We start from the raw sequence: 57,671 nt of genomic DNA, 5'->3' as shown, positions 1-57,671 counted from the left end.
GCTGTCCTTTTTCCTTTCATGGATAATTATCTAGTGTTAGCAATCGTTTTAATAATCGAATATATTATTTTTTTAGTGATGCTATCGTACTTTTCAAAGGCGTTTATTAAACCGGTTGAGAAGGCAATCGAGACAATGGAAGAGATTCAGAAGGGGAATTATGATGTAAGATTGCTTAATAATCCAGATACGATGGTTGGGGCGTTAAATACGAAAATTAATGGACTTGCTAGTAACTTGAATCAGCTCACAATGAAGAAGGATTTGCGGCTGGAACAGCTGAATACATTAGTCAATAATACAGAAAGCAGTTTAATTTTAATTGACGAAAGAGGCCATATCCAGCTCATCAATCAGAAGTTTATCGAAATGTTTGGTGGGGAATTGAAGCACTATCAAGACCAGTTATACTACGATATCTTGGATAATGATGCATGTATTAAAGCAGTTCAAAAGGCATTTGTATCAGAAAAGAATATAAAAGAATCATTTACCCATTATATCGGAATTAATCGATTTTATTATGAAATATCGGGTATCCCAATTTTTAATGAACATAATAATTTAAAAGGCGCCGTACTCGTCATCCGAGATATCACCGAGTTAAAAAAGTTAGAATCCATGCGCAAGGACTTTGTCGCGAATGTCTCGCATGAGCTCCGTACTCCGATTACATCGATCAAGGGATTTGCTGAAACCTTACTTGATGGTGGCATGAGCAATGAGGAAACAACAAGAGATTTTCTTCGGATTATTTATAACGAAAGCAACCGAATGCAGCTCTTAATAGAAGATTTACTTACCCTTTCTCGACTTGAAACCGAGAACTTCCGCCTTGTGTTGCATACGGTAAATGTGAAGGATATTACGAAGGATCTCATTCCAACCTTTATGTACCATGCGGAAGCAAAGAAACTCACCCTTCACGTGGACATGGAGGAAAACGTTATATTCAAGGCGGATAAAGAACGTGTGAAGCAAATTTTCATTAATTTACTGGATAATGCGATTAACTATACGCCGGAAAATGGTCAGATTTACTTAAAAGTTGAAAAGAAAGACGAATACGTCCATATTAATGTTTCTGATACAGGAATCGGCATTGATCAGAATAAAATCTCACGAATTTTCGAGCGCTTCTATCGCGTTGACAAGGCAAGAAGTAGAAATACCGGTGGAACAGGGCTTGGTCTCGCGATTGTGAAGCATATTGTCGAGGTTCATGAAGGGAAAATTGAAATCGAAAGTGAAGTAAATAAAGGGACAAGCATGCATGTTTACTTGCCACTTTAATAAATAATAAGAAGCATCCTCTAAATATAAGAGGGTGTTTCTTCTTTAATAGGGGCTATTTTCTAATTTGATTGCTGTTTTTTCAAGTAGTGATATAAACTACGAAATATCAGCTGTGTTGATTGTAGCGAAGGACAGTCGCGAATCATAGGGAAACGCAAATTTATCTTATAGTGGAATGGAAAACTATAGATACTAGCACTAACCCAGCGTAGGAAATACACGGAGACTCCTGCGGGAGGAAAGGCCTAGGTGAGACTACGAAGTGCGGTAGCACAAGGAGGCTCACCAGCCGCCCGCGGAAAGCGAAGTGTATTTCCGGAGCGACTGGCCCCAGAGCAATCGTTAACCTAAATTAAGTCTAGTTTTCTAAAATTTTTCTTTCATTGGAGACAATGATAAAATAGCGTTAAAGATAATTTTTTTGGAGGAATTGAATTTATGACGAATAAATTAGTGTTAATGGACGGAAACAGTTTGATCTATCGCGCATTTTTTGCGTTACCACTTTTAAACAATGATAAGGGGGTATACACGAATGCGGTTTACGGATTTACAACGATGCTGCTCCGCATGCTCGAGGAAGAAAAGCCGACACATATGCTTGTGGCATTTGATGCAGGGAAAACGACATTTCGTCATGCAACCTATAAGGAATATAAAGGCGGCAGGCAGAAGACACCATCGGAACTTTCGGAGCAGTTTCCGATTTTAAAAGAATTGCTTACAGCATTTGGAATTAAGCATTATCAGCTTGAGCAATATGAAGCGGATGATATTATTGGAACCCTTTCAAAGCAGGCAAGGGATAAGGGCTTTGATGTAACGGTAATCTCTGGGGACAAGGATATGCTGCAGCTCGTTGACGAGACTGTAACGGTTAATGTTACAAAAAAAGGAATTAGCGAAGTTGAGAAATATACGCCAAGCTATATGCTGGAAAAAATGGAAATAACGCCAAAGCAAATCATTGATTTAAAAGCATTAATGGGGGACAACTCTGATAATATTCCAGGTGTTCCCGGTGTTGGTGAGAAGACAGCGACCAAGTTATTAAAGCAGTACGAAACAATAGAAGAAGTCTATGCACATCTGGATGAGGTAAGCGGCAAGAAGCTGAAGGAAAATCTTGAAACGTATAAAGCGGATGCATTTATGAGTAAGGAGCTCGTGACGATCAATCGTGAATCACCAATAGATGTAACGATTGATGATGCGAAGTATACGGAATATCAGCCAAGTGAGGTTAGCGGGATTTTTAAAGAGCTGGGCTTCCAGTCGCTACTTAATAAAATGACTGGTGAAGAAAGTGTGGAAGAAGCTACAGTTAGTTTAGATGAAATAGACTATACAATTGTTGAGGAAATTAGCGCCGCTATGTTTACTGGTAAAGAAGCGGTCGTTATTGAGATGCTCGGTGAGAACTACCACCAAGCAGCAATCGAAGGCATCGGGCTTGTTAATGACAATGCAGCTTACTTTATACCGACAGAGCTTGCGATTAAATCGGCTGCATTTAAAGATTGGGCAGAGGACGAGAGCAAGAAGAAATCTGTTTTTGATGCGAAGAAAACCCTCGTAGCTTTACTGCGACATGACATCCATATTAAAGGAATCACATTTGACATGCTGCTTGCATCTTATTTGCTTGATCCATCTGAAAATAACCTAGACATTCCAGCGATATCAAGTCGTATGGGTAAGGCGATGGCAAAATCTGATGAAGAAGTTTATGGTAAAGGTGCGAAGCAGAAGGTTCCGGAAACAGCTGTATTGTCCGAGCATATTGCGAGGAAAGCGAATGCACTCTATGCGATACAACCGGAAATGGAAGCACTCCTTGAAGAAAATGAACAAGCAGATTTATTACTTGATTTGGAAATGCCACTCGCGCTTATTCTAGGTGAAATGGAATCCCAAGGTGTCTTAGTTGATAAAAGTCGACTAGAGGAAATGGGCGTAGATTTGAAGGAAAGATTAGCGAATCTCGAAGCAGAAATCTATGATCTCGCTGGAGAGGAATTTAATTTAAATTCACCAAAACAGCTTGGGCCGATCCTGTTTGAAAAATTAGGGCTGCGGGCTATTAAGAAAACGAAGACAGGATACTCAACTGCTGCAGATGTGCTCGAACAATTGGAAAATGAACATGAAATCATTCCGAAGATTTTAATGTATCGTCAATTAGGAAAGCTGCAATCGACGTATATTGAAGGATTACTAAAGGTAGTGAATAAGGATACAAGTAAAATTCATACACGCTATAACCAGGCATTGACACAAACAGGAAGACTTAGCTCAATTGACCCGAACCTGCAAAATATTCCGATTCGCCTGGAAGAGGGGAGAAAAATCCGTCGTGCATTTGTACCGTCAGAGAAGGATTGGATTATGTTTGCTGCCGATTATTCGCAGATTGAATTACGTGTGCTTGCCCATATCGCGAATGATGAGAAGCTGATTGCGGCATTTAAGAGTGATCTCGACATTCATACGCAAACAGCGATGGAAGTTTTTCATGTAGAAAAAGACGAAGTAACATCAAATATGAGGCGTCAAGCAAAGGCCGTTAACTTTGGAATCGTTTATGGAATTAGTGATTATGGCCTTTCACAAAACCTAGGCATCCCAAGAAAAGAAGCGAAAAGCTTTATTGATCGCTATTTTGACATCTATCCTGGTGTGAAGCAATATATGGAAGATATTGTTCAAGAAGCGAAACAACATGGCTATGTGAAAACAATTATGAATCGCCGTCGCTATCTGCCAGAAATTACGAGCAGAAACTTTAACTTAAGAAGCTTTGCAGAACGAACGGCAATGAACACGCCGATTCAAGGTAGTGCAGCAGATATACTTAAAAAAGCAATGCTCGATTTGGATGAAAAATTAAAAGAAGAGAAGCTGCAAGCACGAATGCTGCTTCAAGTACATGATGAATTGATTTTAGAAGCACCGAAAGAAGAAATCGAGAAATTAAAAGAAATAGTCCCAGCGATGATGGAGAACACCGTTGAATTAATCGTTCCACTCAAGGTCGATTATGCTTACGGTGACAGCTGGTTTGATGCGAAATAAGGGGAATGAAGTATGCCTGAATTACCAGAAGTAGAAACAATCAAGAATACATTGAAACCATTCGTAATCGGTAAAACGATTGAGAATATCACCGTTAACTGGTCAAAAATTATTAAAGAACCAGATGATTTGGAAGTATTTAAAGAGCAATTAATTGGCGAAACTATCCAGGATATGACAAGAAGGGGGAAATTTCTCCTCTTTCATCTTGATCATTACGTCCTTGTATCGCATTTACGGATGGAAGGAAAATATAGTGTAAATCCTGCAGATGATCCAATGAAGAAGCATACACATGTCGTTTTTTCCTTCACGAATGGAGAAGAACTAAGATATAACGATGTGCGGAAATTTGGAACGATGCATGTTTTCCCTAAGGGAGAGGAAATGCTGCATAATCCATTAAAGAAATTAGGTCCAGAGCCATTTGATGCGGCATTTACATTTGATTATTTTTCAAAAAAGCTCAGGAAAACGGAGAGAGTCATTAAGCTCGTGCTGCTCGATCAAACGATTGTTACGGGTCTTGGCAATATTTACGTTGATGAAACTTTATTTAAAGCAGGGGTCCATCCATTAAAGCAAGCCAATCAATTATCAGACGATGAAATCAAAAGGATTCAAGCAGCAGCAGTTGAAACGTTAAGCGATGCGGTCAAGCAAGGTGGAACAACCATCCGCTCCTATGTGAATGGAAACGGGGAGATGGGAATGTTCCAGCAAGAGCTATTTGTTTATGGACAAGAAGGGACCGCATGTAAGCATTGTGGTGACGAAATTGTTAAATCAAAGGTAGGCGGACGTGGGACCCATATTTGTCCGACATGTCAAAAAAGATAAGGGGTGGATGTTATGGCGCTCGTAATCGGTCTAACAGGTAGCATTGCCAGTGGGAAAAGTACTGTCTCCTTCATGTTCAATGACTTTCAGATTCCAGTGATTGATGCCGATAAAATATCAAGGGATGTCGTAGAGCCTGGCGAAGCGGCATATGAAAGAATTGTAGCAGCATTTGGCGAAGCAATTGTAAGAGAAGATAAAACATTGGACAGAAAAAAACTAGGTTCAATCATTTTTGCTGAGGAAGAAAAGCGACTGGCATTAAATCACATCGTCCATCCGGAAGTTAGAAAACAGATGATGAAACAGCGAGATGCGCTAATTGCTGCAGGCGTTCGCTGTGTCGTCCTCGATATTCCTTTATTATTCGAAAGCAAATTGACAGCATTAGTTGATAAAACAATCGTTGTGTATGTCGATGAAGCAGTACAATTGCAGCGATTAATGGAGAGAGACGGCTTTACGGAACAAGCAGCAAAGCAACGAATCGCTTCCCAGCTACCAGTAAAGGAAAAAGCAAAGCTTGCAGACGCGGTGATCAATAATAATGGCAGTAAACAAGAATCGTATGAACAGCTGGAACAGATATTAAGTGATTGGCAAGTAGGCAAGTAGTCTAAAAGAATGACCACATATCCGATTCAATTTTATCATTAACTAGCAAAAAGGCTCAGTAATTTTTACTGAGCCTTTTAGGTCTGTGTAATTACTTAAAGAACGATTTCCTTACCGATAATATTTATCGAACGGACATTAGATAGATCTAAAGGTAAAGGAGAGAGGAATTTAACAGTGGTCCCTCCATTTTCACTAAAGCTAGTCATTGAATCAAGTGTTTGAACACTTCCATCCTTCATTTTGACACTTACTTCAATATTGGTTTAACGTATTTATTCATTATTCGCTCTCCTCCTATTAAGAATGAATTCATTGAGTGAAGCAATGTGCTGACCTTTATACTTCCTCTTAAATAAGCACTAACTAAAAGCATAACCTACAAGTATAGCTAGTATAATGATTAAGGTTGCTGAAAAAATATCATTTAGATTTCTATATTTACTTACATATACGATTCGTTTAGAGAAAAGCTTCAATTTTTCCCGAATTAACTGGCTGTAAGACCCCCGCTTCAAGAATAGTAAGTGTGGGATCAACAGCCAGTAAAATCCCGATACTGTTCAATTAATGAAGTTTCACTTTATAATAGTAAATCAAAAAGAGCCAATTTTTGTACAAAAATATTAAAACGAGTAACATAATCATTTAAATATGTTATACTAATTACGATAAAATAGTTTTAAGTATAACATATTAGGGGGATTCAATCGGAATGGTGAAGACACGTGTTGCTATTAATGGTTTTGGCAGAATCGGCAGAATGGTTTTTCGTCAAGCAATGAGCGATCAGCAATTAGAAGTAGTTGCAATTAATGCAAGCTATCCACCAGAGACTCTCGCACATTTAATTAAATATGACAGTATTCATGGCATTTATAACAAAGATGTGAAGGCGTTGCAAAATGGTCTTGAAATCGAAGGTCAATTCGTTGAAATCGTCAGTTCTCGTGAACCGAGCTTACTGCCATGGAAACGCCTTAATATCGATGTAGTGATTGAAGCGACAGGGAAATTTACGACGAGGGAAAGTGCTGGACTACATATTGGGGCAGGGGCAAAGAAAGTAGTCATTACAGCACCTGGAAAAGAAGTGGATAATACAATTGTAATGGGCGTAAACGAGGATACGTACGATCCGGCAACAGACAATGTCGTCTCCAATGCATCTTGTACAACGAATTGCTTAGCACCAGTAGTGAAAGTGCTTGATGAACGTTTTTCCATTATTAATGGATTGATGACAACCGTGCACGCCTTCACAAACGATCAGAAAAATTTAGATAACCCACATGAGGATTTACGTCGAGCACGTAGCTGTACACAGTCCATTATTCCAACTTCAACGGGGGCAGCGAAAGCATTGGGAGAGGTTTTGCCCCATTTAAATGGCAAACTGCATGGTCTATCATTACGGGTGCCAACGCCAAATGTTTCCTTAGTCGACCTTGTTGTTGATGTGGAATCTTCTGTGACAGTGGGAGAAGTAAATGAAGCATTTAAACAAGCGGCGAGCAGGGAATTGCAAGGAATTATTCATTTTAGTGATGAACCACTTGTTTCAATCGATTATACGACGACAGAGTATTCTGCAACGATTGATGGGCTCTCAACAATCGTTATGGAAGGGAATAAAATAAAAGTACTAGCCTGGTATGATAATGAGTGGGGCTATTCTAGACGTGTACTTGATTTAGCAAGCTACATTGGGACTTTCATTACAGAAAAAGAAACGGCAACAATCGCATAATGGAAAGCCACCTATTTTACTAGGTGGCTTTTGAACTTTTTAGTAATTATGATATAAAACGTTGGTGCGGCTGTTTGCTAGAAATTGCCAAATGTCGCTAAATGGGGACTTCTAAAATTGAATTTTAATATACTGATAGAGGAATTGGACGAAATATGTTAAACTATTAGTTACGATAAAGATACTCATAAGTTTTAAAAAAAATATTAATGAGGTGTGGCGATTGTCTATCCGCAATACATTATCCAAATATTTTAGTAATCACGCTGAAACAAAAGAAGATCATTGGGATACATCACTACAAACACGTTATTATAAAACAACAAAAGATAAAGCATTAAAAAAAATTGAAGAACTTATTGCTAATTCCGATAGTTTTAAAGTAAACTCTATCTCAGAAGAGCATGGGGAAATAGGAATCGTTGCGACAAAAGGGAGAAAAGTGTTTATTGTGTTAACAGTAATCATGGTACGGCCATTTCGAACAGCAGTCGATTTTTCTGTAACTACAGAGTCGATGATTCCGATAGATTTTGGCTATAGTACAAAATTAATCAAACAATTATATGTGTTAATCGATAAAGAATTACCATTAATTACCGAAGCAAAAGCAAAACGATTGTTAACATGAACGGGGTTGAACGTAATGAAATGTCCCAATTGCAATAATAAAAATACGAAGGTATTTGACTCTCGCCCGACAGATGAAGGCAGATCGATTCGTCGGCGGAGAGAGTGTGAAGAATGTGGGTTCCGTTTTACTACATTTGAACGGATGGAACAAGCCCCATTAATTATCGTGAAGAAAGACGGCACAAGACAGGAATTTGCCAGAGAAAAATTGGTTCGTGGACTCATTCGGGCATGTGAGAAACGTCCAGTTCCACTAGAAACAATCGAAGGGATTGCATCTGATGTCGAGAAGGAGTTACGAAATTCTGGATCATCTGAGGTTGCAAGTGATCATGTCGGGGAAATGGTAATGGAGCGACTGTCAAAGGTCGATGAAGTTGCCTATGTTCGCTTTGCCTCCGTATATCGCCAGTTCAAGGATATTACGGTGTTTTTGGAAGAGCTAAAAGGATTAGCTGGAACCGATAAGGATTAGAAAACTTAGGTTTAACCCAAGCCTTTAGGTGACGGCCTTAGTTGCACTTATGTAGTGAGAAAGGTTTTATACTTATCTACCTACAAATAAAAACGATTGATAATGAAAAAGGGTGAGGTTATTTGAAATATTTAGGAAAAGTGTTACCAGTTGATGGGTATTATGTCATCTTACAAGAATGCTTACCAATCGATTATACAAAATCATTGGCACATCTCTATCAACCGTTAATTGGTGTACATGCAGTCACATTATATCTAACCTTGTTACATGAAATGGAGCTGCAATCCGATTCTTCTCCTCAAACCCATCACACATTAATGAATTATTTGAATATCCCATTAGATGAAATATACAAAGCAAGATTGAAGCTAGAAGGCATCGGTCTCTTAACTACCTTTAAAAAGCAAAAAGAAGATGCAACGGTTTTTACGTATGAGTTACTAAGTCCATTTGCACCGAGCAACTTTTTCGAGGATGCGATGCTTTCCCAGTTGCTTCTGCATCAAATTGGCGACACGAAATTTCATGCATTAAAACGTCATTATCATAAAATTGCACCGGGTGATTTGGGTGAGAATATCACGGTCGCATTTGGTGATGTTTTCCAAACCTTTACACCGTCAATTGAAGAGGCTAAGCCGAAGGAAAATACCAATCAGGCACCAACGCGTAACGATGCCACAATCGATTTTTCATGGATTGTGCAAATGCTAAAGCAGCGGTTCATTCCGGTAGGCAAGGTATTAACACAAGAAAATCGGAAGCTGATTTCACAAATGGTAATGTTATATGATTTGGACAGTAATGAGGTTGAAAAGTCTGTTTTATGGGCATTAACGGAAGAAAATTTACTTGATACCGAGGAATTTAAAACTGCATGCCATGATTTATTTAAATCGAAGCATTATGAAGTACCAATCCATTTAACGACAAAGCGCATTGAACCGAAACAGCAGGTGACGGAACCGCAGACGAAGGAAGAAATGTTAATCCATGAATTAGAATCCATTTCACCGAAGCAATTATTAGAGGATCTGTCAGGTGGTAACCGAGCATCGGAGCAAGATTTAAAGGCAATTCGTGAAGTGATGGTCTCACAAGGTTTGCCAGCGCCTGTGATGAATGTGCTCGTACACTATGTTTTATTACAATCGAATATGAAGCTATCGAAGGCGTATTTAGAGAAAATTGCCAGCCACTGGTCACGTGCCAATATTAAAACGGCAAAAGAAGCGATGGAATTTGCGAAATCGGAGCAAAATAAATTCCAGAAGAGTGCCAAGCAAAAGACAAGCTACAATTATAAGACGCTATCGAAAGAGATTGTTCCCGATTGGTTTAAAGAGCGCAACAATGCGAAGCAGAAGAAAGTGGTACAGCAAGCTTCACAAACTGTTATCGATTTAGAAAAAGAAAAAGCAGAACTGCAAGCACTACTCAGTGGAAAAGCTATGTCCAATAAAAATAGATCTCAAGGATGATTGCTATGGAACCAATCCAATCAACATTAAAGAAATGGATGAAAGAGAATAAGAATTTTCAAGAAAACTATGTCAATATAAGAAATGATGTACTTCATGATCCGGAGATTCGTGAGTTTTTATCGATTCATCCTGAATTAACGAAACAAGAAATAAATAAAAGCTTAATTAAGTTATATGAATATAAAACCCAGTCGAAGCAATGTAATCATTGTGCAGGATTTGCGGAATGTAAAAACATGCTTCCTGGCTATTCGCCGATATTACATGTCGAGAATAATGAACTCCACCTATCCTATGAAAAATGCCATAGTCGGTTAATGTATGAAAAAGAGCGTGATCAAGAAAAGCTCATTCAAAGTGTCCATGTACCGAAAGAAATTTTGCAAGCATCGATTAATGATTTGCACAATGATCAAGAACGAAATGATGCTGTTGCGGCTGCATTTCGGTTTATTCGCGAAGCAAGTAAAGAACTGCCGAGAAAAGGGATTTATTTTCACGGGCCATTTGGAGTGGGAAAAACGTATTTCCTAGGTGCAATTGCTAATGAATTAAAGAAAATAAATATTTCATCGATGATTATTTACATGCCAGAATTTGTTCGAGAAATTAAAGGGTCATTCAAAGATGATTCTGTAAATGAGAAAATCGACCGCTTTAAGAATGCGGATATTTTAATGCTGGATGATATTGGTGCGGAAGTACAGTCTGCATGGTTTCGTGATGAAATACTTGGTTCGATTCTGCAGTATCGGATGATGGAACGGCTCCCTGTTTTCTTTACGTCGAATTATGATCTCGAACAGCTTCAGGGACAGCTAGCAACCACGAAAAATGGCATCGAAACAGTAAAAGCAGGTCGGATTATCGAACGGATTAAACAAGTGAGTGAACCTGTTGCAGTATTTGGTGCAAACAGGCGGAAATAGGGAGAAGCCTTACGATCTAATAGGGCTTTTTCCTATTTTTAATGGCTGCAATTTGACGCTTTTGAAAATGTATCTATTTTGTTGAGAAGTCTTGGTGTAGTATTTTTCACATAATCATGTAGGAGCATTTCTACCAATACTAAGAAACAATAAGAATGTCACCTACTAAATTGAAATTTTCACTAGATTCGCATATTAATCATTTTTTCACTACTTTGTCCATATAATGTAACAGTTTGGTGTGGATGAGGGTGAAACGAATGTTAACGGTATACATTGAATCTGAGCAAGAAGTTATCAGTTTTTGTGAGCAATTATTTCGTCATACAAAAAATATAGAAATTAACTGGAAAACGAATGAAGAATGGGGGAATGAAATCCAATTTGAAATGGTACATGCTGGATTGTTGGACATGATTGCTAAATCAATGGCAGACGTATTCATCATCCACCGATTGGGAACGATGATAAAGCAAATCATTGAGGACATTTATTATTATTCGAATCCCGATGAAATTGAACGGATTCATGACCTGACGGCGTGGATTTATGCGGGAGGTGATGGCGACAGTCTCCAGCTGAGAAATAGTAGAGCAGATCGCACGAAGGACCCGAGTCACTTTTTAACCACCATATTCATTGCCTGTATGGAAGAAACAGCAGTTATTCATTATGAATCGATTATCAAGTTCCGCCTTAAAGCGTTTAAGGATGAACTGATTCATTATGTTGGAATTGCCATTGATGAATTTAAACGAGAAGAAGATCATCAAAGCTTTATTAACACGCTCCGTGAATATATTGCCAAGAAGGAAGCATTACTACCCGTTATTCATATTATTCAAGGGAATAACTTTACATTTTATAACGAAAGTGGAAAGCCGTTTACAAATATAGAATTACGTATGTTGATGCAAAAAGAACCCCTTTATATTGTCGGATTGGATGAAAATGAAATGAATCTAGCTCCATTAGTAGCAATGACCCCAAGAAAAATCAAAATATATGGTGATGATCCATCTGAGCCAAAGACCTTAACCGTGATTAATGTGTTTCAGGAGAAAGTTGAGTTTCAAGCACTACGCCATTTTCCCTTTACCTATTATTTAAATAATGATCAAAAATAAGATTCTTTTCGTATGGTGTGCTGATTTTATTTAAAGTGCGAACTAACTTAGGATGATATTTTGCTACCTGATCCACCGCTCCAAAAATACACTTCGCTTTCCGCGGGGAGCTGGTGAGCCTCTTTGTGCTATCGCACTTCAGAGTCTCACCTAGGCTCTTCTTCCCGCAGGAGTCTTCGTGTATTTTTTCCGCTGGGGGTAGTGCAGAATCTAACGTCAAAAGAATGACAAAACCACGGACTATCGACGTCGATTGTAGCAAAATACTGGAGACCCTCGTACGAATAGTAACTGCTGGCAAAATCTAAAATTACAATTGTCACTAGTTCGCTCTTTACATCAACTACTCATCACTAAAAACAACAATCTATTAGAAATAGCCAAAAATAAAGTTGCATTCTGAAAAAATTAGCGCTATAATTCCAATATAGTAATCGAAACTTATGAAAAGTAATGATGAGGACATGATTCGTTGTCATTCATACATTTAAGAGAGGGAAGTCATTTGGCTGCAAGCTTCCTAATGTATCGACAAGTAATTACCACCTCTGAACTCTACTATGGAAATAATAGTAATTAGTAGCGTCTTATCTGCGTTAAAGATTAATGAAGCCGTGAGAATTTTCACGGGAATTAGGGTGGAACCACGAAGCATACAAGCGCTCGTCCCTTTGCATTTAACCGATGCAAAGGAACGAGCGCTTTTTGAATTTAATTTTTGAAGGGAGTAATAAATATGGCAGCAGAAATTAACATTACATTTCCAGATGGAGCAGTAAAGGAGTACCCAGCTGGAACTACTGGAGAAGATATTGCAGGTTCGATTTCTTCTGGATTGAAGAAACAGGCATTAGCAATCAAGCTAGACGGAGAGTTAGTAGATTTACGTCGTGAATTAGACCATGGTGGTGCGGTTGAAATCATTACGTACAAAAATCAAGAGGGCATTGAAGTGATGCGTCACTCTGCAGCACATTTATTGGCGCAAGCAGTGAAACGCCTTTACAAAGATGTGAAGTTCGGTGTTGGTCCAGTAATTGAAGAAGGATTCTACTATGACATGGATCTTGAGCAATCCATCACACCGGAAGATCTTCCACTAATAGAAAAAGAAATGAAACGCATTATTGATGAAAACTTAGAGATCAAACGTATCGAAGTTACTCGTGCAGAAGCAATCGAGCGATTCCAAGCAATTGGCGATGATTTGAAACTCGAATTGATTGAAGCGATTCCTGAAGATGAACAGGTAACCATTTATGAGCAGGGAGAATATTTTGACCTTTGCCGCGGAATCCATGTTCCATCAACAAGTAAAATTAAAGCATTCAAATTATTATCCATCTCTGGTGCATATTGGCGCGGGGATAGCAATAATAAACAGCTGCAACGAATTTACGGAACAGCATTTGAAAAACAAGCAGAACTTGATGAGCACCTACGTATCCTAGAAGAAAGAAAAGAACGGGATCATCGTAAGCTCGGAAAAGAGTTAGAAATCTTTACCATTTCTCAACAAGTTGGCCAAGGTTTACCGTTATGGTTACCAAAGGGTGCAACCATTCGTCGCAATATTGAGCGCTATATCGTCGATTTAGAAGAACGCCTAGGCTATGACCATGTATATACACCAGTACTAGGAAGTGTGGAGTTATACAAAACGAGCGGACATTGGGAACACTATAAAGATGATATGTTCCCGCCGATGGAAATGGATAATGAGGAATTGGTGCTTCGTCCAATGAACTGTCCACATCATATGATGGTCTTTAAAAACAAATTATGGAGCTACCGTCAATTACCAGTACGCATTGCAGAACTTGGCATGCAGCATCGCCATGAAATGAGTGGTGCCTTAGCAGGATTGCAACGTGTTCGTGCGATGACATTGAATGATGCGCATATCTTTGCAAGGCCAGATCAATTAAAAGAAGAATTTGTTCGTGTAGTTGAATTGGTGCAAAAAGTATATAAAGACTTCGGGATTAAGGATTATTACTTCCGCCTTTCATATCGTGACCCAGAAGATAAAGAGAAATATATCGACAACGATGAAATGTGGGAATTAGCACAAACAACATTAAAACAAACAATGGAAGAAATGAATCTAGATTACGTGGAAGCGGAAGGCGAAGCAGCATTCTATGGTCCTAAACTAGATGTTCAAGTGAAAACAGCGCTAGGAAAGGATGAAACACTTTCTACTGTACAGCTTGACTATCAAGCAGCAGAACGCTTTGACTTATCGTATATTGGCGAAGACGGCAAAGAGCATCGTCCAGTTATTATCCACCGTGGTGTTGTGTCAACAATGGAACGCTTTGTTGCCTTCTTAATAGAAGAGTACAAAGGAGCATTCCCAACATGGCTTGCACCAACACAAGTGAAAGTAATTCCTGTTTCACCGCAAGTGCATCTTGATTATGCAAAAGAAGTGGTAGATAAATTACGACTACAAGGCATCAGGGTGGAAATGGATGAACGCGACGAGAAAATCGGCTATAAGATTCGCGAAGCACAAACACAAAAAATTCCATTTGCACTCGTTCTAGGTGATAAGGAAATTGAAGACAACGCAGTAAACGTACGCCGCTACGGAGAACAAAAATCAGAAACATACAGTTACACTGACTTTGAAGCATTAATTAAAAATGAAGTAGCAGAGAAAACATTAAGAAAATAATTACGGAATAAATGTATTGTTAAATGATATAAACGTTTGATTAAAAATCCTGTTAAATGCAGGATTTTTTTCTTATTCTGGGTCTGGGCCTTTTGAATAAAATAAGAATGAATGAAACCTTTCCAATATTGAATCGTAACTATTAGAGTGGATACTGATCATCCAAATGCCATTTATCTTACATAAATTTCCAATAGGGAGGGGTAAAACATGGAGCGTAAATCCTTAATCGAAAAGTTCGATAAACAAGCAAATAAATATAACAAACGCAGGAAAAACGATCATGCTTATAAGTATCGAAATCAAGTTTTTCAAGAAGTAGAAGGCAAGGTTTTAGAGGTTGGTGTTGGTTCAGGCCTTAATTTTGCATTCTACAATAAAGACGTTGAATTGACAGGGGTGGATTTCAGTCAAGAAATGCTGAAAATAGCACAGAATGCCGCAAAAGAATATCCTTTTAAAGCTACATTTATACAAGAAGATGTTGAGTCTGTTAAATTTAACGAAAACACTTTCGATACGATCATATCTTCTGCAACTTTATGCGCCTATCAAAACCCTATCATAGTCCTAGATAACTTTCAAAAATGGTGTAAGCCAGAAGGAAAAATACTTATGATGGAGCATGGAATCAGTACTAACAGACGATTAGCGTGGCTACAAAGAAAATTGGATCCGCTAGCATTAAAAATTGTAGGGTGCCATCAGGACAGAAATATAAGTGAAATTGTAAAAAAGTCTAATCTAAATCTTATTAGGGAAGAGCGTTACATGGCAGGTTATTTATATTTGATTTGGGCTAAACCATAAACACATATACTTGGACAATTCTTCTAATGATGCTATAATGAATGCAACAGGTAAAGTTTTTCCAAATCGATAGTTGACAATACGAAATGTAGATGCTATACTTGTAAAGTTGAAAATTAAATGATCTGAGACAAGAAGAAGCACCCGCTTCTCACCTGATTGACGCACAGATTGTGTAGTTGACTGGTTCCGAACTCTTTTTTAATAGAACTTTGGAGACGTGTGGGTGCAATTGTACCGACACTTTTTTAATGATAAAAATTCGCTTGTCAATGAAAGATCAGAACATAAACTATTTGGAGGTGGCTGGCAATTAGCAAAGATATGAATAATGTCAATGAGAAGATTCGTGCTAGAGAGGTACGTTTAATCGATTCAAACGGTGATCAACTTGGGGTTAAAACACGTCAAGAAGCATTAGAAATCGCGCAAACCAGAAATCTGGATTTGGTGATGGTTGCACCAGGTGCGAAACCACCAGTTTGTCGTATCATGGACTTTGGGAAACATCGCTTTGAGCTACAAAAGAAAGAAAAAGAAGCTCGTAAGAATCAAAAAATAATCAATATTAAAGAAGTTCGCTTTACTCCAGGAATAGGTGAGCATGATTTTGAAACAAAATTAAAGAATGCTAAGAAATTCCTTGAAAAAGGCGATAAAGTAAAAGCTGCAGTTCGTTTCCGTGGACGTGCAATTACACATAAATCACTTGGCCAAGAGGTACTAGACCGTTTAGCTGAAGAGCTTAAAGATGTAGCAACAGTTGAAGCTAGACCGAAAATGGAAGGTCGTAATATGTTTATTATGCTTAATCCAATTAACGAAAAGTAAGCAGTTTAATGGGTTTAAAGTAGCAAATTCCTTGTGAAATATGTTGCTTTGGACGAACAAGACGAGGAGGAAATATTCATGCCAAAAATGAAAACTCATAGAGGTTCAGCAAAACGTTTTAAAAGAACTGGTTCTGGAAAATTAAAGAGATCACATGCATACACAAGTCATATGTTTGCAAACAAATCACAAAAACAAAAACGTAAACTTCGTAAAGGTGCTATCGTATCACCTGGAGATTTCAAACGCATCAAAACAATGTTACCTAAATAAATAAAAATTAGATCGTAAATGTACTAGGAGGGAATTATTATGCCACGTGTAAAAGGTGGAACAGTAACACGCAGACGTCGTAAACGCGTCCTTAAATTAGCAAAAGGTTATTATGGTTCGAAAAGAACGTTATTTAAAGTAGCAAAACAACAAGTAATGAAATCAGGTCAATATGCTTATCGTGACCGTAGACAAAAGAAACGTGATTTCCGTAAATTATGGATCACACGTATCAATGCAGCTGCACGTCTAAATGAACTTTCATACAGCAAATTAATGCATGGTTTAAAAGTAGCAGGAATCGATATCAACCGTAAAATGTTGTCAGATCTTGCAATCAATGATGAACAAGCATTTGCTCAATTAGCTACGAAAGCAAAAGACGCTTTAAAATAAATGCATATAGGGTCAAATCCATCATTCGATTGGATTTGACCCTTTTTACATAAAAGGAGTTATAAATGATGGATCCGATGAAACAACTACTGGCTTATATTTTGCTCGTGAATGTAATTGAATTTTTTCTAATGCGGGTGGATAAGCAAAAGGCAATCAGAGGGCAATACCGAATTCCTGAGCGAACGTTTTGGCTGCTGGCAATTCTTGGAGGGGCAATCGGTGCATATGCCGGAATGAAAACATTTCGCCATAAGACGAAGCATCGCACGTTTATGATTGGCATGCCCATTCTGATTATTATTAATCTCGCTTTATTCAGCTACTTTATTACGATTACAGATTAAATAGCGATACTTGAAAGTCTCCTGAATTTCATTTTTGTCATAAAGGCTCGTCTCTTGTCATATACATGTATTAGAAAACTTGGATGTCACCAAGCCTTTCCGTGACATCCTTAGTTGCACTTATGTAGTAAGAAATATTAAATACTTTCTTAACTACCAAGGAAAGATTAGAAATGGATGAGAGAAGGGGGAGAGTCATGGAGCTTTTCGGAAATTATATAATGGCAGTCATTGAGACAGGTGGTTATTTGGCACCGTTCTTATTCATCTTGATTCATTTGCTTCGGCCATTATTATTTCTTCCGGTCGTATTTATCTGTATTTCTGGTGGAATATTGTTTGGGCCGGTTTATGGATCTATTTATTCTTTAATTGGAATGACGCTATCATGCCTATTTTTTTATCAGTTAGCCCAATGGAATCCGAAATCGTTTGAAAGGCTAATCAATATCAAACAGAAAATCCTTGGCAAGTACACGAAACTTACCGTTTCACAGGTTTCACTATTACGGCTTATTCCATTTATCCATTTTCATTTATTATCATTATGTTTAATTGAAATCTCGGAAAATGGCAGAGCATATACCAAATTATCGATATTATCGAATATCCCTTTAGCGGTCATTTATACTTGTATCGGTGGCTGGCTCTCACATTTAACTCCTCTAACCATCTTCATTTTTCTAGCTGCTTTGTTATTGCTCATTTATATTTTACGAAGAAAAGAGCTCACCATCAAATGGCATGAATTTTTCCAGGTAATAAACTAAGGCTGTTTGATTAAACTTAGTTGCTTTTAGGCAGTTTTTTCAGAAAGGAAAACGCTAATTTGGTAAATTCATTTACCCATCCGCGTTTTCCTTTCTGAAAATGTCACGCGTATGCGTGACAAGGCAAGCATCCGCTTGCCTAACTGCCCAAAAGCAAAGAGCAACAATCTTTGAGAGAAGAGTCTAAACTAATAAACGTTCACTCATCTGGCGAATCCTAGATGAGTGAACGTTTTAGTGTAGCTTCGTGATTAATAATTGATTGATCGGGTGCTTCCATTCAATTTTTGCGTAAGGATAGTGGTTGAGGATTTCGTTTTCTAGAAAATAAATGTCATCACGAGTGAATCCTTCTAATTCAAGAGGTTCCTTCACACTTACATGAATGTCGATGACTTTAAATGAATCCTCGGTCGCACCTAAATATTTCTCACCGATAAACAGACAGCCTTTATAAACGAAATAAAGATTCTTCTTGCTATTATTAGCATCATCCAAAAAATAGAATTCATTTGCTTCTTTTGCTGCTTTTAACTTTCGATGTGGATTACGGAGGTATTTCATTCCTGAATATAGGATCATCAAGATTGATATAAGAATTAACAGTCTAAACAGTAGGACAACCATCATTGTAAACCGTCTCCTCATTCATTTTACCTTTAATACGTATATGCTCTCCAGTAAGTTTCACTTTTCTGCAAAAATCATGGTACAATAATGAAACATATAGAAAATAGCCTAAAATAATTAATGAAAACGGGGAATTGAAATGGAATACAATTTAAAAATTAAGCTTATACATAATGAAGCAAGACTACCGTATAGGGCAAATCCGGGTGATGCTGGATTGGATTTATTTTCGGTTGAGGAGAAGGTAATCAAGTCTGGGGAATCCGCGTTAATCGCAACCGGTATCCAAATGGAATTGCCCACAGGAACAGAAGCACAGGTTAGACCTAGAAGTGGACTGGCTTTAAAGCATTCGATTACGGTTCTTAATAGCCCGGGGACGATTGATGAAGGTTATCGGGGTGAAATCAACGTAATTTTAATTAACCATGGAAAAGAAGATTTCAAAGTGGAAAAACAGATGCGAATTGCGCAAATGGTAATTGCTCCGGTATTAAAAGTTAACCTTGTGCAGACAGAGGAATTATCTGACACAATTAGAGATAAAGGTGGGTTTGGTTCCTCTGGAGATTAAAACGCTTCAGAACGAAAAGATTAAGGAAAGACAAAATAAAAGCGATTTACTCCCATTCGCGCTATAATAGGATTTGTACCATAAGGAGGTAATACATATTGACAAAATTAGATGAAACATTAACAATGCTGAAGGATCTAACCGATGCAAAAGGAATTCCTGGAAACGAAAAAGAAGTACGAGATGTTTTCGAGAAATATATTACGCCATATGCAGATGAAATGACAACCGACAACCTTGGTAGCTCGATTGCGAAGAAGGTTGGTAATGAAGCAGGACCGAAAATCATGATTGCGGGGCATTTAGATGAAGTGGGCTTTATGGTAACGCGGATTGATGACAAAGGATTTATTTATTTCCAAACGGTTGGCGGCTGGTGGAATCAAGTGATGCTTGCACAGCGCGTAACGATTATGGGAAGCAAGGGCGATGTAACTGGTGTGATTGGCTCGAAACCACCACATGTATTATCAGCAGAAGCACGTAAAAAACCATACGAAATTAAAGACATGTTCATTGATATCGGTGCATCTAGTAAAGTAGAGGCGGAATCATTTGGAGTGAAACCGGGAGACTCAATTGTACCTTATTTTGAATTTACACCGTTAAAAAATGAAAAATTACTTCTTGCAAAAGCATGGGATAACCGAATTGGTCTAGCAATTGCAATTGAAGTATTAAAACAATTGAAAGATGTAGACCATCCAAATGTTGTGTATGGTGTTGGTGATATACAGGAAGAAGTTGGTCTTCGTGGTGCAAAAACAGCTGCACATAAAATCCAACCTGACATTGGCTTTGGTGTCGATGTAGGAATTGCGGGGGATACACCGGGCATTGCAGCACATGAAGCAGACAGCAAGCTCGGTAAGGGACCACAAATCGTTTTATATGATGCATCCATGGTTTCACATAAGGGACTTCGAGATTTAGTCGTTCAAACCGCTGAAGAGCATAACATTCCATATCAATTTGCAACGATAGCTGGTGGAGGAACAGACTCAGGGTCAATCCATCTCGTTGGTAATGGTGTACCATCACTTTCAATCACAATAGCAACGCGTTATATTCATTCACATGCAGGCATTCTGCACCGCGATGATTTCGAAAACGCAGTAAATTTAATTGTGGAAGTGATTAAGAAACTAGACGCTGAAACCGTGAAGGAATTAATTTTAGCATAGTATCTTTTATGAAAGGAAGTCTTAGTAGAATGCTGAGACTTCCTTTTTATAATAGGAGAGAAAAGAGAAATCCTTAAGCAAGATAAGCAAAAAACACTAGCATCTTTCGCCAGTGTTAACTGTTAAGCCAAATATGTATTCATTACTTTCTTCACATAATTCTGCGTTTCATTGAATGGTGGAATTCCTTGATATTTATCGACGTTTCCTGGTCCGGCATTATATGCTGCTAATGCAAGCTCAAGGTTACCATTATACTTATGGAGCATTTGACTCAAGTATTTCGTGCCGCCTTCAATATTTTGACTTGCGTCGAAGGAATTTAACACACCTAAGCTCCGCGCTGTTGCTGGCATTAATTGCATTAGCCCTTGTGCACCAGCATTACTGCTAGCATAAGCATTATAATTCGATTCGGTTTTTATAACCGCATGAATCAGCTTTTCATCAATCCCATAATTTTCAGCTACCTGCGTAATTGTCGAATTAAAGTCGGTACTGGGTACGGGATAATTCGCTGCAGCTTGTCCGGCATAAGATTGTAATGGATAAATAACAGGTATGGTTGTCGGATTATGATAATGATTGTTCGTATTTGACATCATAATAGCTGTATTTATTTTATCTTGCAGTAACTGTTTAAAGCCCACATCTACCATGTTCATGTCCGTTGTGGAAGAAGCGGAAGTGGATGTCATCGCTGAAAGTGCTTGATATTGAATCATTTGCTGTAAATCTCTTATTTCCATTAACACGTTTCCTCCTTCATACTCTAACTCTATTTTAAGGTTGATGCGCAAATATAGCAATACTAAAATGTAAGAATCTCTTTACCAGAATCGATTAAGATTTCTTTATAAAACGGATCATCACCGATACAAATGATTCGATCACAAAGATGGATGATTTCATCCATATCATGTGACGTATACAGAATCATTTTCTCCTCTGAGGATGCAAGTTTCCGTAAATAAACGCCAATTTCCTTACGTGATTTTAAATCAATGCCAACGGTTGGTTCATCAAGTAGCAGGAGAGTCGGATCATGGATAAGGCTAATTGCCAAATTTAATTTCCGCTTCATGCCACCGGACAGCATCTTCACAGGTTCCTTCCATTTATCAAGCGCCATGTCCAAACATAATTGCCTTAATGCTTCAATCCCACGCTTTTTCCATGCTAATTTTTCGAAAAAAATCATATTTTCCTCTACAGTAAATTCCTCCCAGATTGCAATATCCTGGGGGACATAGCCAATCGACTTCCTGATAGATGGTTTCTCTTTCTGATAGGACTTTTCCTGTAAGTGTATGGAGCCGCTTGTTGGCTTTTGCAATGTAGCTAAAATATTTAATAAAGTTGATTTGCCTGCACCATTTTCGCCAACGAGTCCAATAATTTCACCAGGGCCGACGGAAAAAGAAATGTGATCAAGCACTTTTTTCTTCCCATAAGCCTTCGATAGGGATGTTACCTTAAGCATTAGATTTTCCTCCTTTAACGTACCAAATAGCAATAATGACGAAACAAACGATATGCCATGGACTTATGAATTCCATTTCTAAGAAGGGCTGGACTGGATTGAACAATGCAACCCATGGGAAACGGTTTGTTACCCCGTCAATTGGAATAATTGCTCCGCTGATCACCGCAGTAATTAACGCTAGTAAAAAAGCTGTACTATAGTATAAGTAAACATTCTGGAATAAGCATGTGAAAATAAAGGCCCCCATATTAATCAACATACGAAATGCCAGTATCGCACCAATTAGCGACAAGGAGATAGACTCCGAAAGAAATGTATGGAAGACGACCACAGCAATCAGGTCAAAGATGAAAAATAACAAAGTATACAAGCAGACATTTAGCAATAGATAATGTTGATATGTATAACGAATAAAAGCAAATCTCGGCAATATTTCGGCTCGCTTTTCCTTAACCCCCCAGTCAAATAGAAGGAGGGTGGATAGAATACTAAATAATGCCCATAATCCCCATGTATTCCAGAGACTTACTGTATTTTCATTCTCCATTCCTACTGTATTCGCAAAAGTGAAGGTAGTACGGAGAAGATCTTCCTCCTGTTGTATTTCAATTGTTTTCGCAACAATTTCATCCCATGTCCATTGTTCTGTTGTATGATTGCTTAAATTAATGACAGTATGGGCCGCTTTTGAATGCCCAGTATCCTGTTGAACGAGCGAGATAATCATTTGACTAACTGGTGCATAGGCAAATGAGAGGTTCGAGAGATAACTCGTAATCAATCGATTCCGCCGGCCATTTTCCACATCCTGCCCATACCCCTCGCCAATCACAAAAGCACTATCTAATTCATGGCTTTCGACCAATCGCCGTGCTTCCGCTTCTGTTACATCAATGACACGAATAAGTTGTGTTGCACGAATCGATTCATAGAGTGCATTCGCAATTTCGCTGTCATCTCCTGTGACGATGCCAACTGGTATTTTGCTATCTTGCTGGATGAGACTTGTACCGTAAACAATTGCTAGTGTCGCGAGTATTGGCAGTAGCAGCCAGAATAATAAAGAAATAATCTGCTTTTTCCAGTGGATTAGTCTCGTATATAAAATCGCCATCATGACCGAACACGCTCCTTCCACATAGAAATCCCAAGTAAAATGAAATATCCCGCGAGCATCGTTAATAGCAGTGGGATAAAGTCTGCATACATTCGCCCGTTCAGAATAATATCTGAAATCCAAGAAAAGGCCTGGTAGGAAAAGCTATAGCCTATAAACTCCTGTAGTTGTAATGGTAAATAAATCGCAGGAAGGATCGCACCACTACAGGCTAGAATTGCTAAAGTAAATAATAATTGGATGAACAGGCTCACTTTTGGAGCTGAGATGATCGTTTCTATGATTGCCATACCGATTAAAAATGCGATGCAATATAATAATAAAAGACCAATGATTCTGACATAATCCTCTAAAATTAATTCAAAGGAAAGAAATAGCTGAAGCCAAATAAAGGTAATCGCCGCAAAAAAAACAGCAGTAATCAGTGTCACAAAACCTTTCGCAAGGATTTGCTGCAGCTCAGTAACCCCATATAGCTTCATCCGTTGTTTCATTCTTAATGGCGATTCATTGCTGAGAAAACGATAAATGGTGAGCAGCCAAATGGTTAAAACGATAAACCATGCTGCAAGGCTAAAATAATGAATCGGTGACGATGTCGCGATGTTTGTCAGTTCTTTTTCATTCAATATTTGATTACTGCCAAGCGTATAGAAAACGAATTCCTTAAACTGTTCAAACACGAGTTCATTCCTAGTATCATCGTCCATACCTAATTGTTTGGCATATTCATTAATCGTGAGGATATTTGCCTGTGAGCTGCGAATATGCCTTGTCACACTTTTAATAATTTCTTGAATTAAAAAGCTATCAATCTTCCGGTTTGGATTGCCAACTATCGGCAATTGAACAGACTCACCAGTGTACAGGCTGTCAGTAAATCCTTCGGGAAAGACGAGATAGGAACTAATGGCATCATTCTCGATTGCTATTTTTGCTTGAATTTCTGTCATACTATGTAATTGAATAAATGTACTTATTGCAGATGATTCTTCCATTAAGCTTGTGACTAGTTTTGTTTCATCGGACTTGTCTAAGTCGACGAGGCCAATTCGAATCGGATCATTTTCTTCTGGTAAAACGATTGTAATCACAAGGGCAGCAATTATCCCAACTAATAATAATGGGAAAATGAAAAGAAGAGGAAGTGGGAGCCACTTCCTCTTTAGCTGCATAAAATTGCTTTTCGTAAATAATTGAATGTGTTTGATACGATTCATGCAGTACACTTCCATTTCTTAAAAACGAATAAATTTTAGAAATTCCCACTTCCGGCCATTGTTGTAAATAACCACTCTTGGAAGCTTGGGACAACTTCAAGCTCGAAATATTCCATCGTTCCTTGTGCGCCCAATTCTCCAATATCTTTTATATTATCTTCAGCAGGCATTTCTACTTTATCGATTGTTTTACCTTCCACATTTACATGTAGGGCAAGCATATCCTGCGAAATTTCTGGGCTTTCAATGGAGAAGCTATGCTCGGAACTCATTTGGTCATTATCATACTTTGCAGAACCCTTCCAGTTTAAAGAACCTGAAGTAGTGGTGTCATCGAAAGTAAAGATACGTTCAAAATCACGCGTTCCATCTGCTAAGGCTTCGTTGCCATCATACGTAATGGTAAATCCGTCTGCTGTTAAGCTAACCTTATCTGTTGCCTTAGTATCTTCCCATGCTAGGTTGCCAGCAATATTAATGACGCCCTCGTTATCAGCTTCAGCAAATCCCAGGTCATAATCAAAGAATTGACTTGCATCTTTCAATATTTGTCCGCCTTTTACTGAGAAACTGACTAATTCATCAGCAGATGGCCCCATTTCAATGGCTAGGTCCCGTTGTACGATTAAATCGTTTGCTACCCAAATAGTGGAGTTAAAACCGTTTGGAATCTGGAAATCTGCTAATCCAGCTTTTGCATCAGCAATACTACTTTCAAAGTCTGATAGTAATTGCTCAATTTCAGGATCAGCTGTAACAGTACCCCCTAATTGGAATCCCGCTTGCTGACGGATTAAATCCTTCAGTTTGTCATCTTTTTCCATTTTATCGAATACTGCTGTTAATATCTCTTTTACTTGTGCTTCTGTAAGCTGCATGCTTATTTTCTCAGCATTAATTGATTCTCCATTTACTTCCACTGTTTCTTCCTTAGTTGTAAATGCATCTTCCGGCAATTTATCATAAATCATTTTACCATATTCTTTATTAAAATATTCCATATCCTCTTTGGATAGAGCCCCATTACCTTCGAAAATACTGTCTAATTCCAATGTTTCTTCACCGGTAAAGGAAACTGGGTCTATTTCATAAAGGAGGGGACCTAAATCCGCATCCTTTAATTGAATCACTTCATCAACGAAAGGTAAGCTGAGCATCAATTTCTCGTTTGTAAATGAGAAATTCAAGTCATTTACTTCAATTCCGCCAATTGATGCTGCGATATCCGTAGAGATCTGCTTGTTCTTCATATCTGTAGCAGCTGTAATTGTTAGATTTGAGTTATTAATAATTTGTGCTGGATCAACACCATCGACCGCTGTTTCAGTTGAAGGAACATTATACTCACCAGAAAGGTCTACTTTTGATTCTGTTGCATTTTCTTTTGAGTGTTCATACCAATCTAGTTCAGGTTCATATCGTTCTTCTAATTTATTACTCATGAATTCTAACGATTTCTGTTCTGCTAGAAAGTAAGAATCTTTTAAGGATAAATTATTGAGCATAAATGCTGACACAGCGCCCCCAATTGCTAGTACAGCAATAATGGTGATTGCAATAATTCCTTTGGACACCCCTTTTTTATTGTTGTTACTCCCATCATTCGTTGTTTCATTCACGAAGAATTCCCCTCTCGATTTAAACTTTTACCAACATTTTGATTATATGACTTACGTTGGCATTCTTATGTTTTATATCATTTTATGAAAGGGGAGTCAACCAACGTAAAATGTTAGTTAATGTTTATTAAGGCAAAAGTCACGGAATTATCTTTAATTTAAGATTTTTAACTAATAATATTTACCTAGTAAAATGGTAATATATGTAATATATTCAACAGCAATGTAAGAAAGGAAAGTCTACATAATTATTTATAGGTATTAATTATTATTTTTCTTAATAAAGTGAAACTTCATTAAAGTGGGGGTCTTACAGTCAGGTAATTCGGGATAAACGTGGTTATTGTTAGATTTATCAAATTAATGGATGTTACGGCAGCTTGTCCTAGCGATACGAAATTACATTACGCTGTGATTGTGTTTGAGAATTGTATGCATCCATTTTAGTGAATTGGAGTTCTAATTAGTTGAAAACAGCATGACTCATTATGTAATTGACTCTGCGATGTATTCTGAATATTTATGTTAGAATAAAAATAGATTTTTTAAAAAGGGAGGGTGATTCCAATTAGAAATACATCAACGCTCTTAGATTTAATCAAGGAGGGAGAAAATGTGTCAGATAAATTAAAAAGATTGCTGTTATGGTCACTGGTATTTCCTACAATAGTCACCATCCTCCGTATCTTTATCGATATTATTTTAGGCGAGAATATTGAATTGTTGTCATATACTGCTCTGTTTTTAGGTACAGCTACTGCAGGGTTAATTATTGTTGGACCATTGATGTATCTCGTATCAAAATCGAAGGAAGAGAAATAGTAACTTTCTACTTGCGTTTACTGGTGCAGGAGGTTCATGAGAAGATCATCATTTTACTGGCAATCTTTTTTCATAGCCTACCGTACCGAAAGCTTTTGATTTCTTATATGGATAATAGGTATATTATAGTCTAATCGACTTATGTGATTTTGAGGGAAATAGGCACAATAAGCAATAATAATCAGAAAGTAAAATAACTTAGGAAAGGTGAAAAAATTGAGGAAAAAAGTTCATTTATTTTTATTGTATTCCTTAACACTTATTGGATTGCTCCAAATTATGAAAAGCACAGTTAAATCTAATGTCGGGTACACAGTATTTAAACCAACCGGTGTTTAAAACAAGTTTACTAATTATCGGTTTATTTATATGCTTATCAATTGTCCCGAAAGCTGGAAACTTGGATATGTCATAACTATTGTTATTATGACAATTTGTATGGTTTTTAGGAGGATTATTTTTACTAGAATAAATAGATCTAACTAAAACGGCTTCTTTAACTATATGTTATTTTAACACTGCAATGCAGATCTAATATAGAGTAAGAAGATAATCTTCTTTAATCTCGCATTGCTCCTGCCTCTCTAGAAGTCATTGCACCTTGTCCTTCACTTATATCTTTCTGGATTTCTTGTTTTACCTTTTTAACATCGGTACCAGCAAATCCTGGTTTCATACTAGAAACCAATTCATTTATAGCTTGTTTATCTTTTTGCATACATGTCCTCCGTAATTGTAATTTTATTAAAGCAAGTGGTGCGGGACAGTCGCTGAATTGGATTTACATATAAGAATAATCAACCATTATATAATTCTATCCATTCAAAGGCTGCCCCAGTTGAAGAAGACTATTGCAATTACCTAGTTCTGATTATGTCGTTACGTTAACTTATATTGGTATCAAAAAGGCAAAAATTTTCACATGGTTGCTTGCTTGACGCCTTGTTCAAGTGTGGTTACCATTTCTTTCTTATCCTCTTCTGTTGACTGATTCCAAATCAGTTCAAACAAAAATCCGAGCCCTGGAAGCATCTTTTCCTCCCCAGCCTGGATAGCATCGACAATCGTTGCCTCTAATTGTGCTTGGTCATTCGATGAAATATTATGCAGTATTGCTTTACGAATATTTAAGTCCATCATCATCCACCTCATTTCATGCGTTACCGATAGTTTGACCAATCACTATATAAATATGTATGATGAAAGAAGAAAAAATGACAAGGATGGAAAATATGATCACATCAGTTAAAAACGAACGAGTAAAAGCATGGAAAAAGCTACATAATCGCAAAGAACGAAATAATAATCAAACCTTTTTAATCGAAGGCTTTCACCTATTAGAAGAAGCATGGAAAAGTGACTGGGTTATACGTGAAATTATCGCAGAAGAAGCGGTCGAGCTACCGAATTGGTGCCAGAATTATGAAGTGGAACGAGTAAATGAGCAAGTATTTGAATTGATTACCCAAACACAAACGCCTCAAGGGGTTGCGGCAGTGGTGGAAATGAAGGAAGCACTGGAGCGTGAGGGAAACCACTTGCTCCTAATTGATTCTGTCCAGGATCCGGGGAATTTAGGGACGATGATCAGAACCGCAGACGCGGCAGGAATGGATGGAATCGTTCTTGGTCATGGTACGGTTGATGTTTATAATGATAAGGTGATTCGTTCCACCCAAGGATCGATATTCCATATTCCGATTTATCACGCGAACTTGAGCAATGAAGTTATAGAATTGAGGAAGAATGGTTTTAAAATATGGGCAACCGCATTACAGAATGCAAAGAAATACAATGAAATCACAATCGATGAAAAAGTGGCGCTAATCCTAGGAAATGAAGGCGCTGGGGTGAAGAAGGAGCTTATTGATGCGGCGGATGAGATTGTTACAATTCCGATATACGGCCGAGCGGAATCATTAAATGTCAGCATTGCTGCTGGGATTTTAATGTACTATCTGAAAAGATAAGTTGCAACAATACCGTAAATTCATTATAATATACACGATATGTGTAAATAGAAGAGCGTTGAAAGAGCTAGGTAACAATTATGAGCGATAAAGGGAGGAAATGTCCTAAGACTGCGAGCATTTCCATCGTATGAATTGTTATTATTTCACTCTGGAGCTGGCACTTGGACCTCATCAGTTGATGGGTAAAGGTGTTCCGGATGTAAATCCGTTATCAGATTTAAGTTGGACAAAAGGGGAGAAGTATACCCAATTGTCAACAAGGGTGGTACCGCGAAATCAAAGCCTCGTCCCTTTTCAGGGATGGGGCTTTTTTATACTTTTAAGGAGGTTAAACGACAATGAAAGAGCAACTACAAGCAATTCAGGTCGAAGCATTAGAGAAAATAGCTGGAACCGATGAAATCAAAGCACTACAAGAAATCCGTGTTGCATATTTAGGCAAAAAAGGCTCATTAACCGGTGTATTAAAAGGAATGGGGAAGCTTTCCAAAGAAGAACGCCCAGTTATCGGAGAAATTGCTAATAAAGTACGTGATGCAATCACCACTGCATTAGATGCAAAAAATGAAAAACTTGAGCAAATTGCATTGGAAAAGCAATTAGAAGCAGAAGCAATTGATGTGACATTGCCTGGTAAACCAGTGAAGCAAGGCGGACCGCATTTATTAACGAGCATCGTGGAAGAGATTGAGGATTTATTTATCGGCATGGGCTATGAAGTAAGAGAAGGTCCAGAAGTTGAAACAGACTATTTTAACTTTGAAGCATTAAACCTGCCGAAAAACCATCCGGCACGTGATATGCAGGATACTTTTTACATTACAAATGAATTATTAATGCGTACCCATACGTCACCAGTGCAAGCACGGACAATGAAGGAATACAAGGGCGAGAAAGCCTTTAAAATGATTTGCCCTGGTAAGGTGTACCGCCGTGATAATGATGATGCAACACATTCCCATCAATTCACGCAAATTGAAGGGTTATACGTGGATAAAAATGTCCGGATGAGTGATTTAAAAGGCACACTGGATGTATTCGCGAAGAAAATGTTTGGTGAAGACCGGGAAATCCGTCTGCGCCCAAGTTTCTTCCCATTCACAGAGCCATCTGTCGAAATGGATATTTCTTGTAAGGTTTGTCACGGTGAAGGTTGCTCTGTATGTAAGGGAACCGGCTGGATTGAAATCCTTGGTGGTGGAATGGTTCACCCACGCGTGTTAGAAATGGCTGGATATGATCCAAGAGAATATTCCGGTTTTGCATTCGGTATGGGACCAGAACGAATTGCCATGCTGAAATACGGCGTAAATGATATTCGCGCATTTTATACAAATGATAAACGATTCTTAAAGCAATACCATCAGGCATAAGGAGGTAAATTAACTTGTTAGTATCCTATAATTGGTTAAAAAACTATGTAGATTTAGGAGAAATTACTCCTGAACAATTAGCAGAAAAAATTACAAAATCTGGAATCGAAGTGGACCATGTAACCTATATTGCTGCGAAAAGCACGAACGTTGTGGTTGGATATGTTGCTTCATGTGAGAAGCATCCAGATGCAGATAAATTAAATCTTTGTCAGGTTGATGTTGGGGAAGAAACATTGCAAATCGTTTGTGGTGCACCAAACGTTGCAAAAGGGCAAAAAGTAGCGGTAGCACTTCCAGGCGCCAAACTTCCTGGAGATATTAAAATTAAGAAAGTGAAGCTCCGCGGTATTGAATCAAATGGGATGATTTGCTCATTGAAGGAATTAGGACTTGATCCAGAATATATTCCAGCAGATGTTGCCGATGGGATTTTCATTTTTCCTGAGGATACAGTCGCTGGTGAAAGTGTTACATCATTATTAAATCTTGATGATGCAGTGCTGGAACTAGATCTAACGCCAAATAGAGCAGATGCGTTAAGCATGCTAGGTGTTGCATATGAAGTGGCAGCTATTTTAGACAAGCCAATCATATTACCAGATGAATCGTTAAAAATTGAAAGCAAAAAATCGGCTCATGATTTTATTAAGGTTGAAGTCGAAGCAGAGGACTTAAATCCATATTACGGAGCATTTATAATTAAAGATGTTGAAATTAAAGCATCGCCACTATGGATGCGGAATTATTTAATGGCTGCAGGTATTCGTCCGATTAATAATGTCGTTGATATTACAAACTATGTTTTATTAGAATATGGCCAACCATTGCATGCATTCGATTATGATCGATTTGCGTCGGATAAAATTGTTGTTCGTCGTGCAGTTGACGGAGAGAAAATAACGACATTGGATAACCAGGAAAGAACACTGGGAGCAGACACTTTGGTCATTACTAATGGGAAGGAAGCAACTGCAATCGCTGGTGTCATGGGCGGTGCTAACTCAGAAGTAATGAACGAAACGAAAACGATCTTATTAGAAGCAGCATATTTCAACGGTGCTTCGATTCGAAATACAGTGAAAGCTACAGGATTAAGAAGTGAAGCAAGTACAAGATATGAAAAGGGCATTGATCCGAATCGTGTGAAACGTGCGGGAATCCGTGCTTGTCAGCTACTAAAACAATATGCGGGTGGCACTGTTTTAGCAGATGTTGTTGAATATGATGCACTCGATCGTTCTGAAAAAATAGTAGAAGTAAATACTGCACGAGTAAATGAACGATTAGGTACAGAAATTGATGCGTCAACGATTGCAGCAATTTTAAAACGTCTTGACTTTACATTTGAGCAAGCTGGTAATGATTTCACGGTTCATGTGCCAACTCGTCGTGGTGATATTACGATCTTCGAAGATATGCTTGAAGAAATAGCACGCATTTATGGCTATGATCACTTACCATTTACACTTCCAGTTGGTGTCGCACAATCTGGTGGATTAACAGGAAGACAGGCATTAAAACGACAAGTAAAAAACTATTTGCAAAGTGCCGGTTTAATGGAAACAATGACATACTCGTTAACGAGTGAAGCGGACATTACGAAACTAATCAGTCCTGAGGTAAGGGAACAAAATCCACAGGCTATAGCGTTAGCATTGCCAATGACTGAGGATCATAAATATTTACGATTAAGTATTTTGCCTGAATTACTGCATAGCCTAACGTATAATCAAGCGAGAAACCAAGCAAATCTTGCATTTTATGAAGTAGGCAATGTATTTATTAGCGATGAAGAAACATTAACGAAGCAGCCAACAGAATTATTGCGTGCTTCTGGTGCAGTAACTGGTAAATGGGTGGAGCATCCATGGCAGCAAGAAGTGAAGGATGTTGATTTCTTCGTTGTGAAAGGGATTGTCGAAGGGCTATTCGACTTCCTGAAAATCCCAGTAACTTTCTCACCTGTGAAGCTAGCGGATATGCATCCAGGCAGAACAGCTTCATTAGAAGTAGATGGCAATATGGTTGGCTTTATCGGTCAGCTTCATCCAAGTCTCGAAAAAGAATTGGATTTAAAAGCTACCTATGTATTTGATATAAATTTGGATGTACTGATCAAGAAATATGATGCTGCGCCATCATTTACGTCGATACCAAAATATCCTTCAATTGAACGTGATATTGCATTTATTCTTGATGAGCATGTACATGCAGGCGATGTGCAGACGTTAATTAAAGAAGTTGGTGCGCCACTTGTGAAGCAAGTAGAAATCTTTGATGTGTATCAAGGGGGAAATGTGGAAGATGGCAAGAAGTCCATTGCCTATAGCTTGCTATATCAACACCCTGACAAGACATTGAAGGATGATGAAGTAGAGGCATCGTATCAGGAAATTGTAGAAGCGGTGAACAAAGCATTTGATGCTTACGTTCGATCATAAGTAATAGAGGGAGTGATGCCAATTGGTTTCACTCCCTTTTTATGTTTGTAAAGTTTGTATAGATAAAGTGCGGACTAGGTTAGTGCTTAAGACTCTCAGGCCAGTCGCTACAGAAATACACTTCGCGCACCTTAGGGGAGCTGGCGAGCCTTCTCGCAGGAGTCTCCGTGTATTTCTTACGCTCGGGTTGGAGGAGTCATATATAAGAGAGTGACTTACCACTGACAAACAATATTGATTGAAGTGAGAAAATCAGACTCACGTGTGAACAGTAACTACTGTCTAGATCTGAATTAAAACTTATCACTAGTCCGCATTTTAAATCAACTGCTCTCCAAATCGGTATTTAAAATTGTCATTCGTTCGCACTCTGCAACAATTCTGCCTTTCATAACTTTCTACAGCAAAACAACAAATATTATTCCACATCACATTATGGCGCATATAATGAAACCGTATAAAAATGTGCCAAGATGTTAATTATTTGTAATAGTTATAGATGTGGTTGCGGAGCATTATTTTCTCTCCAATTTTTTCACATTGCCAATTGCAAATTGTCCCTATCGAAGAAATACTTCTTTTTGAAAGCAGTTCATGTTAAGATAAAGTGAAGAATTTTTTCGTGGTGTTATAGGGGAGATGTTTTCCCCCGAGCAAACAGGTAACAGAGCTTTCTAAGAGCAGGAGGATTTTCACTTGACTCAGGATAATAAAGAACGGATTACAGTTGAAATTTATAATAAAAAATATAATATCGTTGGGGAAGAATCAGCTAGTCATGTTAAATTGGTCGCTAGTCTAGTGGATCAAAAGATGCACGAAATTCAAGATGCAAACAGGCATCTCGACACTGCGAATTTGGCAGTGCTTACGGCAATTAATACGATGAATGATTATTTAAAGTTGAAAGAAGACTATGCTAGTTTATTAGGCTCCATGAAAAGGAAAGAGGATAATTAAGTTATGTTTGATTTACTACTCATTGTCATCCTAATTTTTGGCTTTTTGGTTGGCTTAAAAAGAGGATTTATCTTAGAAATCCTGCATTTAATTGGTACCATTGTCGCATTTATTGTTGCTGTGATGTATTATAATGAACTCGGATCGAAGCTGGAATTATGGATTCCTTATCCAGAACTGCCGGAAAGCGCGTGGGCAGATTTCTTACAAGCAATACCATTGGAAACGGCTTTCTATAATGCAATTGCATTTGCTGTCATCTTTTTTGCAGTAAAAATCATCCTGCAAATTATTGCATCAATGCTCGATGTTGTTGCATCCATTCCAATTATAAGCTCCGTTAATAAAATTCTTGGAGCAATCTTAGGGTTTATCGAAATATATGTCATTCTATTTATTATTCTTTATATCCTTGCGTTGACGCCATTGACGTCTGTGCAGGAGTGGATTAATCATTCGACTGTTGCATTGTTTATTATCGAACAAACACCGTATTTATCTGGGAAGATTCTGGAACTATGGTCGACATACATTGACAAGAAGGCGTAATGATAACGCCATTGCAATTATATGAACGTGGAAGCTTGGACTATTGTAATCGATAGTTCAAGCTTTTTTATTGCTTAGGAAACTATAAAATTGGGTGCTGTGGAAAACTTAATTACTGAGAATAGCCACGCCCAGCTCCAGCGCTAAAGCTGTAGCGAGACTTCCCTCACCTCCGTAATCTAAGTCAACCGCTAACGCTCCCAAAGAGTTTCCTTTATCTCAAAAGGCAAGGAGAAGTTCGACTAAGTTCGCCACGTCCTGTGGCAACGTCGAACCACCTCACGTCCGTGAGGCGCAGTCCGTGCACAGCTCAAACTTGCTTTAAGCTTTTGTTCTTTTAGTAGATAGATAATCCAATCCAAGCATCCTTCATAATCCTCTGTAGCCTAGTAATAGCTTGACTTTAGGCTGGTTAAATAATACCCTTTAGTAAGTGAAAATAATAATAACCGTTACAAATTTAGAACAGTGACGAAGAAATAAAAGATAATAAAGCAGGTGGGAAGATGGCAGTCAATAAAAAAGATGTCATTCAATTACTGGAGCATATTGCAACTTATTTGGAGCTAAAGGGTGAGAATCCGTTTAAAATATCGGCGTATCGTAAAGCTGCAATAGCGTTGCAAGGCGATGAACGCTCAATTGCTGAGATTGATGACTTTACGAAGATTAAAGGGATTGGCAAGGGGACAGGGGCGATCATTCAGGCTTTTGTCGAGAGTGAACGCTCGGAATTACTGGAGCAATTAACAACCGAAGTTCCCGAGGGCCTGATTCCATTACTAGATCTTCCTGGATTGGGTGGGAAGAAGCTGGCAAAGCTATACCAAGAATTAGATGTAACCGATGCTGCATCATTAAAAACAGCTTGTGAGACAGGAAAAGTTGAGAAGCTTGCTGGATTTGGAAAAAAATCTGCAGAGAAAATTCTTGCAGCAATTATTACGTCAGGTAAACGACCAGAGCGGTTGCCAATCGCAATGATGTTGCCACTCGCAGAAGAGATTGAAGCATATTTAGCAGGGATTGAAGAAATCATCGACTATTCTCGTGCCGGAAGCTTACGTAGGATGCGCGAAACAATCAAAGATATTGATTTTATTATCGCAACCGATCAACCACTCATTGTTCGTGATCACTTACTTGCAATGCCGACAATCAAAGATGTCATTGCGAAGGGCGATACTAAAGTATCGGTCACGATTCAAGCTGCATATGATATTAATGTTGATTTTCGCCTTGTAAAACAGGAGGAGTTTGCAACAACGCTCCATCATTTTACCGGTTCGAAAGACCATAATGTAGCAATGCGGCAACTCGCCAAGTCGCGTGGTGAGAAAATTAATGAGTATGGGGTAGAAAACGAAGCAAATGGTGAAATTTTAACATTTTCGAATGAAAAGGAATTTTTCCAGCACTTCGATTTAACCTTTATTCCTCCTGAGGTACGTGAGGATACTGGTGAGGTTGATGCATTCCAACAGGTGCATCCACTGCTGGAATTAAACGATATTCGCGGTGATTTACATATGCATACGACATGGAGTGATGGTGCACAGTCACTAGAGGAAATGGTTAATAAAGTAAGGGAAAAAGGCTATGAATACATGGCAATCACCGACCATTCCCGTTATTTGCGCGTTGCTAATGGATTGGACGAGAAGCGGTTGCGGGAGCAAAGGGAAGAAATAGCTGCATTAAATGCAAAATATAATGATTTTCGTATTTTCGCAGGTGTAGAAATGGATATTTTACCAGATGCGTCGCTTGATTTCTCGGATGAGTTTTTAAAAGAAATGGATTTCGTTATCGGTGCGATTCATTCCAGCTTTAATCAAAGCGAGAAGGAAATTATGGATCGTTTAAATCGTGCATTAGAAAATCCATATGTTTCACTCATCGCCCATCCAACTGGGAGAATAATCGGCAGACGTGAAGGCTATCAAGTGGATGTTGATCAGCTGATTGAGAAAGCAAAGGAAACGAATACGGCATTAGAAATTAATGCGAATCCGAATCGACTGGATTTATCTGCAGAGTGGGCAAGGAAAGCACAAGCTGCCGGTGTCACGCTTGCGATTAATACGGATGCCCATAATTACGGGATGCTTGAGCATATGAAATACGGTGTTGGCGTGGCTAGAAAAGGGTGGGTTCATAAAGATATGATTATGAACACGTGGCCATTAGACAAGTTAATTGCCTATTTTAATAGAAATAAATAAGAGGTTTTAAAGGGGTTATAGAAAAGTATGAATGAACGAATTCTTCGTGTGCTTGAATATAAGAAGATTATCGACCAATTGGTGGCACACGCAGCAACATCGATTGGAAAGGAATTAGCTGCTTCACTTAAGCCATCAACCGAATTGGCAGCAGTTATTGCCTTACAAGATGAAACAGATGAAGCGGTGCAAATTATCCGCTTAAATAAAGTCATTCCATTAGGAGGAATATCTGATATTCGCGGAAGTGTGAAGCGCAGTGTCATCGGTGGTGTCCTTTCTACGGAAGAGTGTTTGGACGTTGCCAACACAATCTATGGTGGCAGACAGGTGAAGGGGTTTCTTGAAAATTTAGAAGAAGATTTACCAATTTTAAAAGAGTTGGCAGAAGGAATTACTTCCTTACGCGAACTAGAACAACAAATCAAAAGCTGTATCGATGACCATGGTTATATGATGGATAGTGCATCACAGAAATTACGCGGCATTCGCTCATCGATTCGTTCATTTGAAAGCAGGGTTCGGGAGAAATTGGACAGCTATACAAGATCCAATAGTAAAATGCTTTCTGATTCGATTGTGACGATTCGTAATGACCGTTACGTTATTCCTGTAAAACAGGAGTATCGTGCCGTTATCGGCGGGATTGTCCATGATCAGTCTTCATCAGGTCAAACATTATTTATGGAGCCACGAGCAATTGTTGACCTAAATAATCAGTTACAAGAAGCAATTGTTAAGGAGAAACAGGAAATTGATCGCATTTTAGCTGAATTGAGTGGAGCAATAGCAGCAGAGGAATTGGTTTTACTGGAAAATATCAAGCTTCTTGCAACAATTGACTTCATTGCTGCACGAGCAAAATTGGCGCAGCAAATGAAGGCGGCAAAGCCTAGCATGAATGACAGAGGAATAATCAAGATGCAGCAAGCGCGACACCCGTTAATTCCGAGTGATCTCGTTGTTGCAAATGATGTGGTAATCGGCGAAACCTATACATCGATTGTCATCACGGGGCCAAACACTGGTGGTAAAACGGTGACAATCAAAATGGTCGGTTTGTGTACATTAATGGCACAATCTGGTTTACAAGTTCCAGCGCTTGATGGTTGCGAGCTCGCGGTCTTTAAAGAAGTATTCGCCGATATTGGCGATGAGCAGTCGATCGAGCAAAACCTCAGTACTTTTTCATCCCATATGACGAATATTGTTAGTATTATTAAGCAGGTCGATCAGGATTCACTCGTGTTGTTTGATGAACTTGGTTCGGGTACAGATCCAGGTGAGGGTGCGGCACTCGCAATGTCGATTTTAGATGAAGTGATCGATAGAGACGCACGCGTCATTGCGACAACACATTATCCAGAATTGAAGGCATATAGTTATAATCGGGAAAATGTCATTAATGCATCGGTTGAATTTGATGTAGAATCCTTAAAACCGACCTATCGCTTGTTGATTGGGGTACCTGGCAGAAGTAATGCATTTGAAATCTCGAAACGGCTCGGCCTCGAAGAACGAATTATTGACAGGGCAAGAGGGCTTATTGGTGTCGATTCGAAAAGTGTAGAAAATATGATTGCATCACTAGAAGAATCTCAATTAGGTGCGGAACGAGATTATGAGAAGGCAAATCAGGTATTGCAAGAAAGTGAACAGCTTCGTGATGAGATTGCGAAAGAGTGGCAGCAGTTTGAGCAACAACGGGAAGCATTGTATAAAAAAGCGGAAGAAAAGGCAGAAAAGGCAATCCAAGATGCACGGGAAGAAGCAGAGATGATTGTCGATGAGATTCGAAACATGAAAACAAATGTCACCTTAAAAGAGCATGAGTGGATCGAAGCAAAGAAAATGTTAGAGGACGCGAAGCCAAATCTCTCCAAAAAACAGGTAACAACTCCTGTCTCCCAAACAAAGGAGAAAAAGACGCTTCAACCTGGGGATGATGTTAAACTATTATCAATGAATCAAAAAGGCGAAATTTTAAATCAAGTAAATGATAATGAATATTTAGTACAGGTTGGTATAATGAAGGTGAAAGTGAAGCGTCAGGATCTCCAACTGCTCGGGAAACAAAAGGAAACAATCGTGAAGCCTGTTGCAACAATTAAAGGCTCGAATTATCATGTAAGCACAGAGCTAGACCTTCGCGGCGAACGTTATGAAGATGCATTGTTAAGACTAGAAAAGTATATCGATGACGCTATTCTTGCGGGCTATCCTCGTGTATCGATTATTCATGGTAAGGGAACGGGTGCACTGCGAAAAGGTGTACAGGATTATGTCAAGAAGCATCCTAGTATTGCATCTTCAAGATCTGGTGAGAGCGGTGAAGGTGGAAGTGGTGTAACCGTTATTGAATTCCGTTAGTGATTAACAAGTGAGATTTCAAATGTAGGGGGAAGCATATGGCTGGATTTTGGGAAAATATTATTGTTGTGACGGCAGCAAGGTACAGTGTTGTAGTCCTCTGTACCCTCGTGTTTTTAGCTATCTTTGAACTCGTTACGTCGTATAAAAACTGGGAAGAAATCAAAAACGGTAATTTTGCAGTTGCAATGGCAACAGGTGGTAAGGTTTTCGGGATTGCGACCATCTTCCGTTATTCAATTGAACATAATGATACAATATTGCAAAGCATTGGCTGGGGCGCGCTAGGTTTCATCTTATTATTATTAGGCTATTTTATCTTTGAATTTCTTACGCCAACCATTAAAGTTGATGAGGAAATTGGCAAGGGAAACAAGGCGGTTGGCTTTATTTCCATGATGATCTCCGTTGGTTTATCGTTTGTCATTGGTGCAAGTATTGGTGGTTAGGAGGAATTCTGAATGGTATTCGAACGACTCGCTAAAATACTAATCATTGTTGCGATTCTCTTTATTGTAGCCGGAATTATTTATTTCATCTAAATGGAAACTTCATGCTGTAAAAGCTTTGCGGCATGAAGTTTTTTCGTTTTATTTGGCTCACTTTTTTTAGATAAACTGTGGACTAAGTAGGAGCAAAGTTGATTTTCGCTCCGGACAGTCGCTTTCCGCGGGCAACGCTTCAGCTCCTTCGGAAGAAGACCACTTCCTATGGATCTTCAGCAGTTGCTTTTCCCGCAGGAGTCTCCTGTCCTCCGCTACAATCAACGGCGCTAGTAAGTGCGTTTGCTACTCCTATATTGAAAGGTTTCGCACATAGCCAGCGAAGTGTATTTCTGGAGCGGCCGGCCCGTGAGTTCTCTTCACTCCAAACTAATCCGCACTTTGCGTCAACTACTCAGCTATAATCCACCACTTAGAGATAGTAACAATACCTTATTAAAAGTTTTCTTTAAATAAGAAAGTCGAACATTCTTATTGAGAAAAGTTTAGTCAAGCTTTTATGTAAACAATTAGCATTTATTTCGTATATATGTCACTAAAAATTATTGCAAAACATTTCTAAAAATAGAAATAAATCGATATAATAGTTATAATGGATTAAATAAGGAGGAGATCAGATGGAGCTGGTTAAGAAATGGCATGAACATTATCCGAGTGAAATTCCTATTACAATAAAATATGCAGAAAAACCATTACATGCTTTTCTTGCAGGAAGTGCTGAACGGCACAAGAAAAAGAAAGCGCTTCATTTTATGGGGAAAGAATTAACTTACGATGAATTGTATAACCAGGCAAAGCAGCTCGCCTTTTATTTGCAATCAATTGGACTGGAAAAAGGGGATCGTGTCGGCATCATGCTACCTAATTGTCCACAGGCAGTAATCAGCTATTTTGGCGTTATGATGGCAGGAGGAATTGTTGTCCAGACGAATCCACTTTACACCGAGCGCGAACTAGAATTTCAATTAAAGGATTCGGGGACAACAATCATTATTTGTTTGGACATATTGGTACCAAGAGTCACGAATGTTAAAGGAAAAACTAATCTCAAGCATGTGATCGTAACCGGTATAAAGGATTACTTGCCATTTCCGAAAAACCTAATCTATCCATTCATCCAAAAACGGGAATATAATATGGTTGTTAAAATAGAGCAGAGCAACGAGACTCATGTATGGCAAGCAATACTCGATAACACTCCAGCAGAATATCTCGAAGTAGAAATTGACGTAAAGGAGGATATCGCGTTAATCCAGTATACTGGTGGGACGACTGGCTTTCCAAAGGGCGTTATGCTGACACATTACAATCTTGTTTCCAATGTACAAATGTGTGAAGCATGGCTTTACAAGACGAAAGAAAAACAACAAATAGTGTTAGGAGTCATCCCATTTTTTCATGTGTATGGCATGACGACGGTAATGAATTTTGCCATCCTGCAAGGGTCAAAAATTATTTTGATGCCGAAATTTAATGCAGAAGATGTTCTAAAGACAATTGCGAAGCAGAAACCAACCTTATTTCCTGGGGCACCAACCATTTATATCGGCTTATTAAATCATCCGGATATTAAAAAATACGATTTATCATCAATCGAGGCATGTATTAGTGGTTCTGCACCATTACCGAGCGAAATTCAAGAACAATTTGAAAGAATAACAGGTGGAAAATTAGTAGAAGGATATGGCTTGACGGAAACATCTCCGGTTACACATGCGAATTTTGTATACACAGACAGGGTAAATGGAAGTATCGGAGTGCCATGGCCTGATACAAATGCGAAGATTTTCAAGATGGATGCTACGGATGAAGAAGCAGCAATTGGTGAAATTGGCGAGATTGCTGTAAAAGGACCACAAATCATGAAGGGCTATTGGGATAATCCAGAAGAAACAGAAAATGTCCTAAAGGATGGCTGGCTGTTCACGGGAGATCTTGGCTATATGAATGAAGATGGGTTTTTCTTTGTGGTCGATCGGAAGAAGGACATGATTATTGCTGGTGGCTATAATATTTATCCGCGAGAGGTCGAGGAAGTATTATACGAGCATGGGGCAATTCAAGAGGCTGTTATTGTTGGAATTCCTGATGCATATCGAGGTGAAACTGTAAAAGCCTTTATTGTATTAAAAGCGGGTTATGATGTCGGCGAAGACGAGCTAAATGCGTATTGCCGGAAGCATCTTGCGGCATATAAAGTCCCTAGAATTTATGCGTTTCGTGATGAATTACCGAAAACAGCAATCGGTAAAATTCTCCGCAGAAAATTAATTGATGCGGAAGAAGAGCTGCACACATCATAGTATGCCTCTCTTTTTTTCATATTGGTTTGGACTAGCTTTGTATTGACATTCGGAGCTAGTATGCTTTATGATTATTTTATGAATGAATAGTCATTCATTCACTGTTGGCAATAGTTAAGGAGAAAATCATGAAATCGACTAAACCGAAATACAATCAAATTATCGAGGCTGCCGTGAAAGTATTTGCAGAGAACGGCTACCATGGTTCACAGGTTTCCAAGATTGCAAAAGCAGCAGGCGTAGCAGATGGAACCATTTACTTATATTTTAAGAACAAAGAAGATATTCTTATCACTGTCTTTAAGGAAAAGATGGGACAGTTTATTGAAGAGATTGCGTTAGCAACGGGTAAGCAAGTAAGCGCGGAAAAGAAGCTGTTCACGTTGATTGACATGCACATAAAGCAGCTATCAAACGACCATGATTTAGCGATAGTCACACAGCTGGAATTAAGGCAATCAAACGTTACATTGCGTCGTCAAATCAATCAAGTCCTCAAACCCTATTTAACGATGATTGACAATATTATTAATGTAGGAATCGAGTCAAAGCAATTTCGTAAAGATATCAATGTCCCACTAATGCGACAAATGATTTTTGGAACATTGGACGAAATTGTGACCAACTGGGTAATGAAGGAACATAAGTATGACCTGGTGAGTCAAGTACCACAGGTTCATGCATTACTAATTCATGGTCTAAGAAGTTAACCATAATCTGTATCAGAAAAGGGAGGAATAACATTGACAGCACTCGTATATGAAGAAAAAGATCAAATCGCCTATTTAACGATTCAAAATCCGCCAGCAAATGTACTGTCTAGCACATTAATTCAAGATTTGAACAAGGCATTTGACAGGATTGAAAACGAGAATAGTGCAAAGGCAGTTGTTATAAAAGGAGAGGGGAGATTTTTCTCTGCTGGTGCAGATATAAAGGAATTTACCTCACTTCAAGCATCAAGTGATTACCAAGCACTTTCAGAAAATGGTCAGCAAATGTTTAATCGAATTGAAAATCTCTCAATTCCAGTAATTGCAGCTATCCATGGTGCAGCCTTTGGCGGTGGATTAGAGCTAGCAATGGCCTGTCACATTCGAATTGTTACGGAAAATGCGAAGCTAGGCTTACCAGAGACTACGCTCGGGATTATTCCAGGATTTGCTGGCACACAGCGTCTGCCACGTTTGGTTGGTACAGCAAAGGCATACGAGCTGATTTTAACGGGTGAGCCAATTAGTGGGAGCGATGCATATCAGATTGGACTTGCAAACCAAGTTGTAGCAGATGAGGAACTATTGGATGCAACCAATCGATTAGCAGCAAAGATTATAACAAAAAGTAAGCCAACGATAAACCATATAATGAATTTAATTTCAATCGCAAAAAATGAATCATTTTCGAAAGGAATGGACGAAGAGGCAATTGCATTTGGCGACGTATTTGGTCGAGATGATGCAAAGGAAGGCATTCAGGCATTCTTAGAAAAGCGTAAACCACATTTCCAAGATAAATAAATGAAAACAGAGGGGGAGATCTAATGAATATTTATGTTTTACTGAAAAAAACATTCGATACTGAGGAGAAAATATCTATAGTAAATGGGCAAATTGACGATGATAGTGCAGAATTTATTATTAATCCATACGATGAATATGCCGTTGAAGAAGCAATCAGGCAGCGGGACGCAAATGGTGGCAAGGTTACGGTTATTACGATTGGCAATGAAGATTCGGAAAAACAATTACGTACAGCCTTAGCGATGGGGGCAGATAAAGCTGTATTAATTAATATCGAGGAAGATTTGGAAGACGGCGATCAATATACGACAGCAAAAATTTTAGAAGCATTTTTTGATGGTAGAGATGTAGATTTAATTTTTGCCGGAAATGTCGCAATTGATGAAGCGAGTGGGCAGGTCGGTCCACGCGTTGCCGATTTACTTGGAATCCCTTATGTAACGACAATTACAAGCATAACGATTGATGGTACAAAAGTAACCATCGAGAAGGATGTCGAAGGTGATGTGGAAGTAATTGAAACGACAATGCCATTACTCGTTACATGTCAGCAAGGATTAAATGATCCAAGGTATCCATCACTTCCAGGTATCATGAAAGCGAAGAAGAAACCGCTGGAAGAGCTCGAGCTAGATGATCTTGACCTTGAAGAAGCGGATGTTGAAGCGAAAACGAAAACCATTGAAATATTCCTACCACCTGCGAAAGCGGCGGGCAGGGTACTTGTAGGTGATGTAACCGATCAAGTAAAGGAATTAGTTGGTTTACTTAAAAACGAAGCGAAAGTCATTTAGTTACTGGCAAAAGGAGAGGAGAGAAGAATATGAGTGAAAAATTATTTGTAGTAGGCGAAGTAAAGGATGGTGCACTTCGAAATGTATCATTTGAGGCAATTGCAGCGGCCAAAATCATGAATGCAGATGCAGAAATCGTTGGTATCGTATGTGGTGACGATGACCTCGAAAGCCAAGCATTAGAACTAATATATTACGGTGCGGACCGTGTGGTTACAGTTAAACACGATAATTTGAAAACGTATACACCAGAAGGGCACGGACAAGCAATACTTGCGGTCATTCACGATGAGTCTCCCAATGGTATAGTGATGGGACATACGTCGATTGGAAAGGATTTATCCCCGAAGCTTGCAAGTAAATTGGATACTGGCTTAATTTCAGATGTGACAAAGATTGATGCGAATGGAGACCAGCCAGTCTTCATTCGACCAATTTATTCTGGAAAAGCATTTGAAAAAAAAATGATTACTGGAGCTTTTCCATTTATTACGATTCGACCAAACAATATTCCAAGTTTAGAACGCGACCCATCTAGGACAGGAGATATTCGTCAGCATGATATCCAGGTAACCGACATTCGAACAATCGTAAAAGATGTCATACGAAAGGCAACGAAGGGGGTCGACCTGTCCGAAGCAAAGGTGGTTGTTGCTGGTGGGCGTGGCGTGAAAAGTGCAGATGGCTTTAAACCGCTATACGAACTGGCGGATGCACTTGGTGGCGCTGTCGGTGCCTCGCGTGGGGCATGTGACGCCGACTACTGTGATTATTCGCTGCAAATTGGGCAAACTGGTAAGGTAGTTACACCCGATTTATATATTGCGGTCGGCATTTCTGGAGCAATCCAACATCTGGCCGGGATGTCAAATTCAAAAGTAATTGTCGCAATCAATAAAGATCCTGAAGCAAATATCTTTAACATTGCCGACTATGGCATCGTTGGCGATTTATTTGAAGTAATTCCCTTATTAATTGAAGAAATAAATAAAGTGAAAGTGTAACTGTAAGCAAACTATTAGGAAGTAAATAATATCGATGGTATACTTTATTTGAGCTTTAAATGTAGCATAAAGGAGGTTATAATAATGGCAATTGAACACGTATCGGATCAGAACTTTGCAGATCAAACATCAAAAGGCTTAGTACTAGCTGATTTCTGGGCACCTTGGTGTGGACCTTGTAAAATGATTGCACCAGTTCTAGAAGAAATCGATGGCGAATTAAACGAAAAAGTTCAAATCGTGAAATTAGATGTAGACGAAAACCAAGAAACTGCAAGTAAATTTGGTGTAATGAGTATTCCAACTTTATTATTGTTTAAAGATGGTAATGTCGTTGACCAAGCAATTGGTTTCCAACCAAAAGAAGCGTTAGTTGATATGATCAACAAACACGCTTAATCTACATTCAACATTATAGTCTCATATTGGTCCCTTGTTATTAATAACAAGGGACTTTCTAATAGGTTAAAGGAATGGAAACGATATGAATCAATTAATCAAAGAGAAATTAGCAATCTTACCAGCAGAACCTGGCTGTTATTTAATGAAGGATAAGCAAGGGACGATTATCTACGTAGGGAAATCAAAGCTTCTAAAAAATCGTGTCAGGTCTTATTTTACAGGGGCACATGATCGCAAAACCCAACGATTAGTCCAGGAAATCGTGGACTTCGAATATTTTGTTACCTCATCAGAAATTGAAGCATTAATTTTAGAAATGAATTTAATCAAAAAATACGATCCGAAATATAATGTGATGTTGAAGGATGATAAGACGTATCCCTATTTAAAAATCACTTCGGAAAGACATCCCCGCTTATTAATTACACGGAAAGTGAAAAAGGATAAGGGGAAATATTTTGGACCGTATCCAAACGTCATTGCCGCAAGAGAAACAAAGAAATTACTCGATCGTATGTATCCGCTTAGGAAATGCAATAATCCACCTGGACGGCCTTGTCTATACTACCACATGCACCAATGCTTAGCATGTAGCGAGAATCCACCATCTGTTAAGGAGTACAATGAGATTGTACAGGAGATATCTTCCTTCTTACATGGGGGATTCAGTGAAATAAAGACGAATTTGAAAGAGAAAATGTTTGAAGCAAGTGAACAGCTAAACTTTGAGCGTGCCAAAGAATTACGTGATCAGATCCAGCATATTGAAGTTGTGATGGAACAACAAAAAATGACCTTAAATGATCGCGTTGATCGCGATATATTTGGATATAGTGTTGAAAAGGGCTGGATGTGTATCCAAGTGTTTTTCGTTAGACAAGGAAAGCTGATAGAACGCGATGTTTCTGTATTTCCATTTTTTGATTCGGCAGAAGAAACATTCCTTAGCTTTATTGGACGCTTTTATCTCCATCAAAATCATTTGAAGCCGAAGCAGATTTTTGTACCAATTGGAACGGATGTGACGATTCTCAGCGAATTATTAGAAATCGATGTTCATACACCGTTTAGAGGACGAAAGAAGGAGCTCGTGGAGTTAGCGATTAAAAATGCAGAAATTGCACTATCAGAGAAATTTGCGTTAATCGAACGTGATGAGGAAAGAACAATTGTGGCTGTTGAGACGCTTGGTGAGAAATTAAATATTGAAACCCCACATCGGATTGAAGCATTCGATAATTCCAATATTCAAGGAACAGATCCAGTATCTGCAATGATTGTCTTTGTTGATGGGAAACCGAGTAAGAAGGATTATCGCAAATATAAAATCAAGGACGTAAAAGGTCCCGATGATTATGAAACAATGCGTGAGGTCATTAGGAGAAGGTATTCAAGGGTTTTACAGGAAGATTTGCCACTACCAGACTTAATTATTGTCGATGGTGCAAAAGGACAAATGAGTGTAGCATTAGACGTTATAGAGAATGAACTGGGGCTCGACATACCTTTAGCTGGATTAGCGAAAAACGATAAGCATAAAACAAGTGAACTGTTGTATGGAAATCCACCGGCCGTCATTCCGTTAGAGCGGCAATCACAGGAGTTCTACCTTGTGCAACGAATCCAAGACGAGGTTCATCGATTTGCAATCACATTCCATCGCCAATTACGCGGAAAGAATTTAGTACAATCGGAACTGGATAAGATCCCTGGTGTTGGTGAAAAGCGGAGAAGGCTGCTATTAACCCATTTCAAATCGATCACGGAAATAAAAAATGCCGATATCGAGGAAATGACGAAGCTAGGAATCCCGATAAATATTGCAACCGACATTCAGAAATATTTAAATAAAGACAGAAGTTCCTTCTAAAGGAGCCTCTGTCTTTATTACTGCGTGTATACAATCCTAAATTCCACTTGATGGATTCTTTTGTTAATTTCCTCTATGCATTCGCATTCGATACCATTTAGGTTCTGGATTGCTTCAGCAAGAAATCCTGCCTCCAACCTGAAATCGGCTGTAAACGAAGCCTGAAATCGGAGTACAATAGCGTCTGCCATGAGATGAAAAAGTAATTCCTTCTTCTTTTCCTTTACTAATTCTAGTTTGCCCCAGCCTAATTTATCATATATCGCAATTAAATCTTCAAGATCATTAATTGTAAATTTCCTCGCAAGATTTCTCCCCATGAAATACAGTAGTGTGTTTGCTTCTGCTCCAAGTAACTCTGGTAAACTTATATAACGAAGTACGTCATATCCAGCACCTTCTGTATGTAATTGATCAAGCTGTGATGTGGAAAATTGTTCCTGCTTTTTTGGCATTGATGTCATCCTTTCGTTCAACCGCTTTGCTAGTTTTATTATCTATATTATTGCTTGATTTATCAAGTGTCGATTCTATCCTATTTTAACAATAATCCTTGCAGTTGAAAAACATCTTTTTCATGAACAATTGAAACGGCAAATGAAATCACTTACATGATAGAAAAAAAGGAATAATACATGTATTCCCCTAATTCTAGATTCGTTTTCTTGACGGTTTTTGTTGTTCGAAGTACAATGAAATTGTTACAAATTGTACTATTTTAAAAATACTGGCATGTTTTAGTTAAGCGCTTTATTTTTTAAAAGATGTACATCATTCGTATAAAACATTCAACAAGGGGGGATAACATGGCAGGGCAGCGTGAGTATTATTACAGAAGACTTCATTCACTACTAGGCGTAGTACCAATTGGTATATTTCTAGTGCAGCATTTAGTGGTGAATCATTTTGCCGTGTATGGGGAAGAAAGTTTCAACACTGCAGCAGGCTTTATGGGAAATCTTCCATTCGTACTATTACTGGAAATTTTCATTATTTATCTGCCGATTCTGTATCATGCAATTTTAGGGGTTTATATTGCATTAACGGCTAACTATTCTGTAAAAAATTATGGTTATTTTCGAAACTGGATGTTTGCGCTACAACGAATAACTGGGATTATCACATTCGTATTTATTGTATGGCATGTATGGGAAACACGTGTACAAGTTGGACTAGGGAATGCGGATGTAGACTATAGCTTAATGGAAGGTATTTTATCTAGTCCGTTTATGTTTTGGTTTTACTTAATCGGCATAGTTTCGACGGTATTCCACTTTGCTAATGGCTTATGGAGTTTCTGCGTGTCTTGGGGTATTACACAGTCAGCGAAATCACAACGAGTATTAACATACATTACGATATTCGTATTTCTCGCGGTAAGTTACCTCGGAGTTCGAACAATCATTCAATTTGCATTCGGTGTTTAATAGAAAGAGAGAAAGGAAGCGTTATATATTATGAGTAATCGTAAAGTGGCGATAGTCGGCGGCGGATTAGCTGGTTTAATGGCAACAATTAAAGCGGCCGAAGCAGGGGTTAGTGTAGATTTATTTTCGATTGTTCCTGTAAAACGCTCTCACTCCGTTTGTGCACAAGGCGGCATTAACGGTGCGGTAAATACAAAAGGTGAAGGGGATTCACCATGGCTTCACTTTGATGATACCGTTTATGGCGGGGACTTCTTAGCTAATCAACCACAGGTAAAGGCAATGTGTGATGCAGCACCTGGAATAATACATATGTTTGACCGGATGGGGGTTATGTTTAATCGTACGCCAGAAGGTTTACTGGATTTCCGACGATTTGGTGGTACACAAATGCATCGTACAGCATATGCAGGGGCGACTACAGGACAACAATTACTATATGCATTAGATGAACAAGTACGTCGATATGAGGTAGAAGGATTAGTTACAAAATTTGAAGGCTATGAATTTGTTGGGGCAGTTATTGATGAAGCGGGGATTGGCCGCGGAATTGTTGCACAAAATATTAAATCTCATGAAATAAAATCATTCCGTGCGGATGCAACGATTTTCGCAACAGGTGGTCCGGGGATTATCTTCGGGAAATCTACCAACTCAATGATCAATACCGGTTCGGCAGCAAGTATTTTATACCAGCAAGGTGTGAAATATGCAAATGGGGAATTTATCCAAATCCATCCTACTGCAATTCCCGGGGATGATAAATTACGCCTAATGAGTGAATCTGCTCGTGGTGAAGGTGGACGGATTTGGACATATAAAGACGGGGAACCTTGGTACTTCCTTGAGGAGAAATATCCGGCATATGGTAACCTCGTGCCACGCGATATTGCAACACGGGAAATTTTCGATGTTTGTGTTAATCAGAAACTCGGAATCAATGGGGAAAACATGGTTTACCTTGATTTATCGCATAAAGATCCTAAGGAATTGGATATTAAGCTTGGTGGAATCATTGAAATCTATGAGAAATTCGTTGGTGAAGATCCACGTAAAGTACCAATGAAAATATTCCCAGCAGTTCATTATTCTATGGGTGGTCTATGGGTTGATGTGAACCAAATGACAAACATTCCAGGTATCTTTGCTGCTGGGGAATGTGATTATTCACAGCATGGTGGAAATCGCTTAGGCGCAAACTCGTTGCTGTCTGCGATTTATGGTGGACTTGTAGCTGGTCCTAAAGCGATTGAGTATATTGATGGCCTTGATCAGCACGCAGAGGATTTATCATCTTCTTTATATGAAGCAAGAGAAAAAGAGGAGCAAGAGAAATTTGCAGCATTGATGAAGATGGATGGTGGTGAAAACGCATACCAAATCCATAAAGAGCTTGGTGAATGGATGACAGATAATGTTACGGTAGTTCGCGATAATGCTAAACTACTAGAAACAGATAAGAAGATTCTTGAGCTGCTTGAACGCTGGGAGAATATTAGTATTAATGATACTTCAAGCTGGAGTAATCAAGGTGTTATGTTTACCCGTCAGTTGAAGAATATGCTTCATCTAGCAAGAGTAATTACGATTGGGGCATATAATCGTAATGAAAGTCGTGGGGCACATTTTAAACCAGAATTCCCTGAGCGAAATGATGAGGAGTGGTTAAAAACGACGATTGCTGCATTTGATCAAGAGACTGCTTCACCAGTATTCTCATATGAGGATGTTGATGTTTCATTAATCAAGCCTCGTAAGCGCGATTATACGACAACACACTAAGGGGGAGTATCGTAAAAATGGCTGAACATAGTACTGTTACATTTATCATAACAAGACAAGATGATCCGAGTTCTGATCCATATGAGGAAACATTTAATATACCGTACCGTCAGAATATGAATGTTATCTCTGGATTAATGGAGATTCAGAAAAATCCTGTCAATGCAAATGGGGAAAAAACAACACCGGTAATGTGGGATATGAACTGTTTAGAGGAGGTTTGTGGGGCATGTTCAATGGTAATTAATGGAACTGCAAGACAATCTTGTGCAGCATTAGTTGATACATTGGAGCAGCCAATTCGATTAGAACCAATGTCTACATTCCCGGTTGTTCGTGATTTAATTGTAGACCGTGAGCGGATGTTTGATGCATTAAAACAAGTAAAGGCTTGGATTCCTATCGATGGTACACATGATCTCGGACCTGGTCCAAGAATGCCAGAGAAGAAACGTCAATGGGCATATGAACTATCGAAATGTATGTCATGTGGGGTATGCTTAGAAGCTTGTCCTAATGTAAATGATAAATCTAATTTCATTGGACCTGCAGCAATTTCCCAAGCACGTCTATTTAATGCACATCCAACAGGTGAAATGAATGCAGGTGATCGTTTAGAAGGATTAATGGAGGATGGCGGAATCAGTGGCTGTGGCAACTCACAAAACTGTGTGCAAGTTTGTCCGAAAGGTATCCCGTTAACGACATCCATTGCAGCAATGAACCGTGCAACAAATATTCAGGCATTTAAGAACTTCTTTGGAAGTGACAATGCACATTAAAGATGATGCAAACATATAGAATAAACAAAACCGACTTCCTGCACGTGAAGTCGGTTTTGTTTATTCTGGAAAGGATTGGAATATGTTCGAAAAGCGACACTAATCACCTCTATGAAAACAGCCAATGCTGGTGAAAGCTTCACTAATCTTAGAGCTTTAATTCTCCCATGCGGAGAAGCTCAACTACGGCTTGAGAGCGCCCCTTGACACCTAACTTTTGCATCGCATTTGAAATGTGGTTCCGGACAGTCTTTTCAGAAATATACAATTCCTGTGCGATATCCTTTGTTGTTTTATCTTGTACTAGCAATTCGAATACTTCTTTTTCTCGTTTTGTTAATAATTGCTTCGGCTTATACTCGTTGTCCTTCAAATGTTAACCCCTCCTTGCTCTTGTAGAGCTGCAGTTTGAAGGGAAATTATTTAGTCAATATAGCTTATGACACGGGGGGGAATAAGTTCGTGTAATAAATGATAAAACAGAGAATTTTTTCTGATCTATAATAGAAGGTAAACTTCAGTTGGGATTAGCTTTACTGAAGCACAATGTCAATTTGTACTGAAGTCTCAAGCCCCTGAAAACAAAAGGAGATATGTTTTAAAATGAAGGAGAGCCCGCAAACCTTAGCAGATGAAAAATAAAATACACTTGCTTTTTGACAGAATATGATAAACTATTATGGAAAGAACTTTGTAGGAGGAAACACTGTTGATAAACGAACCATCCGCAGATGAAATAAATAAAATGGAAAAGCGACTTCGGTATATTTCTGGCGTCATTAAACAAAATGGTCGCAGGATTTTAAATAATTATCCAATCACACCTCCACAATTTGTTGCCTTACAGTGGTTACTTGAGGAAGGCGATTTAACTATTGGTGAATTATCAAATAAAATAAGTCTTGCTTTTAGTACAACGACAGACTTGGTTGATCGAATGGAAAAAACGGAACTAGTGAAGCGAGTACGTGATGAAAAGGACCGACGTGTCGTTCGCATTCACCTGCTGGAAAAAGGGAAAGTCATTATACATGAGGTGATAGCAAAGCGTCAGGTATATTTAGGAGAGGTACTTGCGGCATTCTCAGATTCAGATGTAACGAAATTAAATCAATTATTGGATCTTTTACATGAACAAATGAAAAGGGTAAATGAAAAATAACAGCATAGATGAGGCGATCGTTTGAATCAAGCAATTGGAGTTATCGATTCAGGGGTTGGTGGATTAACTGTAGCACATGAGTTGATGCGCCAATTACCGAAAGAGAAATTAATTTATTTAGGTGATACAGCAAGATGTCCATATGGACCTAGATCAAAAGAAGAAGTACAGCAATTTACTTGGGAAATGGTTGCGTTTTTATTAAAAAAAGACATTAAAATGCTAGTCATTGCTTGTAATACGGCAACAGCTTTCACATTAAATGATTTGCAGGAAAAGTTAGACATTCCTGTAATTGGCGTAATTCAGCCTGGAGCAAGAGCAGCGATAAAGGTTACCAACAATACGCATATCGGTGTTATTGGTACAGAGGGAACGATTAAGAGCGAGGCATATAAAGAAGCATTAAAAAAAATAAATGAGGAAATACGTGTATATCCGCTTGCATGCCCATTATTAGTACCGATGGTGGAAAAGGGTATTATCGCCGGTGCAGAAGCACAAGCAGTTGTTGCTGCATCATTAGCACCACTAGAAGAATTTAAGCAGATGGATACATTGATATTAGGCTGCACCCATTACCCATTACTGAAGGATACGATACAGCATGCCATCGGGGAACAGGTAACCATTATTTCTTCCAGTGAAGAGACGGCAAGGGAAACGAGTACAATCTTGGATGTTCATCATTTATTAAACAATGAGGACCAGCTTCCCATCCATCAATTTTATACAACTGGTGAACTAGTCATGTTTAATAAAATTGCAAAAAGTATTTTTAAGGATCATAAATCAGAGATGTTAAAAATAGAAAAGGCAACACTACCAATGAATCAAGGAGCATGATTTCCATGTTCCTTGTTTTTTTTAATTGCTTAGGAAACTATTAAATTTGATGCAGTGGATAACTTAATTATCGAGAACAGCCACGTCCAGCTCCAGCGCTAAAGCTGTAGCGAGACTTCGCTCACCTCCGTAGTCTAAGTCAACCGCTTACGCTCCCAAAGAGTTTCCTTTATCTCAAAAGGCAAGGAGAAATTCGACTAAGTTCGCCACGTCCTGTGGCAACGTCGAACCACCTCACGTCCGTACACAGCTCAAACTAGCTTTAAGCTTTTGTTCATAAAATTAAAAAGAAGTTCCGCCTTTTACTTTGGTGGTCTATTTTGAAATAAAAGCTCGTATACATAGTAGTACAAACCATCGTAGGAGGTATGAACATGCAAAAGAAAGGGTTACTTTTGACAGGCGCAATTACACTTTCAGTTCTGTTGACTGGGTGTTTTCAAGGGGAACAATCTTTAGAAGACTTAGACCCTCCGCAAGATGCTAAGAATGTGAATAATTTAGAAGAACCGACTGCCGGCGAGGATTCGGTAGCACCAAACGAAGTCGAAGATGCGGTAGTGGTGGCAGACACTGTGCCAAGACAATTATTTTTAATCGATGCGAATGGGATGGTTGCGTCACAAACACTGGAATTGCCAAAGCTTGAATCAAAAGAAGTGGCAACACAAGTATTGGAATATTTAGTTAAAGGTGGGCCAATCACTGAAATGCTTCCGAATGGATTCCAAGCAGTGCTACCAGAAGGAACAGAGGTCATGGGCGTTAATCTTAAAGAAGACGGAACAATGATTGTTGATTTTTCGGAAGAGTTCAAGGACTACGAAGCAACGGATGAACTACAAATCTTAGAATCGGTTACCCATACATTAACCCAATTCGAAAATGTAGATAAAGTGCAGCTCTGGATTAATGGTCATCCACAAACAGAAATGCCGGTGAATGGTACGCCAATTGGTGATGGCTATTCACGTGCAAATGGAATAAACATTACGGATACGGACACGGTTGATTTAGTAAATAGCCAGGCTGTTACGATGTATTATCCTGCAGAGCATGGCGAAAACCGTTATTATGTTCCGGTTACTCAATATGTTGAAAAAGGTGATGGGGATTTCTATCAATCTATCATTGAATCATTATTAAATGGACCTGGTTTCCAAGCGAATGTTGTCCATGTGTTTAATTCGAAAACGGATTTGGCAAGCAAGCCTGTATTGAGCGATGGAGTGCTTGAATTAGTGTTTAATGATGAAATTTTAAAGGATAGTGAACAAGGAATTATCGCTGATGAAGTAATGGAAACACTAGTGCGCACGTTAACCGAACAACAGTCAATCGATGCAGTCGATATAAAGGTTGAAAATAAGGAGCAGCTCGTCAATGAAAATGGCGAATCCTACGATGAACCAGTAACGAAGCAAACTTTTACACCAACAGAACAATTATAATCTAAGAGGCTAATATACTAGCCTCTTTTTTAATCGTCTAGGAAATTATAAAATTTAAATGCAGTGGATAACTTAATTACTGAGAATAGCCACGTCCAGCTCCAGCGCCCGTGCTCTTAGCGAGACTTCCCTCACCTCCGTGAGGCGCAGTCCGTACACAGCTCAAACTTGCTTTAAGCTTTTGTTCTTTCCATTTTTTATATTATAAATTTTACCTTGCAATACTCGTAGACAATATTAGAAGGAGCTTCATCTAATAATAAAAGATTTCCCGCTCTCAAGCGTAGTGTATCTCCAGAGTAAGGGCAAGCTGGAAAATTATCAAACAAACCAGAATAACCTTACATCCAAGGATTTCAATTTGAATGGATGTATGTTCATTTTTTTTTTGCAGAAAATATGATAAGCTAGTGATAAAATATTAGAAAACTAATGTAAAACCTAAGCTTTTCGGTGACAGCCCTAGTTGCATTTATGTAGTAAGAAATATGTTATACTTTCTTAACTACCAAGGAGGAATTTTGAATGCGTAATGATCAACGTGAAGTAAACGAACTTAGACCAATAACAATAACCCCGAACTACATAACCCATCCTGAAGGCTCTGTTTTAATAACAGTCGGCAATACAAAAGTAATATGTAATGCAAGTATTGAAGATAGAGTTCCTCCATTTATGCGTGGACAAGGAAAGGGTTGGATTACTGCGGAATATGCGATGCTGCCACGGGCAACCGCAGACAGGAATATCCGTGAATCATCGAAAGGGAAAGTAAGCGGCAGAACGATGGAAATCCAAAGATTAATTGGCAGAGCACTACGATCTGTAGTCGATTTAAGTAAAATTGGCGAACGAACTGTCTGGGTTGATTGCGATGTCATCCAAGCAGATGGTGGGACAAGAACGGCCTCAATAACAGGTGCATTTGTCGCTGTTGTCCTTGCTTTTGGAAAGTTATTAGAAAATAAAAAAATAGGCAAAATGCCTGTAACCGACTTCCTATGTGCAACATCTGTAGGGATTTTACCAGATAAAACAGCAATTTTAGACTTGAATTATGAAGAAGATTTTGCAGCAAATGTCGATATGAATATTGTGATGACAGGGTCAGGAGAATTCGTGGAAATTCAAGGTACGGGTGAGGAAGCGACTTTCTCCATCAGTGAGTTGCAAATCATGCTCAAATTAGCAAGTGAAGGTTTGGAACAAATTATTGGCATACAAAAAGAAGTGCTTGGTGAACTTAAAGAGCGTATTGGCGAAACAAAAGCAAATTAAGGGGACGCGAGTATGAAAAAAATAGTGATTGCGACGAAGAATAAAGGGAAAATAGCTGAATTCAAGCAATTTTTTTCAAAGAATAATGTAGAAGTTGTCTCATTACTAGATCTTGAAGATGCACCAGATATCGAAGAGACAGGCAAAACCTTTGAAGAAAATGCAGCATTAAAAGCAGAAGAAATTTCGCGTCGGTTTAATATTGCGGTGCTATCGGATGATTCTGGTCTGATTATCGATGCCCTTGATGGTCGCCCTGGCATTTTCTCTGCCAGATATGCTGGCGAACCAACGGATGATAAGGCAAATATTCGAAAAGTGCTGGGCGAATTGTCAGAGGTACCGGAAGCAGAGCGTACGGCTCGATTTATTTGTGTTCTGGCAATTGCAGTTCCGGATAAAGAAACCGTATTTTATCAAGGATATTGTAAAGGAACAATTGGGCATACTGAAATAGGAGAAAATGGATTTGGCTATGATCCAATTTTCATTCCTGATGGGTATACTCAGACAATGGCAGAACTCCCACCCGAGGAGAAAAATAAAATTAGCCACCGAAAAAATGCGATTAGCCAGTTGGAAAAAGGGTTATATAGTAAATGAAGTTTTGTTAAAGGTGGGTAAGAGATGACGAAAGTATTAATCATGAGCGATAGCCATGGATTAAGAGAAGAAATAACGATGATAAAAACACGGCATCAAGTTGATTATCTTATTCATTGTGGGGATTCAGAGTTAGAGCCAGATGCGGTCGAGCTAGAAGGCTTCTATACTGTCGCGGGTAATTGTGACTTCGATCAACGCTATGCAAATGAACAAATCATCAAGATTGATCCATTCACTTTTTATGTGACACACGGACATTTGCTTGGAGTGAAAACAGACTTAACAAAATTATCGATGCGCGCAAAGGAAGCTGGAGCAGATGTTATTTGTTTTGGACATACCCATCTAGCTGGTACACTGCAGAAGGAACAGCAAATATATATTAATCCCGGTAGTATCCGCTTGCCAAGACGACGTGAAGAAAAAACGTATGTTGTGATGGAGTGGGAAAAGACAGATGATATAAAAATCCATTTTTATGCATTAGATGGTAGTGAGGTTCCTGATTTATGTAAACAAGTAACCCTGTAATTTACGAAACGAAAAGTAATCCAGTTCAAAAATTAAGAGCTGTGGCCCCGTGATTGAAGATAGGGATATGTTGATATAATACAACGAAATCAGCCTTTGTTATTGGACTGGAATTACGTATCAATCATATTATTTCAATGCTCTCGTATTCTAGTTTTTAATTTTTTTAGAAAAAGTTTTTAAAAATGGTTGACAAAAAATACCCTATTGCCTATAATGAAACTTGTCCGTTAAAAAAGAACATTTTTAAACGAATTACATATTGTAAATCTAAGAGTTAGAAAGAGCAACAGATGCGGGTGTAGTTTAGTGGTAAAACCTCAGCCTTCCAAGCTGATGATGAGGGTTCGATTCCCTTCACCCGCTCCAATATACGTCCCAGTAGCTCAGCAGGATAGAGCAACAGCCTTCTAAGCTGTGGGTCGCAGGTTCGAATCCTGCCTGGGACGTCGTCAAGTTAGAACTGGTAAGAAAGAGTGAAACGGGAAACACTGTTAAACGTTGATTTTAAAGCGTTTGGCAGTGTT

The 57,671-nt window shown here is 38.7% G+C and carries 54 protein-coding genes, 2 tRNA genes and 2 other annotated features (1 of these 58 running past the window's edge); of the genes, 46 read left to right on the top strand and 10 right to left on the bottom strand.

From position 1 onward, the window contains the following. From pnpS to CWR48_RS16820, 17 genes are all read left to right on the top strand, one after another. A protein-coding gene (pnpS, locus tag CWR48_RS16905; protein ID WP_115774503.1) for a two-component system histidine kinase PnpS crosses the window boundary here: on the top strand, positions 1-1,293 show its 3' portion. The gene continues 72 nt to the left of window position 1, outside the view; the window shows 1,293 of its 1,365 coding nt (coding positions 73-1,365); its start codon lies beyond the left edge, outside the window; the stop codon is at positions 1,291-1,293. A gap of 441 nt (positions 1,294-1,734) precedes the next feature. Further along, positions 1,735-4,371 carry a DNA polymerase I gene (gene polA / locus CWR48_RS16900; protein WP_115774502.1) on the top strand — a complete coding sequence of 879 codons (2,637 nt, stop codon included), beginning with the start codon at positions 1,735-1,737 and terminating at the stop codon, positions 4,369-4,371. A 12-nt stretch (positions 4,372-4,383) separates the two neighbouring features. Beyond that, a complete protein-coding gene (mutM, locus tag CWR48_RS16895) occupies positions 4,384-5,211 on the top strand; it encodes a DNA-formamidopyrimidine glycosylase (RefSeq protein WP_115774501.1) in 828 nt (275 codons plus the stop codon). Positions 5,212-5,223: 12 nt separating this feature from the next. Then, positions 5,224-5,826, top strand: a complete 603-nt coding sequence (gene coaE / locus CWR48_RS16890) for a dephospho-CoA kinase (RefSeq protein WP_115774500.1) — start codon at positions 5,224-5,226, stop codon at positions 5,824-5,826. Between the two features lie 715 nt (positions 5,827-6,541). Next, positions 6,542-7,576 carry a glyceraldehyde-3-phosphate dehydrogenase gene (locus CWR48_RS16885; RefSeq protein WP_115774499.1) on the top strand — a complete coding sequence of 345 codons (1,035 nt, stop codon included), beginning with the start codon at positions 6,542-6,544 and terminating at the stop codon, positions 7,574-7,576. Between the two features lie 214 nt (positions 7,577-7,790). After that, a complete protein-coding gene (locus CWR48_RS16880; RefSeq protein ID WP_342772474.1) occupies positions 7,791-8,207 on the top strand; it encodes a cytosolic protein in 417 nt (138 codons plus the stop codon). Positions 8,208-8,222: 15 nt separating this feature from the next. Beyond that, a complete protein-coding gene (gene nrdR, locus CWR48_RS16875; protein ID WP_115774497.1) occupies positions 8,223-8,684 on the top strand; it encodes a transcriptional regulator NrdR in 462 nt (153 codons plus the stop codon). 122 nt (positions 8,685-8,806) lie between these two features. Then, positions 8,807-10,168 carry a replication initiation and membrane attachment family protein gene (locus tag CWR48_RS16870; RefSeq protein WP_115774496.1) on the top strand — a complete coding sequence of 454 codons (1,362 nt, stop codon included), beginning with the start codon at positions 8,807-8,809 and terminating at the stop codon, positions 10,166-10,168. A 5-nt stretch (positions 10,169-10,173) separates the two neighbouring features. Further along, positions 10,174-11,100 carry a primosomal protein DnaI gene (gene dnaI, locus CWR48_RS16865; RefSeq protein WP_115774495.1) on the top strand — a complete coding sequence of 309 codons (927 nt, stop codon included), beginning with the start codon at positions 10,174-10,176 and terminating at the stop codon, positions 11,098-11,100. A gap of 260 nt (positions 11,101-11,360) precedes the next feature. Then, positions 11,361-12,227: a sporulation protein YtxC gene (ytxC, locus tag CWR48_RS16860; RefSeq protein ID WP_115774494.1), complete on the top strand. Its 867-nt coding sequence runs from the start codon at positions 11,361-11,363 to the stop codon at positions 12,225-12,227. Positions 12,228-12,671: 444 nt separating this feature from the next. After that, positions 12,672-12,901 (top strand) — a binding site (T-box leader). Between the two features lie 62 nt (positions 12,902-12,963). After that, on the top strand, positions 12,964-14,910 hold the full coding sequence (gene thrS / locus CWR48_RS16850) for a threonine--tRNA ligase (RefSeq protein ID WP_115774492.1): 1,947 nt from the start codon (positions 12,964-12,966) through the stop codon (positions 14,908-14,910). A gap of 210 nt (positions 14,911-15,120) precedes the next feature. After that, the gene (locus CWR48_RS16845) at positions 15,121-15,720 is read left to right on the top strand and encodes a class I SAM-dependent methyltransferase (RefSeq protein WP_115774491.1); all 600 of its coding nucleotides are present in this window, start codon (positions 15,121-15,123) and stop codon (positions 15,718-15,720) included. A 126-nt stretch (positions 15,721-15,846) separates the two neighbouring features. Next, positions 15,847-15,976, top strand: a sequence feature (ribosomal protein L20 leader region). A gap of 68 nt (positions 15,977-16,044) precedes the next feature. Then, positions 16,045-16,551 carry a translation initiation factor IF-3 gene (infC, locus tag CWR48_RS16840; RefSeq protein WP_115774490.1) on the top strand — a complete coding sequence of 169 codons (507 nt, stop codon included), beginning with the start codon at positions 16,045-16,047 and terminating at the stop codon, positions 16,549-16,551. A 78-nt stretch (positions 16,552-16,629) separates the two neighbouring features. Further along, on the top strand, positions 16,630-16,824 hold the full coding sequence (gene rpmI, locus CWR48_RS16835) for a 50S ribosomal protein L35 (protein WP_115748062.1): 195 nt from the start codon (positions 16,630-16,632) through the stop codon (positions 16,822-16,824). 39 nt (positions 16,825-16,863) lie between these two features. After that, complete coding sequence (gene rplT / locus CWR48_RS16830) at positions 16,864-17,220, top strand: 50S ribosomal protein L20 (RefSeq protein ID WP_114916939.1); 357 nt, start codon at positions 16,864-16,866, stop codon at positions 17,218-17,220. A gap of 65 nt (positions 17,221-17,285) precedes the next feature. Continuing rightward, on the top strand, positions 17,286-17,567 hold the full coding sequence (locus CWR48_RS16825) for a DUF1294 domain-containing protein (protein WP_425453911.1): 282 nt from the start codon (positions 17,286-17,288) through the stop codon (positions 17,565-17,567). Positions 17,568-17,764: 197 nt separating this feature from the next. After that, positions 17,765-18,337 (top strand): TVP38/TMEM64 family protein, encoded by a 573-nt coding sequence (locus CWR48_RS16820; RefSeq protein WP_115774489.1) that lies wholly within the window; start codon positions 17,765-17,767, stop codon positions 18,335-18,337. 234 nt (positions 18,338-18,571) lie between these two features. On the opposite strand, the gene CWR48_RS16815 is transcribed toward CWR48_RS16820, so the two are convergent. Further along, complete coding sequence (locus CWR48_RS16815) at positions 18,572-18,967, bottom strand: sigma-w pathway protein ysdB (protein ID WP_342772473.1); 396 nt, start codon at positions 18,965-18,967, stop codon at positions 18,572-18,574. A 139-nt stretch (positions 18,968-19,106) separates the two neighbouring features. Between CWR48_RS16815 and dut the strand changes: the two genes are divergently transcribed. Both dut and CWR48_RS16805 read left to right on the top strand, forming a co-directional pair. Beyond that, the gene (gene dut, locus CWR48_RS16810) at positions 19,107-19,541 is read left to right on the top strand and encodes a dUTP diphosphatase (RefSeq protein WP_115774488.1); all 435 of its coding nucleotides are present in this window, start codon (positions 19,107-19,109) and stop codon (positions 19,539-19,541) included. 98 nt (positions 19,542-19,639) lie between these two features. Continuing rightward, positions 19,640-20,725: a M42 family metallopeptidase gene (locus CWR48_RS16805; protein ID WP_115774487.1), complete on the top strand. Its 1,086-nt coding sequence runs from the start codon at positions 19,640-19,642 to the stop codon at positions 20,723-20,725. 122 nt (positions 20,726-20,847) lie between these two features. On the opposite strand, the gene CWR48_RS16800 is transcribed toward CWR48_RS16805, so the two are convergent. From CWR48_RS16800 to CWR48_RS16780, 5 genes are all read right to left on the bottom strand, one after another. Continuing rightward, entirely contained in the window at positions 20,848-21,474 is a 627-nt protein-coding gene (locus tag CWR48_RS16800; RefSeq protein WP_115774486.1) for a lytic transglycosylase domain-containing protein, read from the bottom strand. Between the two features lie 62 nt (positions 21,475-21,536). After that, complete coding sequence (locus CWR48_RS16795) at positions 21,537-22,208, bottom strand: ABC transporter ATP-binding protein (protein WP_115774485.1); 672 nt, start codon at positions 22,206-22,208, stop codon at positions 21,537-21,539. Then, the gene (locus CWR48_RS16790; protein WP_115774484.1) at positions 22,201-23,328 is read right to left on the bottom strand and encodes an ABC transporter permease; all 1,128 of its coding nucleotides are present in this window, start codon (positions 23,326-23,328) and stop codon (positions 22,201-22,203) included. The genes CWR48_RS16795 and CWR48_RS16790 overlap by 8 nt, the downstream gene beginning before the upstream one ends. Beyond that, positions 23,325-24,548: an ABC transporter permease gene (locus CWR48_RS16785; RefSeq protein ID WP_115774483.1), complete on the bottom strand. Its 1,224-nt coding sequence runs from the start codon at positions 24,546-24,548 to the stop codon at positions 23,325-23,327. Before CWR48_RS16785 ends, CWR48_RS16790 begins: the two co-directional genes overlap by 4 nt. A gap of 35 nt (positions 24,549-24,583) precedes the next feature. Next, positions 24,584-26,167: a DUF6583 family protein gene (locus CWR48_RS16780; protein WP_115774482.1), complete on the bottom strand. Its 1,584-nt coding sequence runs from the start codon at positions 26,165-26,167 to the stop codon at positions 24,584-24,586. Positions 26,168-26,782: 615 nt separating this feature from the next. Between CWR48_RS16780 and CWR48_RS16775 the strand changes: the two genes are divergently transcribed. Beyond that, a complete protein-coding gene (locus CWR48_RS16775) occupies positions 26,783-26,989 on the top strand; it encodes a hypothetical protein (protein ID WP_115774481.1) in 207 nt (68 codons plus the stop codon). A 559-nt stretch (positions 26,990-27,548) separates the two neighbouring features. Here CWR48_RS16775 and CWR48_RS20525 read toward each other — a convergent pair. Then, the gene (locus CWR48_RS20525) at positions 27,549-27,707 is read right to left on the bottom strand and encodes a hypothetical protein (protein ID WP_170140794.1); all 159 of its coding nucleotides are present in this window, start codon (positions 27,705-27,707) and stop codon (positions 27,549-27,551) included. 200 nt (positions 27,708-27,907) lie between these two features. Next, positions 27,908-28,126: a small acid-soluble spore protein SspI gene (gene sspI, locus CWR48_RS16770; protein ID WP_115774480.1), complete on the bottom strand. Its 219-nt coding sequence runs from the start codon at positions 28,124-28,126 to the stop codon at positions 27,908-27,910. Positions 28,127-28,221: 95 nt separating this feature from the next. Between sspI and CWR48_RS16765 the strand changes: the two genes are divergently transcribed. From CWR48_RS16765 to uvrC, 15 genes are all read left to right on the top strand, one after another. Beyond that, entirely contained in the window at positions 28,222-28,959 is a 738-nt protein-coding gene (locus CWR48_RS16765) for a TrmH family RNA methyltransferase (RefSeq protein ID WP_115774479.1), read from the top strand. A 341-nt stretch (positions 28,960-29,300) separates the two neighbouring features. After that, positions 29,301-30,335, top strand: a complete 1,035-nt coding sequence (gene pheS / locus CWR48_RS16760) for a phenylalanine--tRNA ligase subunit alpha (protein ID WP_115774478.1) — start codon at positions 29,301-29,303, stop codon at positions 30,333-30,335. A gap of 14 nt (positions 30,336-30,349) precedes the next feature. Beyond that, positions 30,350-32,779, top strand: coding sequence for a phenylalanine--tRNA ligase subunit beta (gene pheT / locus CWR48_RS16755; protein WP_115774477.1), 2,430 nt, complete (start codon positions 30,350-30,352; stop codon positions 32,777-32,779). Between the two features lie 696 nt (positions 32,780-33,475). Next, positions 33,476-33,739: a cell division protein ZapA gene (gene zapA / locus CWR48_RS16750; RefSeq protein ID WP_115774476.1), complete on the top strand. Its 264-nt coding sequence runs from the start codon at positions 33,476-33,478 to the stop codon at positions 33,737-33,739. Positions 33,740-33,742: 3 nt separating this feature from the next. Beyond that, a complete protein-coding gene (locus tag CWR48_RS16745) occupies positions 33,743-34,288 on the top strand; it encodes a CvpA family protein (protein WP_115774475.1) in 546 nt (181 codons plus the stop codon). Between the two features lie 506 nt (positions 34,289-34,794). Further along, positions 34,795-36,513, top strand: coding sequence for a DNA polymerase/3'-5' exonuclease PolX (gene polX / locus CWR48_RS16740; protein WP_115774474.1), 1,719 nt, complete (start codon positions 34,795-34,797; stop codon positions 36,511-36,513). Positions 36,514-36,540: 27 nt separating this feature from the next. Further along, positions 36,541-38,883 (top strand): endonuclease MutS2, encoded by a 2,343-nt coding sequence (locus CWR48_RS16735; protein WP_115774473.1) that lies wholly within the window; start codon positions 36,541-36,543, stop codon positions 38,881-38,883. Positions 38,884-38,921: 38 nt separating this feature from the next. Continuing rightward, positions 38,922-39,332: a DUF350 domain-containing protein gene (locus CWR48_RS16730; RefSeq protein WP_115774472.1), complete on the top strand. Its 411-nt coding sequence runs from the start codon at positions 38,922-38,924 to the stop codon at positions 39,330-39,332. 671 nt (positions 39,333-40,003) lie between these two features. Beyond that, the gene (locus tag CWR48_RS16725) at positions 40,004-41,689 is read left to right on the top strand and encodes an AMP-binding protein (protein WP_115774471.1); all 1,686 of its coding nucleotides are present in this window, start codon (positions 40,004-40,006) and stop codon (positions 41,687-41,689) included. 128 nt (positions 41,690-41,817) lie between these two features. After that, positions 41,818-42,399, top strand: coding sequence for a fatty acid metabolism transcriptional regulator FadR (locus CWR48_RS16720; RefSeq protein ID WP_115774470.1), 582 nt, complete (start codon positions 41,818-41,820; stop codon positions 42,397-42,399). Between the two features lie 33 nt (positions 42,400-42,432). After that, positions 42,433-43,206, top strand: a complete 774-nt coding sequence (locus CWR48_RS16715; RefSeq protein ID WP_115774469.1) for an enoyl-CoA hydratase — start codon at positions 42,433-42,435, stop codon at positions 43,204-43,206. Positions 43,207-43,229: 23 nt separating this feature from the next. Next, positions 43,230-44,003: an electron transfer flavoprotein subunit beta/FixA family protein gene (locus tag CWR48_RS16710; RefSeq protein ID WP_115774468.1), complete on the top strand. Its 774-nt coding sequence runs from the start codon at positions 43,230-43,232 to the stop codon at positions 44,001-44,003. A 29-nt stretch (positions 44,004-44,032) separates the two neighbouring features. After that, complete coding sequence (locus tag CWR48_RS16705) at positions 44,033-45,007, top strand: electron transfer flavoprotein subunit alpha/FixB family protein (protein ID WP_115774467.1); 975 nt, start codon at positions 44,033-44,035, stop codon at positions 45,005-45,007. Positions 45,008-45,091: 84 nt separating this feature from the next. Beyond that, the gene (gene trxA / locus CWR48_RS16700) at positions 45,092-45,406 is read left to right on the top strand and encodes a thioredoxin (RefSeq protein ID WP_115774466.1); all 315 of its coding nucleotides are present in this window, start codon (positions 45,092-45,094) and stop codon (positions 45,404-45,406) included. 85 nt (positions 45,407-45,491) lie between these two features. After that, positions 45,492-47,279 carry an excinuclease ABC subunit UvrC gene (uvrC, locus tag CWR48_RS16695; RefSeq protein WP_115774465.1) on the top strand — a complete coding sequence of 596 codons (1,788 nt, stop codon included), beginning with the start codon at positions 45,492-45,494 and terminating at the stop codon, positions 47,277-47,279. A gap of 17 nt (positions 47,280-47,296) precedes the next feature. Here uvrC and CWR48_RS16690 read toward each other — a convergent pair whose 3' ends face one another. Next, on the bottom strand, positions 47,297-47,734 hold the full coding sequence (locus tag CWR48_RS16690; protein ID WP_115774464.1) for a DUF2507 domain-containing protein: 438 nt from the start codon (positions 47,732-47,734) through the stop codon (positions 47,297-47,299). Between the two features lie 351 nt (positions 47,735-48,085). Between CWR48_RS16690 and CWR48_RS16685 the strand changes: the two genes are divergently transcribed. The 3 genes from CWR48_RS16685 to sdhB are packed head-to-tail and all read left to right on the top strand — an operon-like array spanning position 48,086 to position 51,270. After that, complete coding sequence (locus CWR48_RS16685; protein WP_115774463.1) at positions 48,086-48,706, top strand: succinate dehydrogenase cytochrome b558 subunit; 621 nt, start codon at positions 48,086-48,088, stop codon at positions 48,704-48,706. 30 nt (positions 48,707-48,736) lie between these two features. After that, positions 48,737-50,488 carry a succinate dehydrogenase flavoprotein subunit gene (gene sdhA / locus CWR48_RS16680; RefSeq protein WP_115774462.1) on the top strand — a complete coding sequence of 584 codons (1,752 nt, stop codon included), beginning with the start codon at positions 48,737-48,739 and terminating at the stop codon, positions 50,486-50,488. A gap of 17 nt (positions 50,489-50,505) precedes the next feature. After that, positions 50,506-51,270, top strand: a complete 765-nt coding sequence (gene sdhB, locus CWR48_RS16675) for a succinate dehydrogenase iron-sulfur subunit (RefSeq protein ID WP_115774461.1) — start codon at positions 50,506-50,508, stop codon at positions 51,268-51,270. A 148-nt stretch (positions 51,271-51,418) separates the two neighbouring features. Here sdhB and CWR48_RS16670 read toward each other — a convergent pair whose 3' ends face one another. Further along, a complete protein-coding gene (locus tag CWR48_RS16670) occupies positions 51,419-51,643 on the bottom strand; it encodes a helix-turn-helix domain-containing protein (protein ID WP_115774460.1) in 225 nt (74 codons plus the stop codon). A 372-nt stretch (positions 51,644-52,015) separates the two neighbouring features. Between CWR48_RS16670 and CWR48_RS16665 the strand changes: the two genes are divergently transcribed. The 8 genes from CWR48_RS16665 (at position 52,016) to CWR48_RS16630 (ending at position 57,593) form a co-directional block, all read left to right on the top strand. Next, positions 52,016-52,432, top strand: coding sequence for a MarR family winged helix-turn-helix transcriptional regulator (locus CWR48_RS16665; protein ID WP_211316771.1), 417 nt, complete (start codon positions 52,016-52,018; stop codon positions 52,430-52,432). A 21-nt stretch (positions 52,433-52,453) separates the two neighbouring features. After that, entirely contained in the window at positions 52,454-53,278 is an 825-nt protein-coding gene (racE, locus tag CWR48_RS16660) for a glutamate racemase (RefSeq protein WP_115774458.1), read from the top strand. Positions 53,279-53,652: 374 nt separating this feature from the next. Further along, positions 53,653-54,729, top strand: coding sequence for a GerMN domain-containing protein (locus tag CWR48_RS16655; RefSeq protein ID WP_115774457.1), 1,077 nt, complete (start codon positions 53,653-53,655; stop codon positions 54,727-54,729). 525 nt (positions 54,730-55,254) lie between these two features. Beyond that, a complete protein-coding gene (gene rph / locus CWR48_RS16650; protein ID WP_115774456.1) occupies positions 55,255-56,007 on the top strand; it encodes a ribonuclease PH in 753 nt (250 codons plus the stop codon). A gap of 12 nt (positions 56,008-56,019) precedes the next feature. After that, positions 56,020-56,610 (top strand): XTP/dITP diphosphatase, encoded by a 591-nt coding sequence (locus CWR48_RS16645; RefSeq protein ID WP_115774455.1) that lies wholly within the window; start codon positions 56,020-56,022, stop codon positions 56,608-56,610. A 24-nt stretch (positions 56,611-56,634) separates the two neighbouring features. Next, positions 56,635-57,144, top strand: a complete 510-nt coding sequence (locus CWR48_RS16640) for a YfcE family phosphodiesterase (RefSeq protein ID WP_115774454.1) — start codon at positions 56,635-56,637, stop codon at positions 57,142-57,144. Positions 57,145-57,439: 295 nt separating this feature from the next. Further along, positions 57,440-57,513 (top strand) — tRNA-Gly (locus CWR48_RS16635). A 6-nt stretch (positions 57,514-57,519) separates the two neighbouring features. Then, positions 57,520-57,593: transfer RNA gene (locus tag CWR48_RS16630), tRNA-Arg, on the top strand. The last annotated feature ends 78 nt before the right edge of the window (positions 57,594-57,671 follow it).

The sequence above is a fragment of the Oceanobacillus arenosus genome, assembly GCF_003369575.1.
Classification (GTDB): domain Bacteria; phylum Bacillota; class Bacilli; order Bacillales; family Amphibacillaceae; genus Oceanobacillus; species Oceanobacillus arenosus.
The sequence above is the reverse complement of the archived record's forward strand: the minus strand, read 5'-3'. Positions and strand labels throughout refer to the sequence as shown.

Bases quoted from the DNA above. Each gene is read 5' to 3' on its own strand.
- polA (WP_115774502.1), top strand. From the start codon at position 1,735: ATGACGAATAAATTAGTGTTAATGGACGGAAACAGTTTGATCTATCGC.
- mutM (WP_115774501.1), top strand. From the start codon at position 4,384: ATGCCTGAATTACCAGAAGTAGAAACAATCAAGAATACATTGAAACCA.
- coaE (WP_115774500.1), top strand. From the start codon at position 5,224: ATGGCGCTCGTAATCGGTCTAACAGGTAGCATTGCCAGTGGGAAAAGT.
- CWR48_RS16885 (WP_115774499.1), top strand. From the start codon at position 6,542: ATGGTGAAGACACGTGTTGCTATTAATGGTTTTGGCAGAATCGGCAGA.
- nrdR (WP_115774497.1), top strand. From the start codon at position 8,223: ATGAAATGTCCCAATTGCAATAATAAAAATACGAAGGTATTTGACTCT.
- dnaI (WP_115774495.1), top strand. From the start codon at position 10,174: ATGGAACCAATCCAATCAACATTAAAGAAATGGATGAAAGAGAATAAG.
- ytxC (WP_115774494.1), top strand. From the start codon at position 11,361: ATGTTAACGGTATACATTGAATCTGAGCAAGAAGTTATCAGTTTTTGT.
- thrS (WP_115774492.1), top strand. From the start codon at position 12,964: ATGGCAGCAGAAATTAACATTACATTTCCAGATGGAGCAGTAAAGGAG.
- CWR48_RS16845 (WP_115774491.1), top strand. From the start codon at position 15,121: ATGGAGCGTAAATCCTTAATCGAAAAGTTCGATAAACAAGCAAATAAA.
- infC (WP_115774490.1), top strand. From the start codon at position 16,045: ATGAATAATGTCAATGAGAAGATTCGTGCTAGAGAGGTACGTTTAATC.
- rpmI (WP_115748062.1), top strand. From the start codon at position 16,630: ATGCCAAAAATGAAAACTCATAGAGGTTCAGCAAAACGTTTTAAAAGA.
- rplT (WP_114916939.1), top strand. From the start codon at position 16,864: ATGCCACGTGTAAAAGGTGGAACAGTAACACGCAGACGTCGTAAACGC.
- CWR48_RS16825 (WP_425453911.1), top strand. From the start codon at position 17,286: ATGATGGATCCGATGAAACAACTACTGGCTTATATTTTGCTCGTGAAT.
- CWR48_RS16820 (WP_115774489.1), top strand. From the start codon at position 17,765: ATGGAGCTTTTCGGAAATTATATAATGGCAGTCATTGAGACAGGTGGT.
- CWR48_RS16815 (WP_342772473.1), bottom strand. From the start codon at position 18,967: ATGATGGTTGTCCTACTGTTTAGACTGTTAATTCTTATATCAATCTTG.
- dut (WP_115774488.1), top strand. From the start codon at position 19,107: ATGGAATACAATTTAAAAATTAAGCTTATACATAATGAAGCAAGACTA.
- CWR48_RS16800 (WP_115774486.1), bottom strand. From the start codon at position 21,474: ATGGAAATAAGAGATTTACAGCAAATGATTCAATATCAAGCACTTTCA.
- CWR48_RS16795 (WP_115774485.1), bottom strand. From the start codon at position 22,208: ATGCTTAAGGTAACATCCCTATCGAAGGCTTATGGGAAGAAAAAAGTG.
- CWR48_RS16790 (WP_115774484.1), bottom strand. From the start codon at position 23,328: ATGATGGCGATTTTATATACGAGACTAATCCACTGGAAAAAGCAGATT.
- CWR48_RS16785 (WP_115774483.1), bottom strand. From the start codon at position 24,548: ATGAATCGTATCAAACACATTCAATTATTTACGAAAAGCAATTTTATG.
- CWR48_RS20525 (WP_170140794.1), bottom strand. From the start codon at position 27,707: ATGCAAAAAGATAAACAAGCTATAAATGAATTGGTTTCTAGTATGAAA.
- sspI (WP_115774480.1), bottom strand. From the start codon at position 28,126: ATGGACTTAAATATTCGTAAAGCAATACTGCATAATATTTCATCGAAT.
- CWR48_RS16765 (WP_115774479.1), top strand. From the start codon at position 28,222: ATGATCACATCAGTTAAAAACGAACGAGTAAAAGCATGGAAAAAGCTA.
- pheS (WP_115774478.1), top strand. From the start codon at position 29,301: ATGAAAGAGCAACTACAAGCAATTCAGGTCGAAGCATTAGAGAAAATA.
- CWR48_RS16745 (WP_115774475.1), top strand. From the start codon at position 33,743: ATGTTTGATTTACTACTCATTGTCATCCTAATTTTTGGCTTTTTGGTT.
- polX (WP_115774474.1), top strand. From the start codon at position 34,795: ATGGCAGTCAATAAAAAAGATGTCATTCAATTACTGGAGCATATTGCA.
- CWR48_RS16735 (WP_115774473.1), top strand. From the start codon at position 36,541: ATGAATGAACGAATTCTTCGTGTGCTTGAATATAAGAAGATTATCGAC.
- CWR48_RS16730 (WP_115774472.1), top strand. From the start codon at position 38,922: ATGGCTGGATTTTGGGAAAATATTATTGTTGTGACGGCAGCAAGGTAC.
- CWR48_RS16725 (WP_115774471.1), top strand. From the start codon at position 40,004: ATGGAGCTGGTTAAGAAATGGCATGAACATTATCCGAGTGAAATTCCT.
- CWR48_RS16720 (WP_115774470.1), top strand. From the start codon at position 41,818: ATGAAATCGACTAAACCGAAATACAATCAAATTATCGAGGCTGCCGTG.
- CWR48_RS16710 (WP_115774468.1), top strand. From the start codon at position 43,230: ATGAATATTTATGTTTTACTGAAAAAAACATTCGATACTGAGGAGAAA.
- CWR48_RS16705 (WP_115774467.1), top strand. From the start codon at position 44,033: ATGAGTGAAAAATTATTTGTAGTAGGCGAAGTAAAGGATGGTGCACTT.
- trxA (WP_115774466.1), top strand. From the start codon at position 45,092: ATGGCAATTGAACACGTATCGGATCAGAACTTTGCAGATCAAACATCA.
- uvrC (WP_115774465.1), top strand. From the start codon at position 45,492: ATGAATCAATTAATCAAAGAGAAATTAGCAATCTTACCAGCAGAACCT.
- CWR48_RS16690 (WP_115774464.1), bottom strand. From the start codon at position 47,734: ATGCCAAAAAAGCAGGAACAATTTTCCACATCACAGCTTGATCAATTA.
- CWR48_RS16685 (WP_115774463.1), top strand. From the start codon at position 48,086: ATGGCAGGGCAGCGTGAGTATTATTACAGAAGACTTCATTCACTACTA.
- sdhA (WP_115774462.1), top strand. From the start codon at position 48,737: ATGAGTAATCGTAAAGTGGCGATAGTCGGCGGCGGATTAGCTGGTTTA.
- sdhB (WP_115774461.1), top strand. From the start codon at position 50,506: ATGGCTGAACATAGTACTGTTACATTTATCATAACAAGACAAGATGAT.
- CWR48_RS16665 (WP_211316771.1), top strand. From the start codon at position 52,016: ATGGAAAAGCGACTTCGGTATATTTCTGGCGTCATTAAACAAAATGGT.
- CWR48_RS16655 (WP_115774457.1), top strand. From the start codon at position 53,653: ATGCAAAAGAAAGGGTTACTTTTGACAGGCGCAATTACACTTTCAGTT.
- rph (WP_115774456.1), top strand. From the start codon at position 55,255: ATGCGTAATGATCAACGTGAAGTAAACGAACTTAGACCAATAACAATA.
- CWR48_RS16645 (WP_115774455.1), top strand. From the start codon at position 56,020: ATGAAAAAAATAGTGATTGCGACGAAGAATAAAGGGAAAATAGCTGAA.
- CWR48_RS16640 (WP_115774454.1), top strand. From the start codon at position 56,635: ATGACGAAAGTATTAATCATGAGCGATAGCCATGGATTAAGAGAAGAA.